Source organism: Pseudomonas sp. GL93, assembly GCF_003408955.1.
GTDB lineage: Bacteria > Pseudomonadota > Gammaproteobacteria > Pseudomonadales > Pseudomonadaceae > Aquipseudomonas > Aquipseudomonas paracarnis.
Genome location: NZ_NKRF01000095.1, coordinates 1 through 57671, shown reverse-complemented (window position 1 = coordinate 57671; position 57671 = coordinate 1). Strand labels below are relative to the sequence as shown.

Below are 57671 nucleotides of genomic sequence, written 5' to 3'. Positions count from 1 at the left end.
AGCAGACTTTGCAGCAGGCGGAACTCATGACGCGTGAGGCTCAAGGGTTGGCCGCGATAGAGAATCTGCATGCGCTCCAGGTCTACCTGGAACAGCGTCGGCGCCACACCTGGGCCAACCCGCTTGAGAATCGCCCTGACCCGCGCCGCCACTTCCCGCGGACTGAAAGGCTTGACCACATAATCGTCGGCACCGATCTCCAGCCCCACCACCCGGTCGATCTCCGCATCCCGTGCGCTGAGGAACATCACCGGCACTTCACTGAAGCGGCGCACTTGCTTGCAGGTTTCAAAGCCGGTGATGTCCGGCAGGCCGATGTCGAGGATGATCAGGTCGGCCGGTGTCTGGCGCTGATAGTCCAGCGCCGCCTGGCCGAGGGTCAGCCAGGTGGTGGTGAAGCCCTCGCCTTGCAGGGCAAAGATCAGCGTGTCGGCTATCGCCGCTTCGTCTTCGACAATCAGGATGTGCGGCATGGGTTCAATCAGCAGTCCGGTTTGTCGGCAGTGTAGCGACGTGCCGGGTTTACCGCAGCGCCAAATTCACGCAGGGCCTTGGCGCCGATCAGCAGCGGGTAGTTGAAGCTGCTGCGGTCGGTGAGGTTGACCTCGACGGTGCGCTTGACGTCGCCCAGACACATCTCCAGATCGATTACCGGGCGCTTGGCCACGCTGGCGTCGTCCTTGTCGTCGTCCTCATCGGCGCGGCTCTTGATCTTGCTGATGCGCGACACCTTGTGCTCATAGACCTTGTTACCCGCGTCCTCACCGCCGAGGCGGAAGCGCACCCAGTCATCGCCGTCGCGCTGAAAGGTTTCGATGTCGCGCGCCGACAGCGAGGCGGTCAGTGCGCCGGTGTCCATCTTGGCCTTGAAGGTCTGGCCGATCTCCGGCAACTGGATGTATTCGTAGCGACCGTAGAGCGTGGGCTCGGCCGCCATGACAGGGACGGCAACCAGAGCGAACGCAGCAAGGAGTAATTTCACGACAGGATTTCCTCGAAAGAAGTGGGCGGAGTCTAGACCGCAAACACGGCACTTAGTTGGATGACCGAGCATATCGCGCACAGTGTGAAACATTCGTGCGGCATTTTGCGATTTGGCCTCTAGACTCACCTTGCTTATGATGGCCCGCCCACAAAATTCCAAGAGTTGCTTATGCGCCGCCTGCTCACCGGCTGTCTGGTTACACTGCTGCTGTTGCTCAACACGCTGATCCTGATCGGCCCCTTGATGGTCTTCGCCCTGCTCAAACTGGTGGCGCCAGGCCGCTCGCGTGACTATGCGTCCTGGGCGGTAATGTGGATCGCCGAGACCTGGGCCGAGATCGACAAGCTGATTTTCTCGCTGTGCATTCCAACCCAATGGGATATTCGCGGCGGTGAGGACCTGCGTAGTGATACCTGCTACCTCGTCATCAGCAACCATCAATCCTGGGTGGATATCCCAGCGCTGATCCAGGCGCTGAACCGGCGCACGCCGTTCTTCAAATTCTTCCTGAAAAAAGAGCTGATCTGGGTGCCCTTCCTCGGCCTGGCCTGGTGGGCGCTGGATTACCCGTTCATGAAGCGCTACACCAAGGCATTCCTGGCCAAGCACCCGGAACTGGCAGGACAGGATCTGAAAATCACCAAAGAGGCCTGCGAGCTGTTCAAGCGCCAGCCGGTGACGGTGGTCAATTACCTGGAAGGCACGCGCTTCAGCGAGGCCAAGCGCGCGCAGCAGCGTTCACCCTTTACTCGACTACTCAAGCCCAAGGCAGGCGGTGTGGCGTTTGTGCTGGCAGCAATGGGTGAACAGCTGGACGCGGTACTCGACGTGACCGTGGTCTACCCGCAACAAAAGATTCCGGGGTTCTGGGATCTGATCAGCGGCGCGGTGCCGAAGGTGATCGTGGATATCCGTACCCGCGAGCTGGACCCGGCGTTGTGGCAAGGGGATTACGAGAACGACCCGGCGTTTCGCCAGACCGTCCAGAACTGGGTCAACCAGCTCTGGATGGAAAAGGATGCGCGCATCGAACAACTGCGCGAGGAGCCTTAGCTGCCGGTGCCCCAAGCCTGAGCCAATTTGCCCAGTACCGAGCTGCTGGCGCCCTCGCCGCCGAGGTATTTCAGGATCACCGGGGCAAACTGGCCGACCATGCCGCTGTCCATGCCCAAGGCGCTGAAGGCGGTGTTCAGGTCGTTGGTGCTTTTCACGTTGCCCAGCAGGCCGTCCAGGCCGCTGGTCTTGCTGCCGCCGGTTTGGCCGAGCATCCCGCTCAAGGCACCGAGGCTGCCCAATGCGTTATTACCCGACAGCTTGTCGAGGCCCGGCACACTGTTACTCAGCTGCGAGAAGTCATTGCCGCTCAATTTGTTCTTGGCCAGGCCCAGCATGGCGCCCGTGCCGCCCACCGCTTGCTCGGGGGTGATGTTCAGTTGCGAGGTCAAGGCCGTCAGCAGGTCGGCCGTCTGCGACGTGGGCGCGGCGGCAGCGGCCTTGTTATTGCCACCCTGCATGCCGGAAATGGCGTTGGCTGCATCGCCAAGGCTGAAACCTGCGGCGAATACCGGGCCGGCGGCCACGGTCAACAGGCAGGACAGGGCAAAACCGCGTGAAATCTTCATCGAAACAACCTCTGGATATAGGGGTAAAGCAGGCGTTGGACTGGGTATCCCGTCGGTTGTTCCAAAGCCCCTCAGGAACCCATCGAGGATAAGCGGGTCCATGAACTGACTACAAAATTTGTCGAGAAGAGACTTATGACTGCGATCCAACCCCCAGTGATTGAGCACAAGCCTGCTTTCTGGAGCCGCCCTCGCCTGTTCATCGGCGCCTGCGTGGTGGTGGTTGCCGGTATCGGCGGCGCGCTCTACACCCAGGACAGCGTCAAATCCGCGGCGACATTGGTGACCACGACCCAGCAGCCGGCCGCACAAATCATGGCCCACAAGGATTACCTGGAAGTAGAACCGATTGCCGCCACGGCGCCAGCACCGGACCAAAGCCTTGAACTCTGGGCAATTCCCAAAGACGGCGCACCGGTCTCCCTTGGCCTGCTTCCGGAGGATGGCAAAGGGATCATTGGCCTGAATCCGCGCCAGCAGGAAACCATCAGCAAGCCGGTAGAGTTGATGGTGAGTTCGGAGACCAAGGGTGGTTCGGTCAGCAAACAGCCGACAGGTCCGACTGTGTACCAGGGCGCATTGGCCACACGCTGAACCCCGGCTGCAAAACTCGATTCAAACTATGGAAGCGGGCTGGCCCGCTCCCACATCACCTGTAAATCGCCGGTCACGCGGTCAGACATCTTGTTTGCTTATTCAATCTAATTATAACAATTATTAAAATTGAATCTAAAAAACTGTCAGTGTTGACAGTAGAGCACATCAAATTAAATATTGATGATGGAGTCTCTTTCAACACTGGAGTAAACAAGGATGAAACCTTCAACGCGCAAAAAACAGCCTTCTTTTAGCCTCTTCTGTCTGACAGGTTTTTTATCGCTGGCCGCGATATTTGGAACCACTTACGCGTCGGCGGAAAGCTGTCCAGATCTCAGTCAAGTCAAGGATTCCGTGATAAACGGAGCTTACACGTACCAGTTTGGTAACTGGAAAGGCACCAATCAGCCCGGCGCACCCGACGCAGAAAAGTCTTACCTGAACGCAGGACTACATTTTGACAGGGTCACACTGGCGCAACGGGTAATTTCAAGTACTCCGGGATCGGAGGATCCCAAGGAAACAGAAAAACCGGGCACAACTGTCGCATATATCAGATGTGACTATGTGGGCGCGGGAGAGGATGCTCGAATCCGACTGGTTAAACGCGTCGATCAGCTACCTGCACCGGATGCTGGCACTTGGGAAAACGAAACCACTACTAATACAGCCGGCACGATCAATAAGTACTGCACGCATATAAGTTGCTCGTTCAAATAAACGCTCCATGCTCACCACACCTCAAAACATGGCCCTTGCGTGGTGAGTTCATAGACGCTAAACAAGCATTCCCTCACCATGAAAGTCTTAGTTTCAAATAGTACAGTAGGGCGGCCATTGGCCGCCCTTTTATCTTGAACTCAAGCTGCACTAAATAAACTATGCGGATCAATCACAAACTTCTTCGGCACACCCGCATCGAACTCGCCATACCCGCGTGGCGCATCATCCAGGCTGATCACCTGCACGCCGACGATTTCGGCGATGTTGATACGGTCCCACATGATCGCCTGCATCAGTTGGCGGTTGTACTTCATCACGGGTGTTTGCCCGGTGTGGAAGCTGTGGGATTTGGCCCAGCCGAGGCCGAAGCGAATGCTCAGGCTGCCCATTTTCGCGGCGGCATCGACAGCACCCGGATCTTCGGTGACGTAGAGGCCAGGGATACCGATCTTGCCTGCCACACGCACCACGCCCATCAGTGAGTTGAGCACGGTGGCCGGGGCTTCGGCCTTGACGCCGTCATGGCCATGGCCGCGTGCTTCAAAGCCTACGCAGTCGACGGCGCAATCCACTTCGGGCTCGCCCAGCAGTGCGGCGATCTGTTCGTGCAGCGGCGTATCGGTGGACAGGTCGACGATTTCAAAACCCTGGGCCTTGGCGTGGGCCAGGCGGATGGAATTGACGTCGCCAATGATTACAACGGCTGCACCCAACAGCCGTGCCGAGGCAGCAGCGGCAAGGCCGACTGGGCCGGCACCGGCGATGTATACGGTGCTGCCCGGGCCGACGCCGGCAGTGACGGCGCCGTGGTAGCCGGTGGGCAGGATGTCGGAGAGGCAGGTCAGGTCACGGATCTTCTCCATGGCCTTGTCGCGATCCGGCAGTTTGAGCAGGTTGAAGTCGGCGTACGGCACCAGCACGTACTCGGCCTGGCCGCCGGTCCAGTCGCCCATGTCCACGTAGCCATAGGCGCCACCGGCACGGGCCGGGTTGACGGTCAGGCACACGCCGGTGTGTTGCTCCTTGCACGAGCGGCAGCGGCCGCACGCGACGTTGAACGGCACGGAAACCAGGTCGCCGATTTTCAGGTTCTCGACGTCGCTGCCTTTCTCGATCACCTCGCCGGTGATCTCGTGACCGAGCACCAGGCCGGTCTGGGCAGTAGTGCGGCCACGCACCATGTGTTGGTCGGAGCCGCAGATGTTGGTGGAGACCACGCGCAGGATGACGCCGTGCTCAATCTTCCTGCCACGGGGGTCCTGCATTTTGGGATAGTCGATTTTCTGTACTTCGACCTTGCCGTTGCCGAGATACACGACACCACGATTACCAGACATGCTTTCACCTCGCTGTTGTTTTTATGGAACTGCGTTGCCGCTTGGATGGGCAGCGCGTTAAGTGCTCGGGTACAGATGCTGTTTCTGTGTTGCTTGTAAGGGCCTCATCGCTGGCAAGCCAGCTCCCACAGTGGATCGGGTTCACACATTCAAGCGTGTGGGAGCTGGCTTGCCTGCGATAGCGATCTAAAGAACGACAGTGCGATTGGCGTTCAAGAACACCCGCCGCTCAATGTGATACCCCACGGCCCGCGCCAGTGTCAGCCCTTCGATATCCCGCCCCTTGGCAATCAAGTCCTCGGGATAATGGCTGTGATCCACCACCTCCACGCCTTGGGCGATGATCGGCCCTTCATCCAGATCGTTGTTGATGTAATGCGCCGTGGCCCCCACCAGTTTCACGCCCTTGTTGTACGCCTGGTGATACGGCTTGGCGCCCTTGAAGCCCGGCAGCAACGAGTGGTGAATGTTGATAGCCTTGCCGTCCAGCTTGCGGCACAGCTCTGGTGACAGCACTTGCATGTAGCGCGCAAGGATCACCAATTCGGCGCCGGTGTCTTCAATCACCTGCCACACCTGACGCTCCTGGGACGGTTTGTCGTTGGGGTCCAGGGGGAAATGGTAGTAGGGAATCTGGTGCCAGTCGGCCAACGGTTTCAGATCAGGGTGGTTGGACACCACCGCGACCACATCCATCGACAATTGGCCGATGCGCTGGCGGTACAGCAGGTCGTTGAGGCAGTGATCGGCCTTGGAGACCATGATCACCACTTTGGGCCGGTAGTTCGGCGCCGTCAGTTCGAAGATCATGCCAAACGCTTCGCCACGAGTCGCCAGGCCTGCGCGAAAGGCTTGCTCGTCGAAACCGTCGGGCTGGCGGAATTCCACACGAATGAAAAACCGGCCCGAGAGGCGGTCATCGAACGAATGGTGCTCGGTGACGTAGCAGCCCTGCTCGAACAGGTAGCGGGTGACCGCGTCCACCGTGCCGAGCACGCTGGGGCAGTCGGCGGTCAAAATCCATGTATCGGGTGCGCGGCTCATGGGTCACTCCTCAGGCTGATCGTTCCCACGCTTTGCGTGGGAATGCCGCCATGGACGCTCTGCGTCCGCTTTTGGGACGCGGAGCGTCCCGGTGTGCATTCCCACGCGGAGCGTGGGAATGATCATCATGCGACAACGCTCAGGCCGAATTCAGCCGAGGCATCCTGCAACCACAACCACCAGTAATCCGAGAAGCTGCGACGGATCAGCAATTCCCAGGTGTCGTCGCTGGTATGACGGATCACCAGTTGCGACTTGGCGAACACCGTGCCCACGGCCTTGCCCACCGGGAAGTTGTTGGGGTGTACGTCGTAGCTGGTGGACTTCATCAGCACATCGCGCACATTCGGGCCGCTCAGTTCAAGAATCTGCTGGCCGCCGCTGACGTTGACGATCTGGATATGCAGGTCGCCCAGGGCAGCGCGCAGATTTTGTTCGGCGGCAAACTCTTCACCGCTCGGCACGATCAACAGCCACTCATCCGGGCCGAGCCACTGAAGGCTGGTTTCACCTTTGAAGACCACACTCAGCGGGCCGGGCAGTTCAATGCCGACGGCCTTGTGTACGCCAGCGGCGAACGCGGCGTCGTGGCCATCGCCACGGATAGTCAGGTGGCCGAGGAGTTTCTTTTCACGCACGGTCACGCCGGCATTCTTGCGGCCCTTGCCGACCAGGCTGGCGAGGTCGGCATGGTGCAGCGACGACTCGGCCTTGGCGCCGGTGGTGGGGCGTTGTTGGTAAACATTGGCAGCTGTCATAAAGCACCTGTCTGAATTCTGTGGTGACTGTTCTGGCCTCATCGGGAGCAAGCCCCCTCCCACCTTTTTGAAGTGCGAATGCCTTCAAATGTGGGAGCTGGCTTGCCTGCGATGGCCGCGACTCGGTCGATCAGATGTTCTGCCGATCGCCTTTAGGGTCAAAGAACACCGATGAAACAATCTCTGCCTCGATCACGCTGCCATCCGCTTGGGGCGAGAACACCCGCTCACCGATGCGCTTCAAGCCGCCCTTCACTACACCCATGGCAAACGAATAGCCCAGGGAGTTATGCGCATAACTTGAGGTAACGTGACCCACCATCTTCATCGGGATCGTCTGCTTCGGATCGAACACCAGTTGCGCGCCTTCCGGCAACCACACATTCGGATCGATCGGCTTGAGCCCCACCAACTGCTTGCGCTCTTCACGCACGCAGTCTTCACGGTTCATCCCGCGCCAGCCGATCCACGAGAACGGTTTGGTACGGCCAACGCACCAGCCCATGTTCAGGTCGTCCGGGGTCATCGAGCCGTCGGTGTCTTGCCCGACGATGATGAAGCCCTTCTCGGCGCGCAGGACGTGCATGGTCTCGGTGCCGTACGGGGTCAGGTTGTACTTTTTGCCGGCCTCGACGATCTTTTCCAGTACGCCCATGGCGTAGTCGGCCTGCACGTTGACTTCATATGACAGCTCACCGGTAAACGAGATACGGAACACCCGCGCCGGAACACCGCCCACCAGGCCTTCCTTCCAGGTCATGAACGGGAAGCCGTCCTTGTCCAGGTCGATGTCGGTGACTTCACTGAGCAGCTTGCGGCTGTTGGGGCCCGACAGGGTCATGGTCGCCCAATGGTCGGTAACCGAGGTGAAATACACCTTGAGGTCCGGCCATTCGGTCTGCTGGTAGATTTCCAGCCACTGCAACACGCGGGCGGCGCCGCCCGTGGTGGTAGTCATCAGGAAGTGGTTATCGGCCAGACAGGCCGTCACGCCGTCGTCGAAGACCATGCCGTCTTCCTTGCACATCAGGCCGTAGCGCGCCTTGCCCACGTCGAGCTTGGTCCAGGCGTTGGTGTAGATGCGGTTGAGGAACTCGCGCGCATCCGGGCCCTGAATGTCGATCTTGCCGAGGGTGGACGCGTCCAGCAGGCCGACGCTGTCACGCACGGCCAGGCATTCGCGTTTGACCGCGGCATGCAGGTCTTCACCGTTGCGCGGGAAATACCAAGGGCGTTTCCACTGGCCGACGTCTTCAAACTCGGCGCCGTTCTTCACGTGCCAGGCTTGCAGCGCGGTATAGCGTACCGGCTCGAAGATATGCCCACAGTGACGGCCCGCGACCGCACCGAAGGTGACCGGCGTGTAGTTGGGACGGAACATGGTGGTGCCCATCTGCGGGATAGTCACGTTCAACGAACGGGCCGCGATGGCCAGGCCGTTGACGTTACCCAGCTTGCCTTGGTCGGTGCCGAAGCCCAACGCGGTGTAGCGCTTGACGTGTTCCACCGACTCGAAACCTTCGCGAGTGGCCAGTTCGATGGCGGCGGCGGTCACGTCGTTTTGCAGGTCGACAAATTGCTTTGGCGCCCGTGCGGTGGCTTTTTCGTGGGGTACCTGGAACAGCGCCAGGGTTGGTTCCTCAAGACGGCTCAAGGCTTTTGGCAGCGTGCCTTCAACCGGGGCAAAACCGGCTTCGCTGGCCGCACGCACGCCGCCTTCAAAGCCATCGGCGAGGGAATCGCCAAGGCCGTAGACACCGTTGATGCCACCCACGCACACGCGTTTTTGCGGCGCTTCGCCCGGTACGAAGCCGAGGATATCTTCACGCCAGGTCGGCTTGCCGCCCAGGTGCGAGGCCAAATGCACCACCGGGCTGTAACCGCCGGAGCTGGCGACCAGGTCGCAGTCCAGCCACTCGCCGGGGCTGGTCACTTTATGCGCCTTGACATCGATGGCTGCCACGCGGGCGCCGGTCACGTGCTTACTGCCACGGGCTTCGATCACGGCGCTGCCGGTGAGGATGCGAATACCTTTGGCGCGGGCTTCTTCAACCAGTGCACCGCGTGGGTTGTGACGCGCATCAGCCACCGCGACGACGGTGAGGCCCGCATCGAACCAATCCAGCGCAACGCGGTAAGCATGATCGTTGTTGGTCGACAGCAGCAGCTTCTTACCCGGTGCCACCCCGTAACGACGCACATAGGTAGACACCGCACCCGCGAGCATATTGCCCGGCACATCGTTGTTGCCGTACACCAGCGGACGCTCGCACGCACCGGTGGCCAGCACCACGCGCTTGGCACGTACACGGTGGATACGCTGACGCACCACGCCAATCGGCGCCCGGTCACCGAGATGGTCGGTGAGACGCTCGTGAATGGTCAGGAAGTTATGGTCGTGGTAACCGTTGACGGTGGCGCGGGGCAGCAGCACCACGTCCGGCAGAGCTTTCAATTCGGTAATGACGCTGGCAACCCATTCAGTGGCCGGCTTGCCATCGAGGCTTTCACGGGAATCGAGCAGCGACCCACCGAACTCTTCCTGCTCGTCGGCGATGATCACACGGGCACCGCTGCGCGCAGCGGCCAATGCCGCGGCGAGGCCGGCAGGACCTGCGCCCACGACCAACACGTCGCAATGACGGTTGAAGTTATCGTAGGTGTCCGGGTCGTTCTCGGTAGGGGAACGGCCAAGGCCCGCCGCCTTGCGGATGTATTTCTCGTAGGTCATCCAGAACGATTGCGGGTACATGAAGGTTTTGTAGTAGAAACCCGGCGGCATCAGCTTGCCGCCGACCTTGCCGAGAATACCCATCATGTCGTTGTTCACGCTCGGCCAGCCGTTGGTGCTGGTAGCAACCAAGCCTTGGTACAGCGCCTGTTGGGTGGCGCGCACGTTGGGGATTTGTGTGGCTTCGGTGGCGCCGATCTGCAGCACCGCGTTCGGCTCTTCGGCGCCCGCGGCAAAGATGCCCCGAGGGCGCGAGTACTTGAAGCTGCGACCAATGATGTCGACGCCGTTGGCCAGCAGGGCTGCGGCCAGGGTGTCGCCTTCAAAGCCTTTGTAGCTCTGACCGTTGAACGTAAACGTCAGGACTTTATTACGGTCGATGCGGCCACCGTTGGACAGGCGATTGATCTGGCTCATACCTTCTCTCCAGAGGCCTTGGCGGTGAACTGAGGCTTCTCACCGATCTTGTAGGTTTCAAGAATTTCGTAGGTCACAGTGTCGCGGGTGGCGTTGAAATACTGGCGGCAACCGGCGGCGTGGATCCACAGTTCGTGGTGCAGGCCGCGCGGGTTATCGCGAAAGAACATGTAGTCGCCCCACTGCTCGTCGGTGCAGGCATTCGGGTCCAGCGGGCGCGGGATGTGCGCTTGGCCGGACGCGTGGAATTCCTCTTCGGAGCGCAGTTCGCCACAGTGAGGACAGAAGATATGCAACATAGGGAATTTCTCCTGTTAGTGGGCGACGGCCGCAGCGCCGTGTTCGTCGATCAGCGCACCGTTGTGGAAACGGTCGATGGAAAAAGGTGCGGCCAGTGGGTGCATTTCACCCTTGGCCAGGCTGGCGGCAAACACGTTGCCTGAGCCTGGGGTGGCCTTGAAGCCGCCCGTACCCCAACCGCAGTTGAAGAACATGTTCGGTACCGGCGTCTTGGAGATGATCGGGCAGGCATCCGGCGTGGTGTCGACGATGCCGCCCCACTGGCGGTTCATGCGCACCCGCGACAACACCGGGAACATCTCGACGATGGCCTGGATGGTGTGTTCGATCACCGGGTACGAGCCGCGCTGGCCGTAGCCGTTGTAGCCGTCGATACCGGCGCCGATCACCAGGTCGCCCTTGTCGGACTGGCTGATGTAACCGTGCACGGCGTTGGACATGATCACGCTGTCGATAATCGGCTTGATCGGCTCCGACACCAGGGCTTGCAGCGGGTGGGATTCGATCGGCAGGCGGAAGCCCGCAAGCGAAGCCATGTGCCCGGAGTTACCGGCAGTGACCACACCGACGCGCTTGGCGCCGATAAAGCCTTTGTTGGTTTCCACACCGATGCACACGCCGTTTTCCTTGCGGAACCCGATCACTTCGGTCTGCTGGATCAGGTCCACGCCCAAGGCATCGGCAGCACGGGCAAAGCCCCAGGCCACGGCATCGTGACGGGCCACGCCGCCGCGACGTTGCACGGTGGCGCCCAGCACCGGGTAGCGGGTGTTTTTCGAGCAGTCCAGGTATGGAATCTCGTCAGCTACCTGTTGGGCGTTAAGCAATTCGCCGTCCACGCCGTTGAGGCGGTTGGCGCTCACGCGGCGCTCGGAATCACGGATGTCCTGCAGGGTGTGGCACAGGTTGTACACGCCCCGCTGGGAGAACATCACGTTGTAGTTCAGGTCCTGGGACAAACCTTCCCAGAGTTTCATTGCATGTTCGTACAGGTGAGCCGACTCGTCCCACAGGTAGTTGGAACGCACGATGGTGGTGTTGCGCGCGGTGTTCCCGCCGCCCAGCCAGCCTTTCTCGACCACCGCCACGTTGGTGATGCCGTGTTCCTTGGCCAGGTAGTAGGCGGTCGCCAGACCATGCCCGCCGCCGCCGACGATGACCACGTCGTAGACCTTTTTAGGGGTCGGCGTGCGCCACATCTTCTGCCAGTTTTCGTGATGGCTGAGGGAGTGCTTGAAGAGGCCGAAGCCTGAGTAGCGTTGCATAGTCATTACTCCAAAACCGCGCTCAGCGATAAACCGGGAAATCAGCGCACAGGGCAGACACGTGCTTGGCCACGTTAGCCTCGACATCGGCGTCGCCGAGGTTGTCGAGGATGTCGCAGATCCAACCGGCTAGCTCGACGCACTGCGGCACTTTGAAGCCACGGGTGGTCACCGCCGGGGTACCGATGCGCAGGCCCGAGGTTACGAACGGCGACTGCGGGTCATTCGGCACCGCGTTCTTGTTGACGGTGATGTGGGCGCGACCCAGGGCGGCGTCCGCCTCTTTGCCGGTGAGGCCCTGGCGGATCAGGCTGACCAGGAACAGGTGGTTGTCGGTGCCGCCGGAGACCACATCGTAGCCACGCTTGATGAACACTTCGGCCATGGCCTGGGCGTTATCGATCACTTGCTGCTGGTAAGCCGTGAAGCCGGGCTCCAGCGCTTCCTTGAAGCACACGGCCTTGCCGGCGATCACGTGCATCAGCGGGCCGCCCTGGGCGCCGGGGAATACCGCAGCGTTGAGTTTCTTTTCGATTTCTTCGTTGGCCTTGGCCAGGATCAGGCCGCCCCGTGGACCGCGCAGGGTTTTGTGGGTGGTGGTAGTGACAACATCAGCGTAAGGCAGCGGGTTCGGGTACAGGCCAGCGGCAACCAGGCCGGCGACGTGGGCCATGTCGACGAACAGCAGCGCGCCAACCTTGTCGGCAATCTGACGGAAGCGTGGGAAATCCAGGGTCTTGGAGTAGGCCGAGAAACCCGCCACAACCATCTTCGGCTTGTGCTCGACCGCCAGGCGCTCGACTTCGTCGTAGTCGATCAGGCCGGTGTCGGTGTTGATGCCGTATTGCACCGCGTTGTACAGCTTGCCAGACGACGACACTTTGGCGCCGTGGGTCAGGTGACCGCCGTGGGCCAGGCTCATGCCCAGGATGGTGTCGCCGGCATTGATCAGCGCCAGGTACACCGCGCTGTTGGCCGAGGAACCGGAGTGCGGTTGCACGTTGGCGTAATCGGCGCCGAACAGCTGCTTGGCGCGTTCGATGGCCAGGGCTTCGACCTTGTCCACATGCTCGCAGCCACCGTAGTAGCGCTTGCCCGGGTAGCCTTCGGCGTATTTGTTGGTGAGGCCGCTGCCTTGGGCTTCCATCACGCGCTTGCTGGTGTAGTTCTCCGACGCGATCAGCTCGATATGATCTTCCTGGCGCTGCTCCTCGGCATTCATCGCCGCCAGCAGTGCGTCGTCATATCCCTGGATCTGGTCTTGTTTGCTGAACATCGCGTCTCTCCCAGCCTTTCGTATTGTTGAGGCCCTCGCAGGGCCCTTTGATGCGATGGTAGGGCTGGCGCGTGCGGGCCAAATGCCTGCGCACGCCACGCAAAGGTGCGTTTACGACATGGGCTGAAGAATGTGCAAACGCTTGTGTGGGAGCTGGCTTGCCTGCGATGGCATCGCTGCGGTGCAACTGGCAGACCGAGGTGCGTGCATCGCAGGCAAGCCAGCTCCCACAGGGGTTAGGCGATGATCTGGCGGATGAGTAGCAGCAGCAAGAAATGCAGTGGATATAAGGCATAGGCCCAACGCCGCATCGCTGGTGGCGAGACATTTTTGGCATGTCGCAACAAGACCAAACCCACCCATGGCGCAATCAGGCATGCTGCCAACCCCAACAGCGCCACCGGCGTGCCGCTATTCAGCAAAATCTGCCATTGATTGGCGGCAACACAAACCAAGCCTGGAAGCACACTGAAATACCAAGGGCGACTGAACACCAGCAACATCGCCAAGGGCAGTAACACACCGAAAAAACCGAACATCAAATGTGTCGCACACACCGCCGCAATACTGAGTGCTATCAGCGCTAATACTCGATCAAAAAGCGCCTTCTGTTGCCATCCTCGGGCAACCAGCAAACCTAGGGCCAAGGTCGGCAGTACATTCAACGTATCGGCGTCCTCGATAAATAGCCGATACGGCACTTCGCTGATCACGCTGAACAGCAGCAACCAACCCAGGTAGCGCCAATGGCCCGTCACTGGAGCGTCGCGAACGCGATGCAAATTAGCCGCAATCGCCAGGCAAAACCACGGAAACGCCAGGCGCCCCGGCACGTATAGCTCATCCAGGCTCAGCCCCACATAGCGCAGGTGATCGAGCACCATACTCAACAGCGCCAGCCACTTGAGCAGATCCAAAGCGCCATCTCGGACAGGTCCGACAGGCAAGGTGTGAGTACCGTGCATAATTCCCCAACGACTTTGCATTTACAGTGCGTGCGCGCGCCCGGCAATCTTGGGTAAAGTGCGCACCAACATCGACCACAGGAACGGGCCATGACCGACAAGAGCCAACAATTTGCCAGCGACAACTATTCCGGCATCTGCCCGGAAGCCTGGGCCGCCATGGAACAAGCCAACCAGGGCCATCAACGTGCCTACGGCGATGATGAATGGACCCACCGCGCCGCCGACGGTTTCCGCAACCTGTTCGAGACCGACTGCGAGGTGTTCTTCGCCTTCAACGGTACAGCCGCCAACTCCCTGGCGCTGTCCTCGCTGTGCCAGAGCTACCATAGCGTGATTTGCTCGGAAACCGCCCACGTCGAAACCGACGAATGCGGCGCGCCGGAGTTTTTCTCCAACGGCTCCAAACTGCTGGTTGCCCGTACCGAAAACGGCAAGCTGACCCCGGAGTCGATCCGCGAAATCGCCCTCAAGCGCCAGGATATTCATTATCCCAAGCCGCGCGTCGTGACCCTGACCCAAGCCACCGAAGTCGGCAGCGTGTACACCCCGCAAGAGATCCGCGCTATCAGCGCCACCTGCAAGGAATTGGGCCTGAACCTGCACATGGACGGCGCACGCTTCGCCAACGCCTGTGCATTCCTGGGTTGTTCACCGGCCGACCTGACCTGGAAAGCCGGCGTTGACGTGCTGTGCTTTGGTGGTACCAAAAACGGCATGGCGGTGGGTGAAGCCATCCTGTTCTTCAATCACAAATTGGCTGAAGACTTTGACTACCGCTGCAAACAGGCCGGTCAGTTGGCGTCGAAAATGCGCTTTCTCTCCGCCCCATGGGTGGGCCTGCTGGAAAATGACGCCTGGCTCAAACATGCACGCCACGCCAACCACTGTGCGCAATTGCTGAGCAGCTTGGTGGCGGATATTCCCGGCGTGGAATTGATGTTCCCGGTACAGGCCAACGGCGTGTTCCTGCAACTCTCGGAACCCGCAATTGCAGCGCTGACCGCCAAGGGCTGGCGCTTCTACACCTTCATCGGCAAAGGCGGTGCGCGCTTCATGTGTGCGTGGGATACCGAGGAAGAGCGTGTAAGGGAATTGGCTGCCGACATTAGGGAAGTAATGAACGCCTAACGTACGAATTCGGCCAGTTGGCACTGGCCGATTGCCCAGACTGTTTTTTGATATTTCTGACAGCTATCCAGCTCATTTTTATTGTCTAGCCTCTTGTTACCCGCAAGGAAAACGCAGCGATATCTGCCACTTTTCGGGTTTCACCGCCAGCCGAATAATCGGCGGCAAAGGCACATCAATGGAGAGCTTTATCATGGAATATCAAAGTAATGGCAACACGCTGCAAAGCGGCGGCAGCACCAGCACCACGGTCATTGACTGGGATGAGTTCAGGAAACACGCCAAGATCGGGGACACCATTCAGGAGCCATCAAGGACGTTGACCATCTACGACAAAACCTACGAATTGACAAACTCAGGCCAGCACTTCGTTGTCCATATCTACGCCCAATAACTGTTAACGCCTAAGGCTCGCGTCGCAGACTCCCGGCCTGCGACGCGACGCTGAATCATGATTGTTCCTGCGCTCCGCGTGGGAATGCCTCCTCGGACGCTCCGCGTCCACCCGAAATCAAGGATGAACACGTGGGCAGAAGCCGCTATGTCATCACCGAACCCGAAAAACCCCACTTCCTCACCTGCACTGTCATGGAATGGCTCCCCCTCTTCACCCGCAACTACCTGGTGGACCATCTTCTGGATTGCTGGCGATATCAACAAAGCAACCACGCTTTAAACTTGTTTGGTTACGTCATCCTGGAAAATCACTTGCACTTTATTGCTCAAGCGCCCGATCTGGGAAAGTGCGTCAGCCAATTCAAATCCTTCACCGCCCGCACCATCATTGACGACCTGCAAAGCAAAGGCGCGGAGCGGGTATTGCAGCGCCTGCGTTTCTGCAAGCGTGCACACAAGACAGATCGTGTTTATCAACTGTGGCAGGAAGGTTCACATGCGGAATTGGTTTACAGCGAGGCAGTCATGCGCCAGAAGCTTGATTACATCCATCACAACCCCATAAAGCGAGGCTATGTGGACCTGGCTGAACACTGGCGTTACTCCAGCGCCCGCAACTATGCAGGTATGCCAGGCCTGATCGACATCCAACCTTGGCTCTGAAGATCCGCGTCACCCTTCATTTGCGACGGGACGCGGAGCGTCCTGGAAGGCGTTACCACGCAGAGCGTGGGAACGAGCATGCAGCCTTCTGCCGGGAAGATCGTTCCCGCGCTCCGCGTGGGAATGCAGCCCGTGACGCTCCGCGTCACCCCTCAATTGCGACGGGACGCGGAGCGTCCTGGGAGAGGCGTTACCACGCAGAGCGTGGGAACGAGCATGTGCCTTCTGCCGGGAAGATCGTTCCCGCGCTCCGCGTGGGAATGCAGCCCGTGACGCTCCGCGTCACCCCTCAATTGCGACGGGACGCGGAGCGTCCTGGGAGGCGTTACCACGCAGAGCGTGGGAACGAGCATGTGCCTTCTGCCGGGAAGATCGTTCCCGCGCTCCGCGTGGGAATGCAGCCCGTGACGCTCCGCGTCACCCCTCAATTGCGACGGGACGCGGAGCGTCCTGGAAGGCGTTACCACGCAGAGCGTGGGAACGAGCATGTAGCCTTCTGCCGGGAAGATCGTTCCCGCGCTCCGCGTGGGAATGCAGCCCGTGACGCTCCGCGTCACCCCTCAATTGCGACGGGACGCGGAGCGTCCTGGGAGGCGTTACCACGCAGAGCGTGGGAACGAGCATGTGCCTTCTGCCGGGAAGATCGTTCCCGCGCTCCGCGTGGGAATGCAGCCCGTGACGCTCCGCGTCACACCTCAATTGCGACCGGACGCGGAGCGTCCTGGAAGGCGTTACCACGCAGAGCGTGGGAACGAGCGGATCAGAACTCGATGCGTACATCACCCTTCGGCACACTGCAGCACGACAGGATGTAGCCTTCGGCCTCGTCTTCTTCGGTAATCCCGCCGTTGTGCTCCATCTCCACCTCGCCACCCAGCTTCATCACCTTGCACGTACCGCAGATGCCCATGCCGCAGGCTTTGGGGATCAGCAGGCCGAGCTTGGCGGCCGCGGCGTGCACCGTTTCCCCCGGCGCCACGCGAATGCTCTTGCCGGACGCGATAAATTCCACTTGATGCAGGTCTGCCAGGTCGATCTCCGGCGCATCCGCCGCTTGCTCGGCCTGCTCCACCGCATCGGCACGGGCTTCGGGCGGTGTCGCGCCAAAGGATTCTTCGTGATAACGCGTCATGTCGAAACCGGCGACTTCCAACAGGCGCTTCACCGCGTTCATGTACGGCGTAGGGCCGCAGCAGAACACCTCGCGCTCCAGGAAGTCCGGCACCATCAGCTCCAGCATCTTGTGGTTCAGGTAGCCGCGATACCCGGCCCATGGCTCACCCAGGCCGTGTTTTTCGCAGATCAGGTGCAGGCTGAAGTTATCGATCCGCGACGCCATGTGCTCCAGCTCACGGTGATAGATGATGTCCTTGGGCGAGCGGGCGCTGTGGATAAAGGTCATGTCGACGTTGGCGTTGGTGTCGTAGAACCAGCGCGCCATGGACATCACCGGTGTGATCCCAACGCCGCCGCTGAGGTACAACACTTTCGGGCTCGGGAAATCGATGGCATTGAACAGCCCGACCGGCCCGTGCACCGCCAACTCCTGGCCTTCGTGCAAAGTGTCGTGCAGCCAATTGGAAACCCGACCGCCCGGTACGCGCTTGATGGTCACCGAGAAGCTGTAAGGCACCGACGGTGAACTGGAAATCGTGTAGGAGCGCATGATCGGCTGGCCTTCGATTTCCAGCTCCAGGGTGACGAATTGCCCCGGCTTGAAAAAGAACAGAATCGGCTGATCGGCCATGAAACAGAAGGTGCGCACGTCCCAGGTTTCCTGGATGACTTTGACGCAGCGGACGATGTGCCGACCATTGGCCCAGGTCTGGGTGGTTACCGGATTCAGGAAATTATTGGACATGTTGTTCTCCACCGCCGACGTCGGCCTTATGGTGGCGATTCTGCGTAACGCGAGAACCACCCACTTACCTATCTGCGACATTCACATACTTACGGCGACCAGCCCCCAAAGACAGGGGCTTGCGCGTCGGGATCAGATTGGGCCATGTCGCCCATGGATAAGGTTCGACGTTACGCCGGGCCCACACTCGCTCCCAACAAAGACGCGTTCTTTACGCCTTGCACAGCACCAACCGTAGCCACTATTCGCCGGCCACACAGAATGGCCATGAGGACACACACGATGGACGTCACCGCAACCTTAAGCTTGGGCGATCCGCTGGAACCCGCACGCAAGGCCACCGCGCAAATGCTGCAAGAGCGCGAGCGTACTTTTTCGCTGCCGCAGCCGTTCTACTCTGATGAGCGGCTGTTCGATATAGACATGCAGGAGATCTTCCAGAAAGAGTGGTTGATCGCCGGCATGACCTGCGAAATCCCCACCAAGGGCAACTACCTGACCCTGCAAGTGGGCAAGAACCCGATCATCGTGATCCGGGGTGCCGACGGCGTGGTGCATGCGTTCCACAACGTCTGCCGCCATCGTGGCTCGCGCTTGTGCACCAGCGACAAGGGCAAGGTCGCTAAATTGGTATGCCACTACCACCAGTGGACCTACGAGCTGGACGGCCGCCTGCTGTTCGCCGGCACCGAGATGGGCGCCGATTTCGACATGAAACAGTACGGCCTCAAGCCGGTGAACGTGAAGACCGCTGGCGGCTACATCTTTATCAGCCTGGCCGAAAACCCACCGGCCATCGATGACTTCCTGTCGACGCTCAGCCATTACATGGAGCCCTACGACATGGAGAACACCAAGGTGGCGATTCAGACCACCTTGTTCGAAAAAGCCAACTGGAAGTTGGTGCTGGAAAACAACCGCGAGTGCTACCACTGCAACGCGTCACACCCCGAACTGCTGAAAACCCTGCTGGAGTGGGACGACGTTACCGACCCGCGCGCCGACCAGGCGTTCAAGGACCACGTGAGCGCCTGCGCCACCGCTTGGGATGCCGAAAAAATCCCTTACGCCCACGCCAGCTTCGGCCTGCGTAACCGCATTGTGCGCATGCCGCTGCTCAAGGGCACCGTGTCGATGACCCTGGATGGCAAACAAGGCTGTGCCAAGCTCATGGGCCGCATCAAGAACCCAGACCTGGGCTCGATGCGCATCCTGCACCTGCCGCACTCCTGGAACCACTGCATGGGCGACCACATCATTGTGTTCACCGTGTGGCCCATCAGCGCCCAGGAAACCATGGTCACCACCAAGTGGATCGTGCACAAGGACGCTGTGGAAGGCGTGGACTACGACGTGGAACGCATGCGCCAGGTGTGGGACGCCACCAACGACCAGGACCGCCGCCTGGCCGAAGAAAACCAGCGCGGTATCAACTCCACCGCCTACCAGCCTGGCCCTTACTCCAAGACCTATGAGTTTGGCGTGGTGAATTTTGTGGATTGGTACAGCGAGCGGATGCTGAGCAACCTGGGCGCCGCTCCGGCGCCGTACCTCAAAGGTGTGGCCGCACACGAATAACTGCCCCCCATAGATCACAATGTAGGAGCGAGCTTGCTCGCGAAAAACTCACAGGCACCGCGTTTACTCAGGAAACACGCGTTATCGTTGACGTTTTTCGCGAGCAAGCTCGCTCCTACACGTGAAGCAGTCGCCGCTTACTATTTGATCAGTTCTCGCGCAAGCCGCTAGCGCCCTGCCCTCCAGCCTTTACCCAACAACTTATCCACAAAGCCACCCACAGCAATTGTGGGCAAGTGTGTCGTGGACGAAAATTAAATCAAGAAAATCCGTGACTTATTCAAACTTCCGGGTTTCAGCTCAAGCTGATCATTTATTGATCAAGCCTCCAAGAGCCTTGTTTGGCGTGGCTTGCAGCGGTAAGCGAACACCTTATCCACAGAGGCACCAACAGACTTTGGGGGCAACTTTGTCCGGGCTGTGGAAAAGCCCTTGAAACCCTCATAAATCGGGGATATCCAGCAGTTTAAAAGGCAAAAATTTAGGGATTGATCAATTATCAACCAACCCCGTGAAAGCCACGTTTTATAAGGCCTGTAGCGGATAGCGAACATCTTATCCACAAAAGCGCCAACAGACTTTGGGGGCAAGTCGAGGCCTTGACCCGGTGAAAACCCGAGCAAAAACCGCGAGTTAGACTGGTTATTTTTCGTACAGAGGGCTGCAGAGCTTGATACGCCGGGCTTGTGGACACCCGCGAACAGGTTATCCACAGGCGGATCAACAGACATTGTGGGTAAGCCAATGGCAATGCAGAAAAATGTGGGGCTGGGCTTGCCCGCGATGGCAGCACGTCGACGTATGAATGGGTTGCTGACCCACCGCTATCGCAGGCAAGCCAGCTCCCACAAGGTTAGGTGGTGGTCAGGGATCAGCGTACGACGCCCTCTTCTACAAGAAGCTTGAGAATCGCTTGCGCGCCCTCTTCGGCGCTCACGCCCTTGAGCACTTGCCCACCGCCGCCACTGGCCTTGGCCGTGGCAGCTTTCATACGGTCGGCGCCACTCTTGGCCTTGATCACCTTGAGCCGCTTGGGCCTGGGCTTGGCTGGCTGCAGTACGGCGGCTGTGAATAACTCATCGTCTTCAACCTCGACCTCATGGGCCGCCAATTCGCCGCGTTGCGCCGGGCCGTACGCGCTTTGCCGAGGTTTGGGTGCGGCGTTATCCACCGTCGCCAGAAACGGCAGGCGCACTTTCAAGCGCCGCCGTTGGCCACGTGGCAATGCCTGCAGCACATGGGCCACGCCGCCCTCGATGGACTCCACCTGCGCCAACCCGACGATCAGCGGCCAGCCCAACTGCTCGGCCAGCAGGAACGGCAACATACCCGAGCCTTCACCGGTTTCCGCCTGGCTGCCCGTGAGCACTACGTGGGCTCCCGCATCGCGCAGATAGTCGCTCAATACCGGCAACGCATCGGCGCCCGCCGGTTGTTCCAGTACCTGCAGTTGCGGCAGGCCCATGCCCAGGTAGCTGCGCAGGGTCGGTTCGGCGATGTTGCCGGCGTGCAGCACTTGCAACTTATCCCCAGCCAGTTGCAGCCCCAACTCGACCGCACGGGCGTCCTGCTCGGCGCGGCGAGGTCGCCCGGAAGTAGGGTGAGCGCCGATGGACACCAGGCTGAATACAGTGATCGTCATGGTCATATCCTCAGGCTGCATCACGCTTGGCGCCGTTGCGGTAGGTCTCGACCGCCGCGATCAAGGCTTGCAGTATCGCGGCGCTTTCGCCGATCACCGACAGGTCGGCACGCTTGATCATGTCGCACCCCGGGTCGAGGTTGATCGCCACCACCTTGTCGCAGGCACCGATGCCTTGCAGGTGCTGGATCGCCCCGGAAATCCCGACGGCCACGTACACCCGCGCAGTGACCCAGGTGCCGCTGGCGCCGACCTGGCGATCACGCGCCATGAAGCCATCGTCCACTGCCACCCGCGAGGCGCCTTCGGTGGCACCCAGGGCCGCGGCGGTCTGGTGGAACAGCGCCCAGTCCTTCACGCCGTTGCCACCGGAGAAAATGAACTCGGCCTCGGCCATTGGAATCGCTGCCGGGTCGACCGCCACCGCACCGAGGTCTTCGATACGCGGCAAACTGCGCGCCAGGCTTGTGGATAACTCCACGGCCAAGACTTCGTGGCGGGTCTCGCTGACCGGGTCGGCACATTCGGCGGCGGCGAGGATCAGACGGGGCAACGGCCGCGCCAGGTCTTCCTGGCCGGCACCGGCACGGCCGATGCATTCCTCACCCTTGATCTGCCACACCCGCGTCGCCGGACGTTCCTTGAGGCTGGCGGCAAAGCGTCGCCCCAGCTCACCACCCCCGCTGCGGCTGTCTGGCAGCAACCAGTGGCGCGGGCTGAATTGGTTATCCACAGCGCGCAGGCCCTGCACCCGTTGCTCCGGTGCATAACCCTCGAACTCATGCCCATCCAGCACCAGCAGACGGTCGACGCCCGCCGTGGCAAAGGCGCTTTCCTTGTGTTCACCGAACACCACCGCCAACACCGCGCCGTCACTGCCGGCCAACTGGCGCGCCAGACCAAGCAGGTCACGGTCGTGGCTGCTCAGGCGGCCACCGACCATGTCCGGCACCACGTTGATGTAGAACGCCGGGGCCGGCACCTGATGCAGCGGCAATTGCACTTCCACTGCCGCGGTGCGCTTGGCCGCGCCGCCCTGCTGGGCACCGCTGCGGTCGATGCGCTTGATGCCGTTGGGGCCGATAAAACCGACACCATGCACGTTTTTGCGAATGACGCCGTTGGGCCCCATCCAGCTGTGTTGCACCGGCTGCATCGCCGCGTGCAACGGGTGCAGGCGGTTACGGGCGATCCATTCGGCCCGTGGGTCGCGGCGGATAATATCGCTCATCAGTGCACCTCCGCAGGTTCACGCTTGACGGGGGCTTTGGCCGGCGCGGCGTCTTCAAGCAACGCGTCGGCTACCAGTTCGGCGATGTCCTTGATTAACGGGCGCGGTTCGACCACGCCTTCAAGCATCGCGGTGCATTGCGGGCAACCCACGGCCACCAGTTCGGCACCGGTCTCGCGAATGTCGTCCATGCGCATATCGGGGATACGTTGCTTGCCGGGGATGTCGGTGATCGGCGCGCCGCCACCGCCACCGCAGCAGCGTGAACGGAAGCCCGAGCGTTGCATTTCCTTGACCTCGATACCCAACGCCCGCAGCACTTGGCGCGGCGCCTCGTATTCACCGTTGTAGCGCCCCAGGTAGCAGGGGTCGTGGTAAGTCACGCTGTTGCCTTTGTGCTGGCCCAGGTTCAACGCGCCCTCACCGATCAGTTCGGCCATGAAGGTGCTGTGATGCTGCACGCGGTAGTTGCCGTTGAAGGCGCCGTATTCGTTTTTCAGCACATGGAAGCTATGCGGATCGCAGGTGACGATGCGCTTGAAGCTGTACTTGGCCAGGGTCTGGATATTGCGCGAGGCCAGCAACTGGAACGTCGCTTCATCGCCCAGGCGCCGCGCCACATCACCGCTGTCGCGCTCTTCCAGGCCGAGCACGGCGAAGTCGACCTTGGCGGCCTTGAGCACTTTGACGAACGCACGCAGGGTGCGTTGGTTACGCATGTCGAAGGCGCCGTCGCCGACCCAGAACAGCACATCGCAACTGCCTTTGTCGCTGAGCAACGGCAGGTTCAGGTCTGCCGCCCAGTTCAGACGACCACCGGGTGCGAAACCGCCGGGGTTGTCGGTAGCGATCAGGTTTTCCAGGACTTCGGCGCCCTTGTTCGGCGTGGCGCCTTTCTCCAGGGTGAGGTGGCGACGCATGTCGACGATGGCGTCCACGTGCTCAATCATCATCGGGCACTCTTCCACGCAAGCGCGGCAGGTGGTGCACGACCACAGCGTCTCGGCGTCCACGAGGCCGTTGACGATCGGCTGGTGCGGGTTGCCGCCGTGTTCGCCCACCGGTTTGCCAGGGTACGGGCTGCCGGCGAACTTGGCATCGGTGCCACCGGCCAAGCCGACCACCATGTCCTGGATGAGTTTTTTCGGGTTCAGTGGCTGGCCCGCGGCAAACGCCGGGCACGCCGCTTCGCACTTGCCGCACTGCACGCACGCGTCGAAGCCAAGCAGTTGGTTCCAGGTGAAGTCCTTGGGTTTTTCCACGCCCAGCGGCGCGGTTTTATCACTGAGGTCCAGCGGCTTCAGACCGGTGGAGCGGCCACCGCCAAAGCGCTCGGCGCGGCGGTGCCAGGCCAGGTGCAGCGCACCGGCGAAGGCGTGTTTCATCGGCCCGCCCCAGGTCATGCCGAAGAACATCTCGGACACGCCCCACAACACGCCCACGCCCAGCAATGCCGCGAGCAACCAGCCACCGAAGTCGGCAGGTAGAATCCCGGCCACCGGCAAGGTCACCAGGAAGAAGCTCACCGAGAAGGCCATCAGGCTTTTCGGCAGGCGCATCCACGGGCCTTTGGACAGGCGGGCAGGCGGATTACGGCGGCGCAGATACATGAAGATCGCGCCGACAAACATCAATGTCGATGCCAGCAGCAGCGCATAGCCAAGAATGCGGCTTTGCAGGCCGAAGCCGTGCACCAGGATCGCCAGCAGCGCCGACAGCACAAAGCCGAGCGCCGTCGCTACGTGGGTGTTGGCGATGTATTTGTCACGGGCGACCACGTGGTGCAGGTCGACCATGTAGCGCTTGGGCATGGCCAAAAGGCCGCCCAGCAGGTCGACTTTGGACGAGCGGCCACGGCGCCACATGTTCACCCGGCGCAAGGCACCGAGGACGGCAAGGCCCAGGGCGGCAAACAAGAGAATAGGCAGCAAGGTATTCAACATGGTGAAGCTCCCACAAGGCTCCTGTAGGAGCGAGCTTGCTCGCGAAGGTCGTCAACGATTACGCGCTCATCCTGGCTGAACGCGTTGTATTGGAGTTTTTCGCGAGCAAGCTCGCTCCTACAGGGTGATTGCCTAGAAATCCTTGCACAAGCGCAGGGCGTCATAGATCGCAGCATGGGTATTGCGTTGGGCCACACAGTCACCAATGCGGAACAGCAAGTACCCCTCGCCCGCCTCGCTCAAGCATGGCTGCGGCTTGATCGCAAACAACGCTTCAACGTCGATCTGGCCCTTGTTGCGCGAACCTTCCTTGAGCCCGTAGTAAATGGCCTCGTCCGGACGCACGCCGTTCTCCACCACGACCTGGTCCACCACCCGCTCCTCTTTGGCGCCGGTGTATTCGTTCTCCAGCACGGCCACCAGCTTGTCGCCTTCGCGGTAGACCTTTTCCAGCATCATGTCGCCGGTCATGATCACTTCCTTGGGGTACATGCTGCGGTAGTACGTGGGGAACGACGTACCGCCGATCGCAACGCCCGGCTTGATGTCGTCGGTGACGATCTCCACCTGGCTGCCTTTGTCGGCCAGGAAGTCGGCCACCGACATGCCGGTGAACTCGCAGATGGTGTCGTACACCAACACGTTCTTGCCAGGCAGCACCTTGCCGTCGAGCACGTCCCAACTGCTCACCACCAAGCCTTCAGCGGCGCCCCAGTGTTCGTTCTGCTCGATGAACGGATGCCCGCCCACCGCCAGCACCACTACGTCCGGACGCACGTCCAGGATGGTCTCGGCATCGGCTGCAACACCCAGGCGCAGGTCGACTTTCAAGCGCGCCAGTTCCAATTGATACCAACGGGTGATACCGGCGATCTGGTCGCGCTGCGGCGCTTTCGATGCCGTGGTGATTTGCCCGCCGATAAACTCTTTTTTCTCGAACAGCGTCACGTCGTGACCACGTTCAGCCGCCACGCGCGCGGCTTCCATCCCGGCCGGGCCGGCCCCCACTACAACCACCTTGCGCTTGGGCCCGGTGGACTTCTCGATGATGTGCGGCACGCCCATGTATTCACGGGAGGTCGCGGCGTTCTGGATGCACAACACATCCAGGCCTTGGTACTGGCGGTCGATGCAGTAGTTGGCGCCTACGCACTGCTTGATCTGGTCGATCTGGCCCATCTTGATCTTGGCGATCAGGTGCGGGTCGGCGATGTGCGCACGGGTCATGCCGACCATGTCCACATAGCCGCCTTCCAGAATACGCGTGGCCTGGTTCGGGTCCTTGATGTTCTGCGCGTGCAGCACCGGAACCTTGACCACTTCCTTGATGCCGGCCGCCAGGTGCAGGAACGGCTCCGGTGGGTAGCTCATGTTCGGGATGACGTTGGCCAGGGTGTTGTGGGTGTCGCAACCCGAGCCCACCACGCCGATGAAATCGAGCATGCCGGTGTCATCGTAGTACTTGGCGATTTGCTTCATGTCCTCGTGGGACAAGCCGTCCGGGTGGAACTCGTCACCGCACAGGCGCATGCCCACGCAGAAGTCATCCCCCACTTCGGCACGCACGGCCTTTAACACTTCCAGACCGAACTTCATGCGGCCCTCGAAGCTGCCGCCCCACTCGTCGGTACGCTTGTTGACCCGCGGGCTCCAGAACTGGTCGATCATGTGCTGGTGCACGGCCGACAATTCCACCCCGTCCAGGCCACCGGCCTTGGCCCGGCGCGCAGCCTGGGCGTAGTTGCCAATCACGCGCCAGATCTCTTCTGGCTCGATGGTCTTGCAGGTGGCCCGGTGCACCGGCTCACGCACACCGGACGGCGACATCAAGGTTGGCCAGTTGAAGCCGTCCCAACGCGAGCGCCGGCCCATGTGGGTAATCTGGATCATGATCTTGGCGCCATGCTTGTGCATGGCATCGGCCAGATTCTGGAAGTGCGGGATGATGCGGTCGGTGGACAGGTTCACCGACGCCCACCATTCCTGCGGGCTGTCGATGGCCACCACGGAGGAGCCGCCGCAGATCGCCAAGCCAATACCACCCTTGGCTTTCTCTTCGTAATACTTCACATAGCGGTCGGTGGTCATGCCGCCGTCGGTGGCATACACCTCGGCGTGAGCGGTACTGAGCACGCGGTTGCGGATGGTCAGTTTGCCGATCTGGATCGGCTGGAACATTGCTTCGAAAGCCATGGCACGGTCCTCGGCTTACAACGGTTTGACGGTGAACAAACCATCATCGTGGCCCTCTTCGGAGCCTCCGTAGACTTGTTCGGCGACAGTGCGAATCTTGCTGCCACGGGCCTCAAGAATCTGGTCCATGGCGCCGGCAAACCAGCCAGTGAACATGTAGTCCACCTTGCGGCCGACCTTGCCGTACACGTAGACGAACGCCGAGTGTTCCAGCTTGACGCTGGCGGTGCCTTTGTCCAAGTCGATGTCCTGGATCTTGAACAGGCCCCAGCCGCGTTGCGACAGGCGCTTCATGTAATGCTCGAACACTGCGACGCCTTCCAGGCCGTGGCATTCAGCTTCTTTTTCACACCAGTGCCAGGCGGATTTGTAGCCAGCCTTATAGAGGATCTCGGCGTAGGCGTCAGCGCCCAGCACTTCTTCGATGCCCATGTGGTTGTTGACGAAGAAATGGCGTGGCACGTACAGCATTGGCAGGGCGTCGGAGGTCCAGACACCGGTTTCGCTGTCGACTTCAATTGGCAATTGCGGGGCGATCTTGGCCATGGAAACTTAACTCCAGAAAATTCGTTTTGATGCCCGCCACGCGGATGGCGGCGGGTGAAGGATTAAGCGAGCAGTGGCTTATTCGCCCCAGACGTCTTTCAAGACGTTGACCCAGTTCTCGCCCATGATCTTGCGCACCACGCGCTCGCTGTGGCCGCGCTTGAGCAGGGTCTCGGTGAGGTTGGGGAACTCGCCCACGGTACGGATGCCCAGCGGGTTGATGATCTTGCCGAAGCTGGTCAGGCGGCGGGCGTAGCCCTTGTCATGGGTGAGCATTTCGAAGAAATCCTGGCCATGTCCCTGGGTGAAGTCGGTGCCGATGCCGATGGCGTCTTCACCGACGATATTCATGGTGTATTCGATGGCTTCGGCGTAGTCGTCGATGGTCGAATCGATGCCCTTGGCCAGGAACGGCGCAAACATGGTCACGCCGACAAAACCGCCATGGTCGGCGATGAACTTCAGCTCTTCATCAGACTTGTTGCGCGGGTGCTCTTTAAGCCCGGACGGCAGGCAGTGGGAATAGCACACCGGCTTTTTCGATTCGAGGATGACCTCTTCGCTGGTCTTGGAGCCCACGTGGGACAGGTCGCACATAATGCCGACGCGGTTCATCTCGGCGACGATCTCACGCCCGAAACCCGACAGGCCGCCATCGCGCTCATAGCAACCGGTGCCCACCAGGTTCTGGGTGTTGTAGCACATCTGCACCACGCCAACGCCGAGCTGCTTGAAGATCTCGACATAGCCAAGCTGGTCCTCAAAGGCATGGGCATTCTGGAAACCGAAGATGATGCCGGTCTTGCCCTGCTCCTTGGCGCGGCGGATGTCGGCGGTGGTTTTCACCGGGATCACCAGGTCACTGTTTTCACGGATCAGGGTCTGGCTGGCGACGATGTTATTGATCGTGGCCTGGAAGCCTTCCCACACCGACACCGTGCAGTTGGCGGCAGTGAGGCCACCTTTGCGCATGTCTTCGAACAGGTCGCGGTTCCACTTGGCAATAATCAGACCGTCGATAACGATGCTGTCGGCGTGCAACTCGGCTGGGCTCATCAGGCGTCCCCTTATTGGCGATTCATGCGCCGAATCGTCTGCCGGCGCTTTGGGGCCAGCATATGCCCAGGCACCGACGGAGCCGGGTGCAAAAACGACAGGGGAATTGCCGAAAGCGTCAATCCACGACAAAGGCTATGCAGACATGCCTGACTGGCGGCTGTTCTTTGTCTTACGCTTGAGCCAGAATTGCGCATCACGTGATATGAGACGGCGCAATGAAATCGATTTTCCTGGCTTTGGCACTCATCGCAACCACCGCCCACGCGGCCGAAGACACCGACAGCACGCCGTGCGACGGCATTGAGAACGACCAGCAAACCCTGGAATGCGCCACTTACAACAAAACCACCGCCGAGCAATTGCTCAAGGATAACTATCAGGGGTTGCTGGAGCGCATGGGTTCGACCTACGGCAGCGACAAGACCAAACTGGCGGACATTACCGCCCGTCTGAAGGATGCCCAGCAGAAGTGGGAAAAACTGCGCGACGCCGATTGCGCAGTGGACACCTTCCCGGCAGTGACCGGCACCAAGGCCTATGCGATTGCGCACAACGACTGCCTGGCGCGGATGAGTGATGAGCGGTCGGAGTTTTTGGAGTCGATCGGGCAGGAATAAATGCCCTTCCCAACGGCTGAGACGCGGGAAGGGCCTTGCCCCATTCAAGCCATGAAAGGTGACTTGAATGGCCTCTTGGTCAGAGGCACGCCTGGTTCATAGGCATAACCCAGGGTGGTGATGTCCATCACGTCGCGGATGCGACGCTCCCAGGGTTTGATCACATCATCGTAATTGTGCCCGGTCGGCCCCCCTTGCATTGGGCAGTAGTGAGGCGACAGATCAGGCTTATCCAGTTTCATTTGCGCCTGCCAGTCGGCCCAGATCTTGTCGATAAAGCAGTGATGCAGAAAAAACACCGGGTCCTCGGGGGACGTCATTGCCAACATGTTGCCGCCGATCCACAGATGGACTCGGTTGTGCAACTGCGAGCCGGGCGTGCTGACTTGCGGGTCGCCCTTCTGGGTGATCCATCCTTCAAGTCGGTTTCTGAAGCCCCGGTTGAACGGGCTCGCGTTATAATTGGGCTCGTCATACAAACCTTCATTCATTGCCATCTTCACGTCGGCAGCCGTAGGCAGCGAGGTGACCAGTTGCGAGAATTGTCGCTTCAGGCCCGGCTCCGGCAGGCCGTCCTCAGGGTAATCCGGCACCGGCCAATTGCCGTATTGGTGCGCAAAAGGGCCATCTTGCACCCTGAAATAATCGGCAGCTTTACCGTCGCCGCCGATTAGCTTCCATACCGGTGATTTCATTGGTTCTTCGGCATCCAATGTCCAATCCCAATAAGGCAGCGTTACGTCAGGCTTGATGGCTTGCAGGTCGGCTTCCAGTTGCAGAAGCATCTCACGGTGCCATGGTAAAAAGGCGGGGCCCAAGTGGGCGCCGTTACGATAGTCGGGGTCTTGGGGCTCATCGGGATGAACCGTAGGCACCATCACTTCGTGGTGCCAATGAACATACTTGTTGTAGCCATCTTTTCCGTCGCCGCGCGCCTTGAGGGCCAGCAACGTATTGAGAAAATCCAGCCATTCGGTCCCGCTCAGTGTTCTAATTTCCTTGCGTATGTTCATCGCCAGCTCCCTGTTCACAATGGTATGAAATCGCAGAAGTTCCTGTCCTGAATCTAGGTTATGGGGCTTACACACATCTACTGTCATATCTGACAGTTCAGGCAGTGCTCTGACGAATGGTCGACACCGTTCAACTGCTTCGAGCCTGCTACCATTCACGCCCTCTTCATCTGCTCAAGGCAACGCCATGACCCTCTGCGGCATCGAAATCAAAGGCAGCGAGGCCATCATCGCCCTCGCCGCCCTGGACAACCAGACGCTGACCCACATCGCCCTTTCCACCAAGAAAATCGCCCTTGAAGACGACGACGAAGCAGCCAACGTGAAAGCCTTCGCCGCCCAGGTGAAGGCGTTCGTGCAGACAAACGCCATTACCCGTATCGCGATCAAGAAGCGCAGCAAGAAAGGCGAGTTCGCCGGTGGCCCGACGACGTTCAAGATTGAAGGAGTGTTTCAGTTACTGGACGGGGTGGAGGTGACGCTGCTGTCGCCGCAAACCATCAATGCGCAGAACAAGAAGCACGCCTTTGAACTGCCGGCGACGCTGAACAAATACCAGCATGAAGCCTACAAAGCGGCGTGCTCGGCACTGCTGAAAAAATAAGCCACACCGCCTGCCCATGTGGGAGCTGGCTTGCCTGCGATTGCGGCGGGTCAGCACCGCATATGCCAACGGATACACCGCCATCGCAGGCAAGCCAGCTCCCACATTGAATTTTGCGCCAAGGCTTAAACTACCTCCCGCCGCCGATCCTCCCTCGGGCATTTGGCAAACCTGGCGCGATAACTTCGCGTGAAATACGACGGCGACTCGAACCCACACGCAATACTCACCTCCAGCACGCTCATGTCGCTCTGACGCAGCAGTTTGCGGGCTTTTTCCAGGCGCAGGCCCAGATAGAAATTACTGGGGGTATCGTTCAGGTGCAGGCGAAACAGCCGCTCCAGTTGGCGCCGGGTGACTTTGATTGCCTCGGCCAGGGCAAGAGTGCTCAAGGGCGGCTCAGTGTGTTGTTCCATTTCGCCGATCACTTGCACCAGCTTCTTGTTGTTGATGCCGTAGCGTGTGGCGATTTGCATACGTTGGTGGTCTTTGCGTGGGCGGATGCGGCCGAGTACGAACTGCTCCGAGACCTGAATCGCCAGCTCGGGGCCGTGGGCCTGGGCGATCAGGTCGAGCATCAGGTCGATGGAAGCAGTGCCGCCGGCACAGGTAATACGGCGCCGGTCGATTTCGAACAGTTCCTGGGTCACGCTCAGGTGCGGATAGGCTTCCTTGAAGGCGTCGATGGCTTCCCAGTGCAAGGTCAGGCGGTGGCCGTCAAGCAGGCCCGCCTCGGCCAGCACGCAGGCGCCGGTGTCGATGGCGCCGAGTGTCACACCCTCCTGGTCAAGGCGGCGCAGCCAATGCTCCAGGGCGGGCGTGGCGAACTGCAAGGGTTCGAAGCCAGCCACCACCAGTAAGGTCGCGCCTTTTTTCAACGGTTCCAGCGCGGCGTCGGCGTTGACCGACATGCCGTTGCTCGCCAGCACCGCTGCGCCATCGGCACTCAAGATGTGCCAGCGGTACAGCTCGCCGCGAAAGCGGTTGGCCACCCGCAGCGGTTCCAGTGCGGAGATAAAACCGAGGGCCGAGAAACCCGGCATCAGCAAGAAATAGACATCCTGGGACATGGTGGCGCTCTCGTCGGACGGGCAGCGTGGTCACTGTGATACGCCAGTTCAACCGGCCATTCAAGAGCACAGGTCGCTGCAGTGCAAGAGCGAGTCGCCGCCGTGCGCTTTGCGGGGCGCCAAGCTGCGTAACGTGATCCCACGGCGCACAAAGACGCCGGCACCCACAATAACGACCTGCCGAGGGTTCCACCCATGAACCGACTGATCAGCCGCTGCGTACTTGCACTCAGCGCCAGCGCCATCTTGAGTAACACCGTCATGGCAGCGGACGCCGCTTCTTGCCAGAACGTGCGCATGGGCGTGGTGAACTGGACTGACGTCATCGCCACCAGCGCCATGGCTCAAGTACTGCTCGACGGCCTGGGCTACAAAACCAAACAAACCAGCGCGTCCCAGCAAATCATCTTTGCCGGTATACGTGATCAGCGCCTGGACCTGTTCCTTGGCTACTGGAACCCGCTGATGACCCAGACCATCACACCGTTCGTCGACGCCAAGCAAGTCAAGGTCCTCGACAAAGCCAGCCTGCAAGACGCCCGCGCCACCCTGGCAGTACCCACCTACCTGGCGGACAAGGGCCTGAAAACCTTTGCCGACATCGCCAGGTTCGAGAAAGAGCTGGGCGGCAAGATCTACGGCATCGAGCCGGGCTCGGGCGCCAATACGCAGATCAAGGCGATGATCGCCAAGAACCAGTTCGGCCTGGGCAAGTTCCAGTTGGTGGAGTCCAGCGAAGCCGGCATGTTGGCTGCCGTGGACCGTGCCGTGCGCCGCAAGGAAGCCGTGGTGTTCTTTGGTTGGGCCCCGCACCCGATGAACGTCAATGTGGCGATGACTTACCTCACCGGCAGCGAAGACGCCCTGGGCCCGAACGAAGGCATGGCCACTGTGTGGACCGTGACCGCGCCGGCCTACGCCGAACAGTGCCCCAACGTGCATAAGTTGCTGACCAACCTGACGTTCACCGCCGCCGACGAGAGCCGCATGATGCAACCGCTGCTGGACCACAAGGACGCCATCGCGTCCGCCAGGCAGTGGCTCAAGGACCATCCACAAGACCAGGCGCGCTGGCTGGAGGGTGTGACCACCTTCGACGGCAAGCCGGCTGCCGCCAACCTGCAATTGACCACGAAATAACCCATCCAGATCACCGCTTCGCAGCCCCTGAAGGCTGCGAACGGCGCCCTACGCCTTGAAATCACACGCCTGTAAGGAACCACTCATGAACCACGACGTCATCATCACCTGCGCACTCACCGGTGCTGGCGACACGACCGCCAGAAGCCCCCACGTGCCGGTCACTCCCAAACAAATCGCCGCCGCGGCGGTGGAAGCCGCCAAGGCCGGCGCCACCGTGGTGCATTGTCACGTACGCGACCCGCAGACCGGTAAGTTCAGCCGCGACGTCGCGCTGTACCGCGAAGTGATGGAGCGCATCCGCGAGGCCGACATCGACATCATCGTCAACCTCACCGCCGGCATGGGTGGCGACCTGGAGATCGGCGGCGGCGAGAATCCTATGGAGTTCGGGCCTAATACCGACCTGGTGGGCCCGCTGACCCGCCTCGCCCACGTTGAAGAACTGCTGCCGGAAATCTGCACCCTGGACTGCGGCACGCTGAACTTCGGCGATGGCGACACCATTTACGTGTCCACCCCGGCGCAACTGCGGGCCGGCGCCAAACGTATCCAGGAACTGGGCGTAAAGGCCGAGCTGGAGATTTTCGACACCGGCCACCTGTGGTTCGCCAAGCAGATGATCAAGGAAGGGCTGCTGGATAACCCGCTGTTCCAACTGTGCCTGGGCATTCCCTGGGGCGCACCGGCCGACACCACCACGATGAAAGCCATGGTCGATAACCTGCCCGCCAACGCGGTGTGGGCCGGCTTCGGCATTGGCCGCATGCAAATGCCAATGGCCGCGCAAGCGGTGCTGTTGGGCGGCAACGTACGGGTGGGCCTGGAAGACAACCTGTGGCTGGACAAGGGCGTGCTCGCCACCAATGGCCAACTGGTGGAACGCGCCAGTGAAATTCTCAGCCGGTTGGGCGCACGAGTCCTGACCCCAGCCGAAGGCCGCATCAAGATGGGCCTGACCCAACGCGGCTAACACAGACACCACCACTCCTGTGGGAGCCGGGCTTGCCCGCGATGAGGCCAGTAAATCCGCCACATCTTTGTAGCCTGGAATGCCGCCATCGCGGGCAAGCCCGGCTCCCACAAAGGATCATCGAACACTTTAGGAATATGCCATGCGCTTTATCACCGAAATCAAAACCTTTGCTGCGTTGGGCAGCGGTGTCATCGGCAGCGGCTGGGTGTCCCGTGCCCTTGCCCATGGCCTGGATGTGGTGGCCTGGGACCCGGCACCCGGTGCCGAGGCGGCCTTGCGCAAACGCGTCGCCAACGCCTGGGCCGCCCTAGAGCAACAGGGCCTCGCGCCCGGAGCCTCCCAAGACCGCTTGCGCTTTGTCAGCACCATCGAAGAGTGCGTGAAAGACGCCGACTTCATCCAGGAAAGCGCCCCGGAACGCCTGGAGCTGAAGCTGCAATTGCACAGCCAGATCAGCGCCGCGGCCAAGCCGAACGCATTGATCGGCTCCAGCACCTCAGGGCTATTACCCAGCGAATTCTATGAAGGCTCCACCCACCCGGAACGCTGCGTGGTCGGCCACCCGTTCAATCCGGTCTACTTGCTGCCATTGGTGGAAGTGGTAGGCGGCAAGCACACTGCGCCAGAGGCAATCCAGGCGGCGATCAAGGTGTATGAATCCCTCGGCATGCGCCCGCTGCATGTGCGCAAGGAAGTGCCGGGGTTTATTGCCGACCGCCTCCTGGAAGCGCTGTGGCGTGAGGCGCTGCACCTGGTCAATGACGGGGTGGCGACCACCGGCGAAATCGACGATGCCATTCGTTTTGGTGCCGGGTTGCGCTGGTCGTTCATGGGCACCTTCCTCACTTACACCCTGGCGGGCGGCGATGCTGGCATGCGCCACTTCATGGCGCAGTTCGGCCCGGCGTTGCAGTTGCCATGGACTTACCTGCCGGCGCCTGAACTGACTGAAAAACTGATTGATGATGTGGTCGATGGCACCCGTGAACAATTAGGTAACCACAGCATTTCGGCGCTGGAGCGCTATCGTGATGATTGCCTGCTGGCGGTGCTGGAAGCCGTAAAAACAACCAAGGCCAAGCACGGCCTGAACTTCGCCGAATAATCCTGTAGGAGCGAGCTTGCTCGCGAAGATCGCCAACGATAACGCGGGGCATCAGTTACCCCACGGCGATCTTGAGTTTTTCGCGAGCAAGCTCGCTCCTACAAAAAGCCTTTTGAATTGGATTCATGCCATGCCCGCACTGACCACCTACACCACGAACATCCTGCCCGACTGGGTCGACTACAACGGCCATCTGCGTGACGCGTTCTACCTGCTGATCTTCAGCTATGCCACCGATGCGCTGATGGACACCCTGGGCCTGGATAGCGAAAACCGCGAAGCCAGCGGCCACTCGCTGTTCACCCTGGAGTTGCACCTGAACTATCTGCATGAGGTAAAGCTCGGCGCCGAGGTTGAGGTGCATACCCAACTGATCGCCCATGACGCCAAGCGCCTGCACCTTTATCACAGCCTGCACCTTGTGGGCGAAGAGCGCGAGTTGGCGGGTAACGAACAGATGCTACTGCATGTCGATCTGGCCGGGCCGCAGTCGGCGCCGTTTGCCGGCGCGACCCTGGAAAAACTCATTGCCCTGAGCCGGGAACATGCCGATCTACCCCGGCCTACTCTACTCGGCCGGGTGATCGGGTTGCCCGCGTAAAAAAAAGCCCCGATCCAGCCGTGACGGGATCGGGGCAGAGTGCTTTGTGTGAGCCGTGCATTTCGAGGGTGACCAAACCTTCAAGCTGCGTGCCTGGGTTCAGTGTGCCCGTTACGGGCCAGGTCAAGTAACCCGAAAACGACCTGTTCATAGCCATACGAGCCATCGGTGGATTCTGCCCTTGCCGCCAGTCCTGGGGCCTACCAGAATCCAAGTCAATTCCCGCTCCCTACACCAGGATGACCGTCATGATGCACGCGGATTTGATTGACCAGGATGACCTGCTGGGCCAACTGCGCTCGCTGGGTTTTGAAGTGTCCAGCGGCGCTACCGCCGAGCAGGCTTGCGAGTGTGCGGTGCGCGGGTTGAGCGAAACGCGGGCCAAGGCGCTCAAGGGCATGGTGGAACAGATGTACGGCGGCAGCGCGACGATTTTGCCGGCGGTGAGGCAGGCAATCGACAAGCAATTGTTGCCGGCGCTGATGCAGTTCAAACAAAGCTCCGGCGCCTGAAATACATCCTCTGTAGGAGCGAGCTTGCTCGCAAAGATCGCCAACGATAACGCGGGGCATCAGATATCCCACGGCGATCTTGAGTTTTTCGCGAGCAAGCTCGCTCCTACAATAAGTCAGCCCGGTGTCAGAGCCTTACACTGGCAAACGTCGACTCATTGCGCGCCTGGCTCAACGCCGACATCGGCCCCGACAACGGGGACAACACCAGTGCCGGCGGAATCGGCATCATCGCCACTTGCTGGGTGGTGTTGGAGCCTACACGTTCATCCCGTGGCGGAATGCCGAAGTATTCGCGGTAGCACTTGGAGAAGTGCGGCGTAGACACAAACCCGCACACCGAGGCGACTTCGATGATCGACATTGGGGTCTGCTTGAGCAGTTGCCGTGCACGAATCAAGCGCAGCTTGAGGTAGTAGCGCGACGGCGAGCAGTGCAGGTATTTCTGGAACAGCCGCTCCAACTGCCGGCGCGACACGGCGACGTACACCGCCAGTTCGTCCAGGTCGATCGGCTCCTCGAGGTTGGCTTCCATCAGCGCGACGATTTCCTGCAGTTTCGGCTGGTTGGTGCCGAGAATGTGCTTGAGCGGCACACGCTGGTGATCCTGTTCGTTGCGGATGCGTTCGTACACGAACATCTCGGAGATGGCGGCCGACAATTCCCGGCCGTGGTCGCGGCTGATCAGGTGCAACATCATGTCCAGGGGCGCGGTGCCACCGGAGCTGGTGAAGCGGTTGCGATCGAGGGTGAACAGGCGCGTGCTCATGGCCACCCGCGGGAAGGCTTCCTGCATCGACGCCAGGCATTCCCAGTGCACGCTGCAATCAAAGCCGTCGAGCAAGCCGGCGCAGGCCAGGGCCCAACTGCCGGTGCACACCGCGCCGAGGCGGCGAGACTGGCGCGCCTGGCCTTGCAGCCATGACACATGTTCACGGGTGACGGTGCGCTGGATACCGACGCCGCCGCACACGATGACAGTGTCCAGGACCGGTGCTTTGTGCATGGAGGCATCGGGTGTGATTTGCAGTCCATCACTGGCCCACACCTGGTTGCCGTCGACACTCAGGGTTGTCCAGCGATACAGCTCGCGGCCGGACAGCTGGTTGGCCATGCGCAGTGGCTCCACGGCTGACGCCAGGGAAATCAGCGTGAAATTGTCCAGCAGCAAAAAGCCGATGGATTGAGGCGCACGGTTCTGGGGTTGGGCCCCGGAGTTGGTCGACGTCATCGCGGTATCTCCTCACATCACACAAAGCGGGTGGTGGCCTCAGGCGAGGCTCTTGTTATTGCACTCGTCCTGGAAAGGAGAGGCTTTGAAATTGATAGAGCAAATGCCATGCCTAAAATTGAATGGCTATTCAAGAACTCCTGAAAACGACCTGTTGACGCGTCTATACAAGCCCGCGCGTGAAGTGCGGGATATGACGCATAACGGGCGGGGTTCAAGGGGGGTGAGCAGATCGGTAGCACTTGTGGGAAGGCGCTTTGCGGGCGTAGGAGAACTCTGTCACCCAAAGCACATCAGGCGTGTGATCGTGGAGGAATTCGTTCGGAAGCTACTTATCTATTTGCGACGCGCTAAAAGGTGGCGATTTTGGCTGAGGGTGTTCACTTTGTGAGCAATTGTGTCAGCACTATGGCCATCGCGGGCAAGCCCGGCTCCCACCTTTGGAATGCGTTCCCCTGTGGGAGCTGGCTTGCCTGCGATAGCGATATCATTGATTCAACATTCAACCGCACTCACCGCCAACCCACCGCGTGATGTCTCTTTGTACTTGTCATGCATATCGGCCCCGGTATCACGCATGGTGCGGATCACCCGGTCCAACGAGATGAAGTGCTGGCCATCGCCCCGCAACGCCATTTGCGCCGCGTTGATCGCCTTCACCGCCGCGATTGCATTGCGCTCGATACACGGCACTTGCACCAGGCCGCCCACCGGGTCGCAGGTCAGGCCGAGGTTGTGTTCCAGGCCGATTTCGGCGGCGTTGCACAGTTGCTCCGGCGTGGCGCCAAGGATCTCCGCCAGCCCGGCTGCGGCCATCGCGCACGCGGAACCAACCTCGCCCTGGCAACCGACTTCGGCACCGGAGATCGAGGCGTTCTTTTTACACAGGATGCCCACTGCCGCCGCGCCCAGCAGGTAGTCGACCACGTTGGCTTCGGTGACTTCTTCACTGAACTTCATGAAGTAGTGCAACCCCGCCGGGATGATTCCCGCCGCGCCCTTGGTGGGCGCCGTGACCATGCGCCCACCGGCGGCGTTTTCTTCGTTGACCGCCAGGGCAAACAGGTTGACCCATTCCATGGCGCTCAAGGTCGAGCCGATCACATTGGGTTTGTTCAGCTCCTGCAAGCTGCGGTGTAACTTGGCGGCGCGACGGCGCACGTTCAAGCCGCCAGGCAGGATGCCTTCGTGCTTGAGGCCCTGCTCCACGCAATCTTGCATGGCGCGCCAGAGTTTCATCAGGCCGCTGCGGATTTCTTCTTCGCTGCGCCAGGTTTTTTCATTCGCCAGCATCAGTTCGGCAACGCGCAGGTTGTGGGTCTTGCACAGCTGCAACAGCTCCACGGCACTGGAAAAATCATAGGGCAGCTCGGTGCGGTCCATGTCCGCCACACCGCTTTGGGCCTGGGCTTCATCCACCACGAAACCGCCACCCACCGAGTAATAGGTGTCGCGGTGCAACTCGCCGTTTTCGCCAAACACCACCAGGGTCATGGCATTGGGATGAAACGGCAGGTTTTCGTCGAGCAGACGCATGTCCCGCGCCCACACAAACGGCACCGGTAAACGCCCGTCCAGCAGCAGCGTGTCGGTTTCGCGCAGGGTGTGGATACGTGCACCGATTTGCGTGGGGTCGATTGCGTCCGGCCACTCGCCCATCAGGCCCATGATGGTGGCGGTGTCGCTGCCGTGGCCGATGCCGGTGGCCGACAGCGAGCCGTACAGTTGCACTTCGACACGCTGCACCTGTTCCACCCACCCACGCTCACGCAACCCCTGAACGAACAACGCCGCGGCGCGCATGGGCCCCACGGTGTGCGAACTCGAAGGCCCGATGCCGATCTTGAACAGGTCGAAAACGCTGATAGCCATTAACGTGAAACTCCTCGATAAGCACGGGCCGGGCTTGAACGAGGTGCTACGCTCAGATCGCCCAGATGGCGGCATCATCAAGCTTTTATTCGTCATCACGGCGTCTCACACCGACGCACTCATGCTCACCAGCGTCGCTCGCGTGCGAACGCCAGTTTTGGCCGTTTTTTGCGGTGCAGACGGGTAAAAACAGCAGTTTTACCTTAGGAAAAACCTGTAAGCGACGTCATCGGTACTGGATGCGACCCTCCCTGTACTGGATACGACGCCCCCTGTAGGCGTCAGATTTTCACTGGTACATGATCAGTCTCGACTCGTTTGCACGGCACCGCGCCATCCGCTTCGTCGCACGCTCCAACCGCAACACTTATAAAGCGCGGCGAATGCCGCCAGAAAGACACAGGAGTCTACCCACATGAAAGGTTCACCCTCGTTGTTGTTGGCCGCCATGCTGAGTCTGCCAGTCGTGGCATACGCCGCAGAACCGGAACAGTGCAAGACCGTCAACTTCTCCGATGTCGGCTGGACCGACATCACCGTCACCACCGCGACCACCAGCGAGATCCTCAAGGGCCTGGGCTACAAGCCGCGCACCACGATGATTTCGGTACCTGTGACTTACAAGTCCCTGGCCGACGGCAAGAACATGGACATTTTCCTCGGCAACTGGATGCCGACCATGGAAAACGACATCAAGCAGTACCGTGATGCCGGCACCGTGGAAACCGTGCGCGCCAACCTGGAGAACGCCAAGTACACCCTGGCAGTCCCACAGGCGCTGTACGACAAGGGCCTGAAAGACTTCGCCGACATCGCCAAATTCAAGGATGAGCTGGGCGGCAAGATCTACGGCATCGAGCCGGGCAACGATGGCAACCGCACCATCCAGACACTGATCGACAAAGATGCCTTCGGCCTGAAAACCGCTGGCTTCAAGGTGGTCGAATCCAGCGAAGCCGGCATGCTCTCCCAGGTTGAACGCGCTTCCAAACGCAACCAGGCCATCGTGTTCCTCGGCTGGGAACCGCACCCGATGAACACCCGCTTCAAGATGAAGTACCTGACCGGTGGTGACGACTCGTTCGGCCCCAACTACGGCCAGGCCACCATTTATACCAACACCCGTAAAGGCTACACCCAGGAATGCAGCAACGTCGGCCAGTTGCTGAAAAACCTGGTGTTCACCCTCGACATGGAAAGCACCCTGATGGGTAACGTCCTGGACGACAAGATGAAGGCCGATGCTGCCGCCAAGGCCTGGCTGCAGAAGAACCCGCAAGTGCTCGACACCTGGCTCGCCGGTGTCACCACCGTTGATGGCAAACCAGGGCTCGATGCCGTTAAAGCTTACCTCGCCAAATAACACCCGCTGACCCCAGGCCGGTGCGCTGGCCTGGGATGTTTTCCCCTTCGCATGTGGACATTCACTACCATGCTGACTGAACAGAAAATCCCACTAGGCCAGTACATCGCTGCCTTCGTCGACTGGTTGACCCAACACGGTGCCAACTACTTCGACGCAATCGCATCGACACTGGAAACGATGATCCACGGCGTGACGTTTGCGCTGACCTGGTTCAATCCACTGGCATTGATCGGTCTGATTGCGCTGCTGGCTCACTTTATTCAACGTAAATGGGGACTGACTGTTTTTGTCATCGCCTCCTTCCTGCTGATCCTCAACCTGGGGTACTGGCAGGAAACCATGGAAACCCTCGCGCAGGTGCTGTTCGCCACCCTGGTCTGCGTGGTCATCGGTGTGCCGCTGGGCATTGTTGCCGCGCATAAACCGATGTTCTACACCATGATGCGGCCGGTACTCGATCTGATGCAGACCGTGCCGACCTTCGTCTACCTCATCCCTACCCTGACCCTCTTCGGGCTGGGTGTGGTGCCTGGGCTGATTTCCACGGTGGTGTTCGCGATTGCCGCGCCGATCCGCCTGACCTACCTGGGTATCCGCGATGTCCCGCAAGAGCTGATGGACGCCGGCAAGGCCTTTGGCTGCTCGCGCCGCCAGTTGCTCTCACGCATTGAATTGCCCCACGCCATGCCGAGCATTGCCGCCGGCATTACCCAGTGCATCATGCTGTCGCTGTCGATGGTGGTGATCGCGGCCCTGGTGGGCGCTGACGGCCTCGGCAAGCCGGTGGTCAACGCACTCAACACCGCCGACATTGCCTTGGGCTTTGAAGCGGGCCTGGCCATTGTGTTGCTCGCCATCATGCTCGACCGTATCTGCAAACAACCCGACGCTAAAGTAGGGGGTGATGCATGAGCATTATCCGATTCGACAAAGTCGACGTGATCTTTTCCAAAGACCCACGCGAAGCGCTCAAGCTGCTGGACCAGGGCATGAGCCGTAACGAAATCCTGAAGAAGACCGGACAGATCGTCGGCGTCGAGAACGCCAGCCTGGATATCGAGAAAGGCGAGATTTGTGTGTTGATGGGCCTCTCGGGCTCAGGCAAGTCCAGCTTGCTGCGCTGCATCAACGGCCTCAATACCGTCAGCCGTGGCCAGTTGTTTGTCGAGCATGAAGGGCGTCAGATCGACATCGCCTCCTGCACCCCCGCCGAACTGAAAATGATGCGCACCAAACGCATCGCCATGGTGTTCCAGAAGTTCGCCCTGATGCCTTGGTTGACGGTGCGCGAGAACATCAGCTTCGGCCTGGAAATGCAGGGCCGTCCAGAGAAAGAACGGCGCACGCTGGTGGACGAGAAACTCGAACTGGTGGGCCTGAGCCAATGGCGCAACAAGAAGCCCGACGAGTTGTCCGGTGGCATGCAGCAGCGCGTCGGCCTGGCTCGCGCCCTGGCGATGGACGCCGATATCCTGCTGATGGACGAACCCTTCTCGGCCCTCGACCCACTGATTCGCCAAGGCTTGCAGGATGAACTACTGGAACTGCAACGCAAGTTGAGCAAGACCATCGTGTTCGTCAGCCACGACCTGGATGAAGCGCTGAAACTGGGTAGCCGTATCGCGATCATGAAAGACGGCAAAATCATCCAGTACAGCGTGCCGGAAGAAATCGTACTGAACCCGGCGGACGACTATGTGCGCACCTTCGTCGCGCATACCAACCCGCTGAACGTGCTGTGCGGACGCAGCCTGATGCGCACGCTGGACAACTGCAAGCGCGTGAACGGTTCGGTGTGTCTTGATCCGGGTGGCGACTCATGGCTGGACCTGGCCGAAGGCAACACCATCCAGGGTGCGCGCCAGAATGGCGTGGTGATGAACCTGCAGAACTGGGCGCCAGGGCAAGCCGTGGAAGGCTTGGGCCGCGTACCGACGCTGGTGGATTCGAACATCGGCATGCGCGATGCGTTGCAGATTCGCTACCAGACAGGCAATAAGCTGGTGTTGCATGACAACAACAAGGTGGTGGGGATACTGGGGGACAGTGAGCTCTACCATGCCCTGCTGGGCAAGAACCTGGGCTAAGCCGCACCGCAAAGCAAATGTGGGAGCGGGCTTGCTCGCGAATGCGATGTGTCAGTCAGTACATCTATTACTGATCCACCGCATTCGCGAGCAAGCCCGCTCCCACATTTTGATCTGCTTTCACATTAGCTAAGCGGCGCCAGTGAGGGCGCCGCCAGCTCAACTATCAGCTATAGACCCGGCCAAGGAGCTGCCGATGGCTTTCAAACTGATCGAGCACATCCCGAGTGATCTGCTCCTGGGTGAAGCCCATCAGGTCATACTCCTGCGGCCCGTTGTGCAGGTACACCTCGGCACGGTAGTAACGAGTGCGCTCTTCCTCAGGCAGGTCAGCCGGTGCCGCCGAGTAGCCATCCAGGCTCACTTCGTAGACAAACGGGTTGCCCTCATCCATCTCGATCCGCACGCCGATACAGCGCTTGGATTTGCCCAGCAGTGTCTGCACTTCCAGGCCCTGATCACGCAACGCACTCGCGGCTTCTTCCAACGCCGGCGTTACGTGCTTGTCCATAAAGCGCTGCACGGTGGCCTGGCTCGGTTGCAGGTCCAGGGCGGTCAAGCGTTCGCTGAAACCACGACGCCCGCGTTCAGCCAATTGCGCCTGCTCCTGTTCGATGGCCACGTCCTGGCGCATGGCCTTGTGCAAACCGAACATAAAGAACACCAGCACCACCGAGAACGGCAGCCCTGCCAGTACCACCATGGTTTGCATGGCTTCGAAGTTACCGGCAAACAGCAGGCCGATGGTCACCAGGGTGATCACCGCCGACCAGAAGATACGCAACCAGTGCGGCGCGTCTTCATCCACGTTGCCGCCCTTGCAGGAAAGGTTGGCCATCATCACTGCGCCGGAATCCGCAGGCGTCAGGAACAGCACGAAGCCCACGAAGATCGACACGCCGATCACTACTTTCGACGCAGGGTAATGCTCAAGCAGTTGGTAGATGGCCATGGACGGTTGTTCCAACGCCGTCTTGCCCAACTCCACGGCCCCATGGTTCAACACCAGGTCCAGGGCCGAGTTGCCGAAGATCGACAGCCACGCCAGGGTAAAGCCCAGCGGGATCAGCAATACGCCAGCCACCAGTTCGCGCACGGTACGACCACGGGAAATACGCGCGATGAACATGCCCACAAATGGCGCCCAGGAAATCCACCAGGCCCAGTAGAACAGGGTCCACAGGCCCATCCAGCGTTCGGTCTTGGCACCGTCGCCTTCGTACACATACAGGTCGAAGGTTTTCAGCACGATACCGTTGAGATAATCACCAGTGTTCTGCACCAGTCCGTTAAGCAGGTGCAGGGTGGGGCCGAACAGCAGCACGAAGATCAGCAAACCACTGAACAGCACGATGTTGAGGTTGGACAGACGACGAATGCCGTTTTCCACACCCGATACGGCAGCGATGGTCGCCACGGTGCTCATCACGATGATCACGATCAGCAAATTGGTATTGCTGTGCTCCATGCCGAACAGGTTTTCCAGCCCCGACGACACCTGCATCGAGCCGATCCCCAGGTTGGTCACCAGGCCCAGCAAGGTCACGAACATACCGAAACCGTCTACCGCGTGGCCGGCCGCGCCCTTCACCCAACGCTCGCCCACCAGCGGGTAAAGCGCCGATCGCAGGGCCAGCGGTTGGTTGTGACGGTAGGCAAAATACGCCACGGCCAGGCCGACCAGCGCATAGATCGCCCAGCCGTGCAGGCCCCAGTGCAGGAAGGTCAGTTGCAGCGCCTGGCGAGCCGCGCCATTGCTGGCGGCAGCGCCTTCGGGCGGGTTGAAGTAGTGGTCCAACGGCTCGGACGCACCGAAATACAACAGCGAGATGCCGATACCCGACGAGAACAACATGCCGGCCCAGGCGCCGTAGCTGAAGTCTGGGGTATCGTCCTTCGCACCCAGCTTAAGTTTCCCATAGGACGAAAACGCCAGGCCGACCACAAACACCAGGTAGGCGGCGATGACCACCATGTAGTACCAGCCAAAGCTTTTCGACAGCCAGGCCTGTGCTACGCCGAGCATGCGCCCGGCCTCCTGCGGGGCGACGATCAGAATGGCGGTCAACAACAAAATCAGCGCGGTGGAGGTGTAGAACACCCAACCGTTGACCCGGACCTTTTCCGGTGGGGTCTTTATAAGAGAGGCAGAACTCATGGCGCAGATGCTCCAGGCAGTGCGAGAGAGAAACACAAGGCAACGGTTATCCCGGGACATCGATTTTTCGGCAGTCGACGGACGGGTGTTATAAAGACACCCCGAAAATTCTTGAGCCCGCCAAAGCGGTGACCAGGCTCTGAAGTGGCCTGTTTCAAGGGTTTTTGCAGGTGTCGAAGGTTGCAGCTCGCAGGTAGGAAACATCTGTAGGCAGCGACCATTTGTCGCAGATCTTATTCTTTGTTGATTGAACGTTCAATCAAAACAAAATAGACTGGCCCTCAAGCCGACGGACGTGGATCGCCCATCGGTAGGCCTAAGGAGAGGTGCTACATGCCCAAGGTCGGTATGCAACCCATACGCCGCCAGCAGTTGATCGAAGCCACGTTGACGGCCATCGATCGGGTCGGGATGGGAGATGCCAGCATTGCGCTGATCGCTCGTCTGGCCGGCGTCTCGAACGGCATCATCAGCCACTACTTTCAGGACAAGAACGGCCTGATCGCAGCGACGATGCGCTACCTGATGAATGCGCTGATCGAGAACGTGCAAGAGCGCAGGCGTGCCTTGAAGGATGACAGCCCACGGGCGCACCTTCAGGTGATCATCGAAGGCAACTTCGACGCCAGCCAGGTCAACGGCCCGGCAATGAAAACCTGGCTGGCCTTCTGGGCCACCAGCATGCACCACCCGTCATTGCACAGGTTGCAGCGGATCAACGATCACCGTCTGTATTCCAACCTGTGTTGCCAGTTCCGCCGTGCGATGCCGTTACCCGAGGCACGCAGCGCAGCCCGCGGCCTGGCGGCTTTGATCGACGGTTTGTGGTTGCGCGGCGCCCTGTCGGGAGACGCTTTCGACACGGAGCAGGCGCAACGGATCGCTTACGAATACATGGATTTCCAATTGGCCAAGCAGGTGAGTTAGAGCCCTTATAAACGCTCAACCCCTGAACGTCCGCCGCTCAGTGTTGCCACAACTCCATGGCCCACTGTACGGCGGGTAACGCCAACCACTTATGCACTTGCGAGGACTTTATGGCCCGTTTCGACCTGCAAAAACTCTACATTGACGGCGGCTACAGCGACGCTGGCAGCGATGCCACCTTCGAAGCCATCAACCCGGCTAACGGTGAAGTTCTCGCCCAAGTGCAACGCGCCACCTTCGATGACGTTGAACGTGCCGTGGTCAGCGCTGAAAAAGGCCAGAAAATCTGGGCCGCCATGACCGCCATGGAGCGTTCGCGCATCCTGCGTCGTGCCGTGGACATCCTGCGCGAGCGCAACGATGAACTGGCCGCCCTGGAAACCCTGGACACCGGTAAAGCCTTCTCCGAAACCAAGTACGTCGACATCGTCACTGGCGCTGACGTGCTGGAATACTACGCCGGCCTGGTGCCTGCCATCGAAGGCGAGCAGATCCCACTGCGCGACACCTCGTTTGTCTACACCCGCCGCGAGCCACTGGGCGTGGTTGCCGGTATCGGCGCGTGGAACTACCCGATCCAGATCGCCCTGTGGAAATCCGCACCGGCCCTGGCTGCCGGTAACGCGATGATCTTCAAACCAAGCGAAGTCACCTCGCTGACCACCCTGAAACTGGCCGAGATCTACACCGAGGCTGGCGTTCCAGCGGGCGTGTTCAACGTACTGACCGGCAGCGGCCGTGAAGTCGGCACTTGGCTGACCGAGCACCCGCGCATCGAAAAAGTCTCCTTCACCGGCGGCACCGACACCGGCAAGAAAGTCATGGCCAGCGCGTCGAGTTCCTCGCTCAAGGACGTGACCATGGAGCTGGGCGGCAAGTCCCCGCTGATCATTTTCGACGACGCCGACCTCGACCGCGCCGCCGACACCGCGATGATGGCCAACTTCTACAGCTCCGGCCAGGTCTGCACCAACGGCACCCGCGTGTTCGTGCCCAAGCACCTGCAAGCAGCCTTCGAAGCCAAGATCGTTGAGCGTGTTGCGCGTATTCGCATCGGCAACCCGGAAGACGAAAACACCAACTTCGGCCCGCTGGTCAGCTTCGCCCACATGGAAAGCGTGCTGGGCTACATCGCCAAGGGCAAAGAGCAAGGCGCCCGCCTGCTGTGCGGTGGCGACCGCCTGACCGACGGCGACTTCGCCAAAGGCGCCTTCGTGGCCCCAACCGTATTCACCGACTGCACCGACGACATGGTCATCGTGCGTGAAGAAATCTTCGGCCCGGTGATGAGCATCCTCACCTACGAAACCGAAGAAGAAGTGATCCGCCGCGCCAACGACACCGACTTCGGCCTCGCTGCCGGCCTGGTCACCAAGGACCTGAACCGCGCCCACCGCGTGATTCATCAGTTGGAAGCCGGTATCTGCTGGATCAACGCCTGGGGCGAGTCCGACGCGAAGATGCCGGTTGGCGGCTACAAGCAGTCGGGTGTGGGCCGTGAGAACGGCATCAGCTCGCTGAACAACTTCACCCGCATCAAATCGGTACAGGTTGAGTTGGGCGATTACGCCTCGGTGTTCTAACACCTTATGGGCCTGGAATGCTCCTCTGTGGCGAGGGAGCTTGCTCCCGCTGGGCTGCGAAGCAGCCCCATTCCAGACCCAGTAGTTCTTTCAGACAGAACTCGAGCGCTGATTTTGCGACTGCTGCGCAGTCGAACGGGAGCAAGCTCCCTCGCCACAAAAGCAGCCTGAACCCATTTTACGAGGGTACATTCATGTCCCAAGAATACGATTACATCATTGTGGGTGCCGGCTCCGCCGGTAACTCCCTGGCGACCCGTCTGACCGAAGACGAAGGCGTCACCGTCCTGCTGCTGGAAGCCGGCGGCCCGGACTACCGTCTCGACTTCCGTACCCAGATGCCAGCCGCCCTGGCCTTCCCACTGCAAGGCCGCCGCTACAACTGGGCCTACGAAACCGATCCAGAGCCACACATGGACGGCCGTCGCATGGAGTGCGGTCGCGGCAAGGGCCTCGGCGGCTCTTCGCTGATCAACGGCATGTGCTACATCCGTGGCAACGCCATGGATTACGACAACTGGGCGAAATTGCCAGGCCTGGAAAACTGGACCTACCTCGACTGCCTGCCCTATTTCCGCAAGGCCGAAACCCGCGACATCGGCCCGAACGACTGGCACGGTGGCGATGGCCCGGTCAGCGTGACCACGCCGAAAGCCGGCAATAACCCACTGTTCCACGCCATGGTCGAAGCCGGCGTGCAGGCCGGTTACCCGCGTACCGAAGACTTGAACGGCTACCAGCAAGAAGGCTTCGGCCCGATGGACCGTACCGTCACGCCGAACGGCCGTCGCGCCAGCACCGCGCGCGGTTACTTGGACACGGCTAAAAAGCGTTCGACCCTGACCATCGTCACCCATGCCCTCACCGACAAAGTACTGTTCGAAGGCAAGCGTGCAGTAGGCGTGCGTTACCTGATTGGCGCCGCCGAAGAGCGCGTTGAAGCCCGTGCGCGTAGAGAAGTGTTGGTCTGCAGCGGCGCAATCGCTTCGCCGCAATTGCTGCAACGCTCCGGCGTCGGCCCGGCCAAACTGCTGGAAAGCCTCGACATCCCGGTGGTCCACGACCTGCCGGGCGTGGGTGAAAACCTGCAGGACCACCTTGAGCTGTACCTGCAATATGCGTGCACCCAGCCAGTGTCGCTGTACCCGTCGCTGCTCTGGTACAACCAGCCGGCGATTGGTGCCGAATGGCTGTTCAACGGCACCGGCATCGGCGCCAGCAACCAGTTCGAAGCGGGCGGTTTCATTCGTACCCGTGAAGAGTTCGAGTGGCCGAACATCCAGTATCACTTCCTGCCGGTGGCGATTAACTACAACGGCAGCAACGGTGTGAAAGAGCACGGTTTCCAGGCGCACATGGGCTCCATGCGTTCGCCAAGCCGTGGCCGTATCCAGCTGAAGTCGAAGAACCCACGGGACTACCCGAGCATCCTCTTCAACTACATGGCCACCGAGCAGGACTGGCAGGAATTTCGCGATGGCATCCGCCTGACCCGCGAAATCATGCAACAGCCGGCGCTGGATCAATACCGTGGCCGCGAAATCAGCCCGGGCATTGAAGTGCAAACCGATGAGCAGTTGGACAAGTTCATCCGCGAGCACGCCGAGACCGCGTTCCACCCTTCCTGCTCGTGCAAGATGGGCACCGACGAGATGGCCGTAGTCGATGGTGAAGGCCGCGTACATGGTATGCAGGGCCTACGTGTGGTCGATGCGTCGATCATGCCGATCATCACCACCGGCAACCTGAACGCGCCGACGATCATGATCGCCGAGAAAATCGCCGACAAGATCCGTGGCCGCAAGCCACTGCCGCGCAGCACCGCCGACTACTACGTGGCAGGCGATGCGCCGGTGCGTGGCAAGCCGTTGCGTGAAGTGGGGCCATTGGCGCAGTAACTCAAGCACCGCGGCGCCTGTATCGCAGGCAAGCCAGCTCCCACAGTTGACCGAGTTCGCCTGAACAACTCGGTCAACTGTGGGAGCCGGGCTTGCCCGCGATAAGGCCCGACCAGACACAACAAAACCTCCCTTGATCAGCTCCCCGCCCAGGCCTACTCTGTTCGCCTGCCCGCGCCGAGCCGCCCACAAGGAAGGCCCCATGTTCGAACACCACGCCACGCTCAAGACACACTTCGGTGCTCTGCGCACCACCGCTGAATTTTTCTCCCTGCGCTACGTACGCGAATCCGGCCAGTACCTGTCGGTACGCAAGAATGTTGCCGAGCCGCCTCACCTGGGCCATGACGAAGGCGCCATGCTCACCGTGCGCCTCAACGGCGTGGAAGCCTACGCCGCGACCAACGATATTTCCCTTGCCGGTCTGCAAGCCGCCCTTGAGCGTGCTGAACAGCAAGCCCGGTTGATCAAGCCCCACGCCCTGCTCGACCTGCACCAGCAACCGGTGTCCAGCGATGTCGCCGACTACCTGTCGCCCGACCTCGACCAGCCCTTTCCATCCCTGAGCGACTGCTACCAATTGCTCGGCGATGAGTCCGCCGCCGTGCCCAAGGATGAGCGCCTGGTGAGCTGGGAAGTCAGCCTGGGGACCACGCGGGTTGAACAGATCTACCTCAACAGCGCCGGCGCGCAATTGCGTCAGGCCCAGCGCTTCGTCTTTCCGGGCCTGAGCGTGACCGCCTTCGACGGCAACGACAGCCAGACCCGCACCCTGGGCGGTACCAACTTCGGCCAGCAAGGCAGTGCCGGTGTGATCCAGCGCTTCGGCCTGATGGGCGCCGCGCGCAAGGTGGCCGATGAAGCCCTGCAATTGCTGCTCGCACCGAATACGCCCCACGGCCCGCGTGACCTGCTGCTGATGCCCGACCAGATGATCCTGCAGATCCACGAGTCCATCGGCCACCCGCTGGAGCTGGATCGCATCCTCGGTGACGAGCGCAATTACGCCGGCACCAGTTTTGTGAAAGCCAGCGATTTCGGCCACCTGCAATATGGCTCACCGCTGCTCAACGTTACCTTCGACCCGGACATCCCCGAACAGCTTGCCAGCTACGCTCATGACGACGACGGCACGCCTGCCAGCAAGCAATTTCTGATTCGCGAGGGCCTGCTGCTCAAGCCCTTGGGCGGCGCCTTATCGCAATTTCGCGCCAACCTGCCAGGCGTTGCCAACAGCCGCGCTTGCGGCTGGAACCGTGCACCTATCGACCGCATGGCCAACCTGAATATCGAGCCTGGGGATAAAAGCCTCGCACAACTGGTGGCCGGCATTGAAAACGGCATCCTGATGTCGACCAACCGTTCGTGGTCCATCGACGATGCGCGCAACAAGTTCCAGTTCGGCTGCGAGTGGGGCCAGTTGATCGAAAACGGCGAACTCAAGGGCGTGGTGAAGAACCCCAACTACCGGGCGATTTCCGCGCAGTTCTGGCGCAAGCTCAGCGCGGTGGGCGACGCCAGCACCTTCAAGGTCTTAGGCACGCCAAACTGCGGCAAAGGCGAACCCAACCAGGTGATCCGCGTCGGCCATGCGTCGCCGGCCTGTGTATTCAGCAATGTCGATGTATTTGGGGGAGATGCCTGATGAACCACTTCAAGGCACTGGTGGACTGGCTCAAGCACGCCATTACCGACAAGGAACACTTTCAACTCGGCTACGCGGATGAAGCGTCCGAGTTCGTGCGGTTCAACCACGCGCAGGTACGCCAGGCTGGCCAGGTACAACAGGCCAGCCTGAACCTCAAGCTGATCAACGATGGGCGCCACGCCGACCTGGGTATCACCCTGTCCGGCGAGGCGCAGCTGGATCGCAAGCGCCTGGCCGACGGCCTGCAACAACTGCGCGAAACCTTGCCGCTGTTGCCGCCTGACCCGTACCTGCTGCTGAACCCCGACGCCTGGCACAACCATAACGAACAGCTGCGCCCGCTGCCGGAACTGGCCCAAGTGCTGGACGATATCAGCCGGGCCGCCGACGGCGTGGACCTGGTTGGCTTCTACGCCGCCGGCCCCATCAGCCGTGGTTTCGCCAGCTCATCGGGGGCGCTCGGCTGGCACCGGGCTAACAGCTTCAATTTCGACTTCAGCCTGTTTCACGCCAATGGCGAAGCGGTAAAAGCCAGCTACGCCGGGCACACCTGGAACAGCGCTGAATTCGCCGCCCGTTTCCAACAGGCCCGTGAGCAACTGGCGTTTCTCGGTCGCCCGCTCCACAACCTGGCGCCGGGCCAATATCGCGCCTACCTGGCGCCGGCAGCGCTGGAAGAAATCATCAGCATCATCACCTGGGGTGGTTTTTCGGCCCAGGCCATCGCGAGCAAAGGCAGTTCGTTGCAACGCCTGTACGCGGGTGATCAGTCACTGAGCCCGCTGGTGACGGTGGATGAGCAGATCAGCGGCTCCCTGAGCCAGGCGTTTTCCACTGAAGGCTACCCGCGCAAGGATGTCACCCTGATCAACGCAGGCAAGGCCGAGGGCCAGTTGGTCAACTCGCGCAGCGCCGCCGAATACGGTTTGAACACCAACGGCGCCAGCAGCGACGAGTCGCCCAGCGCCCTGCAAATGGCGGCCGGCAGCCTGGCCCAGGCCGATATTCTCAAACAGTTGGGCACCGGGCTGTATATCAGCAACCTCTGGTACCTGAACTACTCCGACCTGCCGGCAGCGCGCCTGACCGGCATGACGCGCTTTGCAACCTTCTGGGTGGAAAACGGCGAGATCAAGGCGCCGGTCAGCACCATGCGCTTTGATGACAGTGTCTATCAGTTGCTCGGTTCACAATTGGAAGCGCTGACCGCTGATCGAGAGTTGCTGTTGTCGGCCAGTACCTATGACCAGCGCAATACCGCTTCCAACCTGTTGCCAGGCGCTTTGGTAAAACGCCTGACGCTGACCCTCTAAACTGTAGGAGCGAGCTTGCTCGCGAAGAACGTAAAGGCAACGCGGGCTGGCTGTCAGCGCTGCGTTATCGTTGACGTTCTTCGCGAGCAAGCTCGCTCCTACAGAGCAATACCCTACGCTGCAAAGAAACGTCTATCCCGCATGTTTTGGCCGTTCGGCCTGTTGTCGCCCTGCGCATTCCTCGTTATAACGGTTGATGGCTTCTCGCCACCCCTGCCCACGAGAGCATAACCTTGCCCGGGAAAGGCAAGCTGGAGCGTTGACATGGACCATGGAAGTTTTGTCATAGAAAATTTGTTCAAGCACTACAACGTTCACGTAGAGCAACTCGGTAACGACCCACATAGAAAAACCGTACTGATGGTCAACGGTGCGCTGTCCACCACGCGCTCTTTTGCCCGCACCAGCAAATGCCTGGCCGAACATTTCAATGTGCTGCTATTCGATTTGCCATTCTCTGGCTTATCACGCGAGCACAACACCGAACTCGACCTGGTCACCAAGGACGACGAGGTGCAAATCCTGCGGGCCTTGGTGGCGCGCTTCGACGTCAACCATCTGGTCTCGGCGTCATGGGGCGGGATCTCCACGCTGCTGACCCTGGCGCACAACCCGCCCTCTATCGAAAGCTCGGTGGTGATGGCCCTGGCGCCCAACCTCAACCAGGCGATGCTCGAGTATGTAGAGCGCGTACGCCTGCTGATCGAGGCCGATGACAAGTCGGCGGTCGGCCATCTGCTCAACGAAACGGTTGGCAAATACCTGTCGCCCCGCCTCAAACGCAATAACCATCGGCACCTGTCGACCATGGCCACCACCGAGTATCGCCAGGCGCGCTTTCATATCCATCAAGTGTTGGCCTTGGGTGATGGCAATTACCTGCCGGCACTCAAGCAGATTGAAACACCGGTGCACTTTCTCAACGGCGCACTGGACGAATACACGCCGGCCGCCGAGGCTCAGTTGTTCCAACAGTATGTAGGCCGCAGCAGCTTTGCCGTGGCCGAACACACCGGCCATCTGCTCGACCTGGAGTCCCGCGAATCCGCGCTGGCAGTGCATAGGGCGTTGCTGGATTTCCTGGTGGGCGAACATGTGACATTGTCAGATATAGACGAACCGCCAGTGGGAAAAGGGGCGACGGATGGCGCATAATCGCCAACACATAGCCTGCTAATTAAAAGGGATCCCATGCCGAATCGTGCCCCTCTCGATGCCAAGACCGCCCGCTGGCTTCCCTGGGTGGTAGCGATTGCCTTCTTCATGCAGTCGCTGGACGGGACGATTCTCAACACCGCGCTGCCAGCCATGGCGCAGGACCTCGTGGAAAACCCGCTGCGCATGCAAGGGGTGGTGATCGCCTACATGCTCACCGTGGCTTTGCTGATTCCGGCGTCGGGCTGGATCGCTGACCGCTTTGGCACCAAGAAGATTTTCTTTGGCGCGATCATGCTGTTCAGCATCGGGTCGCTGCTGTGTGCGCTGTCCAGTAGCTTGAGCATGCTGGTGGGCGCACGGGTGATCCAGGGCCTGGGCGGTGCGCTGATGTTGCCAGTCGGGCGGCTGGTGGTGCTGCGGGCTTATCCACGCTCCGAGCTGGTGCGGATCATGGGTTTCATCACGATTCCCGGCCTGCTCGGCCCCTTGCTTGGCCCGACCATGGGCGGCTGGATGGTGCAATACCTGACCTGGCACTGGATCTTCCTGATCAACCTGCCGGTGGGCATGATCGGCTGCTATGCCGTGTGGAAATTCATCCCCGACCTGCGCGGCAGCGAGCGCACGCGCTTCGACGGCCTTGGCTTCCTGCTGTTCGGCGCAGCGATGGTGTTGATCACTATCGCCATGGAGGGCCTGGGCGAACTGCATCTGCCGCACCTGCGCGTGATATTGCTGCTGTTCGGCGGGTTCGCCTGCCTGGCGGCGTACTGGCTGCGCGCCGGGCATATTGATAACCCGTTGTTCTCGCCGGTGCTGTTCAAGACGCGCACCTTTGCCGTGGGGATCCTCGGCAACCTGTTTGCACGGCTAGGCAGCGGCGCATTGCCCTTCCTGGTGCCGCTGCTGTTGCAAGTGGCGCTGGGCTATTCGCCGTCGGAAGCCGGGATGAGCATGTTGCCGCTCGCCGCGGCGGCGATGTTTGCCAAGTCCGTGGCGCGGCCACTGATTGAGCGCCTCGGCTATCGCATCGTGCTGACCGGCAATACCCTGGCCCTGGGCATCATGCTGGCGAGCATGGGCCTGGTCAGCGAGCACACACCCTACCCACTGTTGCTGGCTATGCTGGCCGTGCTCGGCGCGATCAACTCCCTGCAATTCACCGCGATGAACACCGTGACCCTGATCGACCTCGACGACGCCCAGGCCAGCAGCGGCAACAGTTTGTTGTCGGTGGTGGCGCAATTGTCCCTGAGCCTGGGCGTGGCCTGTGCCGGCGCATTGCTTGGCGGGTTTACTGCCGAGGCCGGCAATGACGGTGTTGAAAGTGTCCTCGGCGCGTTCCAACTGACCTTCCTCACTGTGGGCATCATGGCGATGCTGGCGGCGGCGATCTTCCTGCAACTGTCGCCCAAGGACGGCAAACGCGTAGTTAGCCGCGAGCACGATATCGAGCACTAACGGGCGTCTCGTCGAGAACTTGCGAGGAAAATCCCACGAGACTGGTACACTGCGCGACATTTTGTTTTGCAGAGCCAGTCCCGTGACTACCATCGCCACCGCTTTTAATACTTTGCCCCTGTCCGCCGCCATGCTGGCTAACCTCGACTCGCTGGGTTACGTCGAGATGACGCAGATCCAGGCGCAAAGCTTGCCGGTGATCCTCAAAGGGCTGGACCTGATTGCCCAGGCCAAGACCGGCAGCGGCAAGACTGCTGCATTCGGCATCGGCCTGTTGAACCCGATCAACCCGCGCTACTTCGGTTGCCAGGCGCTGGTGATGTGCCCGACCCGTGAGCTGGCCGACCAGGTTGCCAAGGAAATCCGTCGCCTGGCCCGTGCCGAAGACAACATCAAGGTACTGACCCTGTGCGGCGGCGTGTCTCTCGGCCCGCAGATCGCCTCCCTGGAGCATGGCGCCCACGTTATCGTCGGCACCCCGGGACGCATCCAGCAACACCTGCGTAAAGGTTCGCTGGTGCTGGACGGCTTGAACACCCTGATCCTCGACGAAGCCGACCGCATGCTCGACATGGGCTTCTACGACGCCATCGAAGACATCATCAGCAAGACCCCAGCGCGCCGCCAGACCCTGCTGTTCTCGGCCACTTACCCGGTGAGTATCAAGCAACTGGCCTCCAAGTTCATGCGTGCGCCTCAGCAAGTGAAAGCCGAAGCGTTCCACTCCGATGATCAGATCGAACAGCGCTTCTACGAGATCTCCCCGGAAGAACGCATGGACGCCGTGACCAAGGTGCTGGCGCACTTCCGCCCTGCTTCGTGCGTGGCGTTCTGCTTCACCAAGCAGCAAGTGCAAGAAACCGTCGACCACCTGACGTCCAAGGGCATTTCCGCTGTTGGCCTGCATGGTGACCTGGAACAGCGCGACCGTGACCAGGTACTGGCGATGTTCGCCAACCGCAGCACCTCGGTGCTGGTGGCCACCGACGTCGCCGCTCGAGGCCTGGACATCGACGCCCTGGACATGGTGATCAACGTCGAACTGGCCCGCGACTCAGAAATTCACATCCACCGTGTAGGTCGTACCGGCCGTGCCGGTGAGACCGGCATCGCCATCAGCCTGGTGGCGCCGTCCGAAGCCCACCGCGCCCAGGCCATCGAGCAACTGCAAAAGTCGCCGCTGAACTGGGACCAACTGGACAACCTCAAGCCGCAAAGCGGCGGCCCGCTGCTGCCGCAGATGAGCACCCTGTGCATCGCCGCCGGGCGTAAAGACAAAGTGCGCCCAGGCGACATTCTCGGTGCATTGACCGGTGAAGCCGGCATTCCGGGCGCCCAGGTCGGCAAGATCGCGATCTTTGATTTCCAGGCCTTCGTGGCGGTAGAACGCGGGATCGCCAAGCAGGCGTTGCAGCGTTTGAATGACGGCAAGATCAAAGGCCGTTCGCTGCGCGTGCGCATTTTGTAATAACACCGAGTTCCCATTACAGGAACCGAATCAATGTGGGAGCTGGCTTGCCTGCGATAGCGACGGTGAATCCACTCCCGCTATCGCAGGCAAGCCAGCTCCCACAGTGTTGATGGCATTTCAAATCAATAGTTTTGTGAGGACATGGCTGTGCGCTCGACCGAAGTTGTGATCATTGGCGCCGGCGCCGCAGGCTTGATGTGCGCGCTGACCACCGCCGGGCGTGGGCGCAAGGTGATGTTGATCGACCACGCCAACAAGGCCGGCAAGAAAATCCTGATGTCCGGTGGCGGCCGCTGCAACTTCACCAACATGTACACCGAGCCGGCCAACTTCCTCTCGCACAACGCGCACTTCTGCAAATCGGCCCTGGCCCGTTATACGCAGTGGGATTTTATCGGGCTGGTGGCCAAGCACGGCGTGCCCTACCACGAGAAGAAACTCGGCCAGCTGTTTTGCGACAACAAGTCCAGCGACATCCTCGGCATGCTGCTCGATGAGTGCATCCAGGCCGGCGTGAGCCTGCACCTGGACACCTCCATCGAGGCAATCGCCAAGCTCGAAAGCGGCTATCAACTGCAAACCACCTTGGGTGAACTGCGCTGTGAATCCCTGGTAATCGCCACGGGCGGTTTGTCGATCCCGACGCTGGGCGCCACCGGTTTCGGTTACCAAGTGGCCAGGCAATTCGGCCATGAACTGCTGCCGACCCGCGCCGGGCTGGTGCCGTTCACCATCACCGACCAGCTCAAGGAGTTGTGCGGCGAGTTGTCCGGCACCTCGGTCGACTGCCTGGTGAGCTGCAACGGCCAAAGTTTTCGCGAGAACATCCTGTTCACCCATCGCGGCCTGAGCGGGCCGGCGATTTTGCAGATTTCCTCGTATTGGCACTCCGGCGACACGGTAGAAATCAACCTGCTGCCCGACCACGACGCCCATGCCTGGCTGCAACAGCAACAGGCCGAACACCCCAACAGCGAGTTGAAAACCCTGCTGGGCGAGATTTTCACCAAGAAGATGGCCAACCTGCTGGCCCAAAGCTGGTTCGAATCCAAGCCGATGAAGCAGTACACCCACGCTGAAATTGCCGATATCGCGCAAAAGCTGGGGAGCTGGCAACTGGTACCGGCCGGCACCGAGGGTTATCGCACCGCCGAGGTGACATTGGGCGGGGTGGATACGCGGGAGGTATCGTCCAAGACCATGGAATCGCTGAAAAGCCCCGGCCTGTACTTTATCGGCGAAGTGCTGGACGTGACCGGCCACCTGGGCGGATTCAATTTCCAGTGGGCCTGGGCCTCGGGCTACGCGGCGGCGCAATACGCCTGACTTCCGTCTTGAAATGCAACCCCCTGTGGGAGCTGGCTTGCCTGCGATAGCGGTGTTGGATTCACCGCCGCTATCGCAGGCAAGCCAGCTCCCACAGGGGTTTTGCAGTGATCCTGAGAATTTTGCGGCTGGATGTGATCACCACGCTTGCCGTGGCGGGCTTTGTTGCGCAATTTTACGAACAACGCCCCGGAAACTCCCGGCATTCAGTCACCGCACCCCGCCAAAGCAGCCCCGCGGCGCCCGTGGGGCCGTGGGAAACATCAGGCAA

49 protein-coding genes (1 of these 49 running past the window's edge) are annotated in these 57671 nt (G+C 60.5%); 26 read left to right on the top strand and 23 right to left on the bottom strand.

Annotation, left to right across the window (positions count from 1 at the left end):
• Positions 1-473: the 5' portion of a two-component system response regulator CreB gene (creB, locus tag CER19_RS21805; RefSeq protein ID WP_116667934.1), read on the bottom strand. It extends 196 nt beyond the left edge of the window; only the first 473 of its 669 coding nucleotides appear in the window; it begins with the start codon at positions 471-473; its stop codon lies off the left edge, out of view.
• Positions 474-481: 8 nt separating this feature from the next.
• Positions 482-982, bottom strand: coding sequence for an ATP-dependent zinc protease (locus tag CER19_RS21800; protein WP_116667933.1), 501 nt, complete (start codon positions 980-982; stop codon positions 482-484).
• Positions 983-1153: 171 nt separating this feature from the next.
• Here CER19_RS21800 and CER19_RS21795 point away from each other — a divergent pair, with 171 nt between their 5' ends.
• Entirely contained in the window at positions 1154-2038 is an 885-nt protein-coding gene (locus CER19_RS21795) for an acyltransferase (protein WP_116667932.1), read from the top strand.
• Here the strand turns inward: CER19_RS21795 and CER19_RS21790 are convergent.
• Positions 2035-2607, bottom strand: a complete 573-nt coding sequence (locus CER19_RS21790) for a DUF2780 domain-containing protein (RefSeq protein WP_003194844.1) — start codon at positions 2605-2607, stop codon at positions 2035-2037. The two genes, CER19_RS21795 and CER19_RS21790, sit on opposite strands and share 4 nt — an antisense overlap.
• Before the next feature lie 135 nt (positions 2608-2742).
• Between CER19_RS21790 and CER19_RS21785 the strand changes: the two genes are divergently transcribed.
• Both CER19_RS21785 and CER19_RS28650 read left to right on the top strand, forming a co-directional pair.
• Positions 2743-3201 carry an anti-sigma factor domain-containing protein gene (locus CER19_RS21785; RefSeq protein WP_116667931.1) on the top strand — a complete coding sequence of 153 codons (459 nt, stop codon included), beginning with the start codon at positions 2743-2745 and terminating at the stop codon, positions 3199-3201.
• Between the two features lie 219 nt (positions 3202-3420).
• The gene (locus tag CER19_RS28650; RefSeq protein WP_133298357.1) at positions 3421-3924 is read left to right on the top strand and encodes a hypothetical protein; all 504 of its coding nucleotides are present in this window, start codon (positions 3421-3423) and stop codon (positions 3922-3924) included.
• 140 nt (positions 3925-4064) lie between these two features.
• On the opposite strand, the gene fdhA is transcribed toward CER19_RS28650, so the two are convergent.
• The 8 genes from fdhA to CER19_RS21740 all read right to left on the bottom strand — a co-directional run bounded on the left by fdhA (position 4065) and on the right by CER19_RS21740 (position 14020).
• A complete protein-coding gene (fdhA, locus tag CER19_RS21780) occupies positions 4065-5264 on the bottom strand; it encodes a formaldehyde dehydrogenase, glutathione-independent (RefSeq protein ID WP_116667930.1) in 1200 nt (399 codons plus the stop codon).
• A 186-nt stretch (positions 5265-5450) separates the two neighbouring features.
• Positions 5451-6308, bottom strand: coding sequence for a formyltetrahydrofolate deformylase (gene purU / locus CER19_RS21775; protein ID WP_014720231.1), 858 nt, complete (start codon positions 6306-6308; stop codon positions 5451-5453).
• A 125-nt stretch (positions 6309-6433) separates the two neighbouring features.
• Entirely contained in the window at positions 6434-7066 is a 633-nt protein-coding gene (locus tag CER19_RS21770; protein WP_056782910.1) for a sarcosine oxidase subunit gamma, read from the bottom strand.
• Positions 7067-7196: 130 nt separating this feature from the next.
• Positions 7197-10214, bottom strand: coding sequence for a sarcosine oxidase subunit alpha (locus CER19_RS21765; RefSeq protein ID WP_116667929.1), 3018 nt, complete (start codon positions 10212-10214; stop codon positions 7197-7199).
• Entirely contained in the window at positions 10211-10513 is a 303-nt protein-coding gene (locus tag CER19_RS21760; RefSeq protein WP_003194855.1) for a sarcosine oxidase subunit delta, read from the bottom strand. The genes CER19_RS21765 and CER19_RS21760 overlap by 4 nt, the downstream gene beginning before the upstream one ends.
• 15 nt (positions 10514-10528) lie before the next feature.
• Positions 10529-11779 (bottom strand): sarcosine oxidase subunit beta, encoded by a 1251-nt coding sequence (locus tag CER19_RS21755; RefSeq protein ID WP_003176546.1) that lies wholly within the window; start codon positions 11777-11779, stop codon positions 10529-10531.
• 22 nt (positions 11780-11801) lie between these two features.
• On the bottom strand, positions 11802-13055 hold the full coding sequence (glyA, locus tag CER19_RS21750) for a serine hydroxymethyltransferase (RefSeq protein ID WP_116667928.1): 1254 nt from the start codon (positions 13053-13055) through the stop codon (positions 11802-11804).
• Positions 13056-13291: 236 nt separating this feature from the next.
• The gene (locus tag CER19_RS21740) at positions 13292-14020 is read right to left on the bottom strand and encodes a TraX family protein (RefSeq protein WP_116667926.1); all 729 of its coding nucleotides are present in this window, start codon (positions 14018-14020) and stop codon (positions 13292-13294) included.
• A gap of 90 nt (positions 14021-14110) precedes the next feature.
• On the opposite strand from CER19_RS21740, the gene CER19_RS21735 reads away from it, so the two are divergent.
• The 3 genes from CER19_RS21735 to CER19_RS21725 all read left to right on the top strand — a co-directional run bounded on the left by CER19_RS21735 (position 14111) and on the right by CER19_RS21725 (position 16210).
• Positions 14111-15151 (top strand): low specificity L-threonine aldolase, encoded by a 1041-nt coding sequence (locus CER19_RS21735; protein ID WP_073525870.1) that lies wholly within the window; start codon positions 14111-14113, stop codon positions 15149-15151.
• Between the two features lie 193 nt (positions 15152-15344).
• Positions 15345-15545, top strand: coding sequence for a hypothetical protein (locus tag CER19_RS21730; RefSeq protein ID WP_116667993.1), 201 nt, complete (start codon positions 15345-15347; stop codon positions 15543-15545).
• A 131-nt stretch (positions 15546-15676) separates the two neighbouring features.
• Positions 15677-16210 carry a hypothetical protein gene (locus CER19_RS21725; RefSeq protein WP_003194866.1) on the top strand — a complete coding sequence of 178 codons (534 nt, stop codon included), beginning with the start codon at positions 15677-15679 and terminating at the stop codon, positions 16208-16210.
• A gap of 760 nt (positions 16211-16970) precedes the next feature.
• Here the strand turns inward: CER19_RS21725 and gbcB are convergent.
• Entirely contained in the window at positions 16971-18071 is a 1101-nt protein-coding gene (gene gbcB / locus CER19_RS21710) for a glycine-betaine demethylase subunit GbcB (RefSeq protein ID WP_014720237.1), read from the bottom strand.
• Positions 18072-18353: 282 nt separating this feature from the next.
• Here gbcB and gbcA point away from each other — a divergent pair, with 282 nt between their 5' ends.
• On the top strand, positions 18354-19649 hold the full coding sequence (gene gbcA / locus CER19_RS21700; RefSeq protein WP_116667923.1) for a glycine-betaine demethylase subunit GbcA: 1296 nt from the start codon (positions 18354-18356) through the stop codon (positions 19647-19649).
• An 871-nt stretch (positions 19650-20520) separates the two neighbouring features.
• On the opposite strand, the gene CER19_RS21695 is transcribed toward gbcA, so the two are convergent.
• The 6 genes from CER19_RS21695 to CER19_RS21670 form a co-directional block, all read right to left on the bottom strand.
• Positions 20521-21291, bottom strand: a complete 771-nt coding sequence (locus CER19_RS21695) for an electron transfer flavoprotein subunit beta (RefSeq protein ID WP_116667992.1) — start codon at positions 21289-21291, stop codon at positions 20521-20523.
• 10 nt (positions 21292-21301) lie between these two features.
• A complete protein-coding gene (locus CER19_RS21690) occupies positions 21302-22522 on the bottom strand; it encodes an electron transfer flavoprotein subunit alpha/FixB family protein (protein ID WP_116667922.1) in 1221 nt (406 codons plus the stop codon).
• The gene (gene dgcB, locus CER19_RS21685; RefSeq protein WP_116667921.1) at positions 22522-24465 is read right to left on the bottom strand and encodes a dimethylglycine demethylation protein DgcB; all 1944 of its coding nucleotides are present in this window, start codon (positions 24463-24465) and stop codon (positions 22522-22524) included. Before dgcB ends, CER19_RS21690 begins: the two co-directional genes overlap by 1 nt.
• A gap of 132 nt (positions 24466-24597) precedes the next feature.
• Entirely contained in the window at positions 24598-26658 is a 2061-nt protein-coding gene (gene dgcA, locus CER19_RS21680; protein WP_003194876.1) for a dimethylglycine demethylation protein DgcA, read from the bottom strand.
• Between the two features lie 15 nt (positions 26659-26673).
• The gene (locus CER19_RS21675; protein WP_005792152.1) at positions 26674-27204 is read right to left on the bottom strand and encodes a DUF5943 domain-containing protein; all 531 of its coding nucleotides are present in this window, start codon (positions 27202-27204) and stop codon (positions 26674-26676) included.
• A 78-nt stretch (positions 27205-27282) separates the two neighbouring features.
• Positions 27283-28260 carry a dipeptidase gene (locus CER19_RS21670; protein WP_032879065.1) on the bottom strand — a complete coding sequence of 326 codons (978 nt, stop codon included), beginning with the start codon at positions 28258-28260 and terminating at the stop codon, positions 27283-27285.
• 218 nt (positions 28261-28478) lie between these two features.
• Here CER19_RS21670 and CER19_RS21665 point away from each other — a divergent pair, with 218 nt between their 5' ends.
• The gene (locus CER19_RS21665) at positions 28479-28880 is read left to right on the top strand and encodes a lysozyme inhibitor LprI family protein (protein ID WP_014720247.1); all 402 of its coding nucleotides are present in this window, start codon (positions 28479-28481) and stop codon (positions 28878-28880) included.
• 44 nt (positions 28881-28924) lie between these two features.
• Here CER19_RS21665 and CER19_RS21660 read toward each other — a convergent pair whose 3' ends face one another.
• The gene (locus tag CER19_RS21660) at positions 28925-29893 is read right to left on the bottom strand and encodes a tyrosinase family protein (protein ID WP_116667920.1); all 969 of its coding nucleotides are present in this window, start codon (positions 29891-29893) and stop codon (positions 28925-28927) included.
• A gap of 187 nt (positions 29894-30080) precedes the next feature.
• Here CER19_RS21660 and CER19_RS21655 point away from each other — a divergent pair, with 187 nt between their 5' ends.
• Entirely contained in the window at positions 30081-30497 is a 417-nt protein-coding gene (locus tag CER19_RS21655; protein ID WP_116667919.1) for a DUF3010 family protein, read from the top strand.
• Positions 30498-30622: 125 nt separating this feature from the next.
• On the opposite strand, the gene CER19_RS21650 is transcribed toward CER19_RS21655, so the two are convergent.
• Positions 30623-31567 (bottom strand): GlxA family transcriptional regulator, encoded by a 945-nt coding sequence (locus CER19_RS21650; protein ID WP_116667918.1) that lies wholly within the window; start codon positions 31565-31567, stop codon positions 30623-30625.
• Positions 31568-31762: 195 nt separating this feature from the next.
• Between CER19_RS21650 and CER19_RS21645 the strand changes: the two genes are divergently transcribed.
• The 5 genes from CER19_RS21645 to CER19_RS21625 all read left to right on the top strand — a co-directional run bounded on the left by CER19_RS21645 (position 31763) and on the right by CER19_RS21625 (position 35901).
• Entirely contained in the window at positions 31763-32707 is a 945-nt protein-coding gene (locus tag CER19_RS21645; protein ID WP_116667917.1) for a choline ABC transporter substrate-binding protein, read from the top strand.
• 85 nt (positions 32708-32792) lie between these two features.
• Positions 32793-33680 carry a 3-keto-5-aminohexanoate cleavage protein gene (locus tag CER19_RS21640; RefSeq protein WP_056782933.1) on the top strand — a complete coding sequence of 296 codons (888 nt, stop codon included), beginning with the start codon at positions 32793-32795 and terminating at the stop codon, positions 33678-33680.
• A gap of 142 nt (positions 33681-33822) precedes the next feature.
• Positions 33823-34788 carry an L-carnitine dehydrogenase gene (locus tag CER19_RS21635; RefSeq protein ID WP_116667916.1) on the top strand — a complete coding sequence of 322 codons (966 nt, stop codon included), beginning with the start codon at positions 33823-33825 and terminating at the stop codon, positions 34786-34788.
• 130 nt (positions 34789-34918) lie between these two features.
• Positions 34919-35389: a thioesterase family protein gene (locus CER19_RS21630; protein WP_116667915.1), complete on the top strand. Its 471-nt coding sequence runs from the start codon at positions 34919-34921 to the stop codon at positions 35387-35389.
• A gap of 248 nt (positions 35390-35637) precedes the next feature.
• On the top strand, positions 35638-35901 hold the full coding sequence (locus CER19_RS21625; protein WP_116667914.1) for a hypothetical protein: 264 nt from the start codon (positions 35638-35640) through the stop codon (positions 35899-35901).
• A gap of 127 nt (positions 35902-36028) precedes the next feature.
• Here CER19_RS21625 and CER19_RS21615 read toward each other — a convergent pair whose 3' ends face one another.
• A complete protein-coding gene (locus CER19_RS21615; protein ID WP_116667913.1) occupies positions 36029-37132 on the bottom strand; it encodes a GlxA family transcriptional regulator in 1104 nt (367 codons plus the stop codon).
• Between the two features lie 495 nt (positions 37133-37627).
• Complete coding sequence (locus CER19_RS21610) at positions 37628-39004, bottom strand: L-serine ammonia-lyase (protein ID WP_116667912.1); 1377 nt, start codon at positions 39002-39004, stop codon at positions 37628-37630.
• A 415-nt stretch (positions 39005-39419) separates the two neighbouring features.
• Here CER19_RS21610 and CER19_RS21605 point away from each other — a divergent pair, with 415 nt between their 5' ends.
• The 3 genes from CER19_RS21605 to choV all read left to right on the top strand — a co-directional run bounded on the left by CER19_RS21605 (position 39420) and on the right by choV (position 42457).
• Positions 39420-40367, top strand: a complete 948-nt coding sequence (locus CER19_RS21605) for a choline ABC transporter substrate-binding protein (protein ID WP_003194911.1) — start codon at positions 39420-39422, stop codon at positions 40365-40367.
• Between the two features lie 69 nt (positions 40368-40436).
• Positions 40437-41282, top strand: a complete 846-nt coding sequence (choW, locus tag CER19_RS21600) for a choline ABC transporter permease subunit (RefSeq protein WP_003194913.1) — start codon at positions 40437-40439, stop codon at positions 41280-41282.
• The gene (choV, locus tag CER19_RS21595; protein WP_116667911.1) at positions 41279-42457 is read left to right on the top strand and encodes a choline ABC transporter ATP-binding protein; all 1179 of its coding nucleotides are present in this window, start codon (positions 41279-41281) and stop codon (positions 42455-42457) included. The genes choW and choV overlap by 4 nt, the downstream gene beginning before the upstream one ends.
• A 166-nt stretch (positions 42458-42623) precedes the next feature.
• Here the strand turns inward: choV and CER19_RS21590 are convergent, their stop codons facing one another.
• Complete coding sequence (locus CER19_RS21590) at positions 42624-44558, bottom strand: BCCT family transporter (RefSeq protein ID WP_256660516.1); 1935 nt, start codon at positions 44556-44558, stop codon at positions 42624-42626.
• Positions 44559-44948: 390 nt separating this feature from the next.
• On the opposite strand from CER19_RS21590, the gene betI reads away from it, so the two are divergent.
• The 9 genes from betI to CER19_RS21540 all read left to right on the top strand — a co-directional run bounded on the left by betI (position 44949) and on the right by CER19_RS21540 (position 57400).
• Complete coding sequence (gene betI, locus CER19_RS21585; protein ID WP_054898188.1) at positions 44949-45542, top strand: transcriptional regulator BetI; 594 nt, start codon at positions 44949-44951, stop codon at positions 45540-45542.
• Positions 45543-45652: 110 nt separating this feature from the next.
• Entirely contained in the window at positions 45653-47125 is a 1473-nt protein-coding gene (betB, locus tag CER19_RS21580; protein ID WP_003194920.1) for a betaine-aldehyde dehydrogenase, read from the top strand.
• 194 nt (positions 47126-47319) lie between these two features.
• Positions 47320-49023: a choline dehydrogenase gene (gene betA / locus CER19_RS21570; protein WP_116667991.1), complete on the top strand. Its 1704-nt coding sequence runs from the start codon at positions 47320-47322 to the stop codon at positions 49021-49023.
• Between the two features lie 202 nt (positions 49024-49225).
• Complete coding sequence (locus CER19_RS21565; protein WP_116667909.1) at positions 49226-50668, top strand: TldD/PmbA family protein; 1443 nt, start codon at positions 49226-49228, stop codon at positions 50666-50668.
• Positions 50668-51984, top strand: a complete 1317-nt coding sequence (locus tag CER19_RS21560; protein ID WP_116667908.1) for a TldD/PmbA family protein — start codon at positions 50668-50670, stop codon at positions 51982-51984. Before CER19_RS21565 ends, CER19_RS21560 begins: the two co-directional genes overlap by 1 nt.
• A gap of 264 nt (positions 51985-52248) precedes the next feature.
• Complete coding sequence (locus tag CER19_RS21555; protein WP_116667907.1) at positions 52249-53139, top strand: alpha/beta fold hydrolase; 891 nt, start codon at positions 52249-52251, stop codon at positions 53137-53139.
• A gap of 36 nt (positions 53140-53175) precedes the next feature.
• Entirely contained in the window at positions 53176-54603 is a 1428-nt protein-coding gene (mdtD, locus tag CER19_RS21550) for a multidrug transporter subunit MdtD (protein ID WP_116667906.1), read from the top strand.
• A gap of 130 nt (positions 54604-54733) precedes the next feature.
• Positions 54734-56071, top strand: a complete 1338-nt coding sequence (gene dbpA / locus CER19_RS21545; protein WP_256660515.1) for an ATP-dependent RNA helicase DbpA — start codon at positions 54734-54736, stop codon at positions 56069-56071.
• Positions 56072-56221: 150 nt separating this feature from the next.
• Positions 56222-57400: an NAD(P)/FAD-dependent oxidoreductase gene (locus tag CER19_RS21540; RefSeq protein WP_116667990.1), complete on the top strand. Its 1179-nt coding sequence runs from the start codon at positions 56222-56224 to the stop codon at positions 57398-57400.
• The last annotated feature ends 271 nt before the right edge of the window (positions 57401-57671 follow it).

Coding starts and splice junctions, on each gene's coding strand:
- CER19_RS21795 (WP_116667932.1), top strand. CDS start 1,154: ATGCGCCGCCTGCTCACCGGCTGTCTGGTTACACTGCTGCTGTTGCTC.
- CER19_RS21790 (WP_003194844.1), bottom strand. CDS start 2,607: ATGAAGATTTCACGCGGTTTTGCCCTGTCCTGCCTGTTGACCGTGGCC.
- CER19_RS21785 (WP_116667931.1), top strand. CDS start 2,743: ATGACTGCGATCCAACCCCCAGTGATTGAGCACAAGCCTGCTTTCTGG.
- CER19_RS28650 (WP_133298357.1), top strand. CDS start 3,421: ATGAAACCTTCAACGCGCAAAAAACAGCCTTCTTTTAGCCTCTTCTGT.
- fdhA (WP_116667930.1), bottom strand. CDS start 5,264: ATGTCTGGTAATCGTGGTGTCGTGTATCTCGGCAACGGCAAGGTCGAA.
- purU (WP_014720231.1), bottom strand. CDS start 6,308: ATGAGCCGCGCACCCGATACATGGATTTTGACCGCCGACTGCCCCAGC.
- CER19_RS21770 (WP_056782910.1), bottom strand. CDS start 7,066: ATGACAGCTGCCAATGTTTACCAACAACGCCCCACCACCGGCGCCAAG.
- CER19_RS21765 (WP_116667929.1), bottom strand. CDS start 10,214: ATGAGCCAGATCAATCGCCTGTCCAACGGTGGCCGCATCGACCGTAAT.
- CER19_RS21760 (WP_003194855.1), bottom strand. CDS start 10,513: ATGTTGCATATCTTCTGTCCTCACTGTGGCGAACTGCGCTCCGAAGAG.
- CER19_RS21755 (WP_003176546.1), bottom strand. CDS start 11,779: ATGCAACGCTACTCAGGCTTCGGCCTCTTCAAGCACTCCCTCAGCCAT.
- glyA (WP_116667928.1), bottom strand. CDS start 13,055: ATGTTCAGCAAACAAGACCAGATCCAGGGATATGACGACGCACTGCTG.
- CER19_RS21740 (WP_116667926.1), bottom strand. CDS start 14,020: ATGCACGGTACTCACACCTTGCCTGTCGGACCTGTCCGAGATGGCGCT.
- CER19_RS21735 (WP_073525870.1), top strand. CDS start 14,111: ATGACCGACAAGAGCCAACAATTTGCCAGCGACAACTATTCCGGCATC.
- CER19_RS21730 (WP_116667993.1), top strand. CDS start 15,345: ATGGAATATCAAAGTAATGGCAACACGCTGCAAAGCGGCGGCAGCACC.
- gbcB (WP_014720237.1), bottom strand. CDS start 18,071: ATGTCCAATAATTTCCTGAATCCGGTAACCACCCAGACCTGGGCCAAT.
- gbcA (WP_116667923.1), top strand. CDS start 18,354: ATGGACGTCACCGCAACCTTAAGCTTGGGCGATCCGCTGGAACCCGCA.
- CER19_RS21695 (WP_116667992.1), bottom strand. CDS start 21,291: ATGACGATCACTGTATTCAGCCTGGTGTCCATCGGCGCTCACCCTACT.
- CER19_RS21690 (WP_116667922.1), bottom strand. CDS start 22,522: ATGAGCGATATTATCCGCCGCGACCCACGGGCCGAATGGATCGCCCGT.
- dgcB (WP_116667921.1), bottom strand. CDS start 24,465: ATGTTGAATACCTTGCTGCCTATTCTCTTGTTTGCCGCCCTGGGCCTT.
- dgcA (WP_003194876.1), bottom strand. CDS start 26,658: ATGGCTTTCGAAGCAATGTTCCAGCCGATCCAGATCGGCAAACTGACC.
- CER19_RS21675 (WP_005792152.1), bottom strand. CDS start 27,204: ATGGCCAAGATCGCCCCGCAATTGCCAATTGAAGTCGACAGCGAAACC.
- CER19_RS21670 (WP_032879065.1), bottom strand. CDS start 28,260: ATGAGCCCAGCCGAGTTGCACGCCGACAGCATCGTTATCGACGGTCTG.
- CER19_RS21665 (WP_014720247.1), top strand. CDS start 28,479: ATGAAATCGATTTTCCTGGCTTTGGCACTCATCGCAACCACCGCCCAC.
- CER19_RS21660 (WP_116667920.1), bottom strand. CDS start 29,893: ATGAACATACGCAAGGAAATTAGAACACTGAGCGGGACCGAATGGCTG.
- CER19_RS21655 (WP_116667919.1), top strand. CDS start 30,081: ATGACCCTCTGCGGCATCGAAATCAAAGGCAGCGAGGCCATCATCGCC.
- CER19_RS21650 (WP_116667918.1), bottom strand. CDS start 31,567: ATGTCCCAGGATGTCTATTTCTTGCTGATGCCGGGTTTCTCGGCCCTC.
- CER19_RS21645 (WP_116667917.1), top strand. CDS start 31,763: ATGAACCGACTGATCAGCCGCTGCGTACTTGCACTCAGCGCCAGCGCC.
- CER19_RS21640 (WP_056782933.1), top strand. CDS start 32,793: ATGAACCACGACGTCATCATCACCTGCGCACTCACCGGTGCTGGCGAC.
- CER19_RS21635 (WP_116667916.1), top strand. CDS start 33,823: ATGCGCTTTATCACCGAAATCAAAACCTTTGCTGCGTTGGGCAGCGGT.
- CER19_RS21630 (WP_116667915.1), top strand. CDS start 34,919: ATGCCCGCACTGACCACCTACACCACGAACATCCTGCCCGACTGGGTC.
- CER19_RS21625 (WP_116667914.1), top strand. CDS start 35,638: ATGATGCACGCGGATTTGATTGACCAGGATGACCTGCTGGGCCAACTG.
- CER19_RS21615 (WP_116667913.1), bottom strand. CDS start 37,132: ATGACGTCGACCAACTCCGGGGCCCAACCCCAGAACCGTGCGCCTCAA.
- CER19_RS21610 (WP_116667912.1), bottom strand. CDS start 39,004: ATGGCTATCAGCGTTTTCGACCTGTTCAAGATCGGCATCGGGCCTTCG.
- CER19_RS21605 (WP_003194911.1), top strand. CDS start 39,420: ATGAAAGGTTCACCCTCGTTGTTGTTGGCCGCCATGCTGAGTCTGCCA.
- choW (WP_003194913.1), top strand. CDS start 40,437: ATGCTGACTGAACAGAAAATCCCACTAGGCCAGTACATCGCTGCCTTC.
- choV (WP_116667911.1), top strand. CDS start 41,279: ATGAGCATTATCCGATTCGACAAAGTCGACGTGATCTTTTCCAAAGAC.
- betI (WP_054898188.1), top strand. CDS start 44,949: ATGCCCAAGGTCGGTATGCAACCCATACGCCGCCAGCAGTTGATCGAA.
- betB (WP_003194920.1), top strand. CDS start 45,653: ATGGCCCGTTTCGACCTGCAAAAACTCTACATTGACGGCGGCTACAGC.
- betA (WP_116667991.1), top strand. CDS start 47,320: ATGTCCCAAGAATACGATTACATCATTGTGGGTGCCGGCTCCGCCGGT.
- CER19_RS21565 (WP_116667909.1), top strand. CDS start 49,226: ATGTTCGAACACCACGCCACGCTCAAGACACACTTCGGTGCTCTGCGC.
- CER19_RS21560 (WP_116667908.1), top strand. CDS start 50,668: ATGAACCACTTCAAGGCACTGGTGGACTGGCTCAAGCACGCCATTACC.
- CER19_RS21555 (WP_116667907.1), top strand. CDS start 52,249: ATGGACCATGGAAGTTTTGTCATAGAAAATTTGTTCAAGCACTACAAC.
- mdtD (WP_116667906.1), top strand. CDS start 53,176: ATGCCGAATCGTGCCCCTCTCGATGCCAAGACCGCCCGCTGGCTTCCC.
- dbpA (WP_256660515.1), top strand. CDS start 54,734: ATGCTGGCTAACCTCGACTCGCTGGGTTACGTCGAGATGACGCAGATC.